This is a genomic window from Chroococcidiopsis sp. TS-821, from assembly GCF_002939305.1.
In the GTDB taxonomy this organism is placed as follows: Bacteria; Cyanobacteriota; Cyanobacteriia; order Cyanobacteriales; family Chroococcidiopsidaceae; genus Chroogloeocystis.
In genome coordinates this window covers 1-46,368 of sequence record NZ_MVDI01000017.1, presented here as the reverse complement: position 1 = coordinate 46,368, position 46,368 = coordinate 1, and the positions used below count along the sequence as shown (strand labels likewise).

General features: G+C 44.2%; 43 protein-coding genes, 1 tRNA gene, 2 pseudogenes and 1 riboswitch. Of the genes and pseudogenes, 26 read left to right on the top strand and 20 right to left on the bottom strand.

Annotation, left to right across the window (positions count from 1 at the left end):
- The first annotated feature begins 132 nt into the window (after nt 1-132).
- Nucleotides 133-744 (top strand): bifunctional 2-polyprenyl-6-hydroxyphenol methylase/3-demethylubiquinol 3-O-methyltransferase UbiG, encoded by a 612-nt coding sequence (locus B1A85_RS23145; RefSeq protein WP_104549072.1) that lies wholly within the window; start codon nt 133-135, stop codon nt 742-744.
- Here the strand turns inward: B1A85_RS23145 and B1A85_RS23140 are convergent.
- From B1A85_RS23140 to B1A85_RS23125, 4 genes are all read right to left on the bottom strand, one after another.
- Nucleotides 741-1,139 (bottom strand): rhodanese-like domain-containing protein, encoded by a 399-nt coding sequence (locus tag B1A85_RS23140; RefSeq protein WP_104549071.1) that lies wholly within the window; start codon nt 1,137-1,139, stop codon nt 741-743. The genes B1A85_RS23145 and B1A85_RS23140 overlap by 4 nt on opposite strands.
- 18 nt (nt 1,140-1,157) lie before the next feature.
- Nucleotides 1,158-1,697: a cytochrome b6-f complex iron-sulfur subunit gene (gene petC, locus B1A85_RS23135; protein WP_104549070.1), complete on the bottom strand. Its 540-nt coding sequence runs from the start codon at nt 1,695-1,697 to the stop codon at nt 1,158-1,160.
- A 139-nt stretch (nt 1,698-1,836) separates the two neighbouring features.
- Nucleotides 1,837-2,046, bottom strand: a complete 210-nt coding sequence (locus tag B1A85_RS23130) for a DUF2892 domain-containing protein (RefSeq protein ID WP_104549069.1) — start codon at nt 2,044-2,046, stop codon at nt 1,837-1,839.
- Nucleotides 2,047-2,134: 88 nt separating this feature from the next.
- Nucleotides 2,135-2,836 carry a class I SAM-dependent methyltransferase gene (locus B1A85_RS23125; protein WP_210404694.1) on the bottom strand — a complete coding sequence of 234 codons (702 nt, stop codon included), beginning with the start codon at nt 2,834-2,836 and terminating at the stop codon, nt 2,135-2,137.
- Between the two features lie 265 nt (nt 2,837-3,101).
- On the opposite strand from B1A85_RS23125, the gene B1A85_RS23120 reads away from it, so the two are divergent.
- The 6 genes and pseudogenes from B1A85_RS23120 (at nt 3,102) to B1A85_RS23095 (ending at nt 6,759) form a co-directional block, all read left to right on the top strand.
- Nucleotides 3,102-3,728: a peroxiredoxin gene (locus B1A85_RS23120; protein WP_371681709.1), complete on the top strand. Its 627-nt coding sequence runs from the start codon at nt 3,102-3,104 to the stop codon at nt 3,726-3,728.
- Between the two features lie 206 nt (nt 3,729-3,934).
- Nucleotides 3,935-4,174, top strand: a pseudogene (locus B1A85_RS23115) (sulfide:quinone reductase); the annotation flags it as partial.
- Nucleotides 4,175-4,184: 10 nt separating this feature from the next.
- Nucleotides 4,185-4,541, top strand: a complete 357-nt coding sequence (locus B1A85_RS23110; RefSeq protein WP_104549067.1) for a helix-turn-helix transcriptional regulator — start codon at nt 4,185-4,187, stop codon at nt 4,539-4,541.
- Nucleotides 4,542-4,605: 64 nt separating this feature from the next.
- Nucleotides 4,606-5,151 (top strand): DUF3365 domain-containing protein, encoded by a 546-nt coding sequence (locus B1A85_RS23105; protein WP_371681708.1) that lies wholly within the window; start codon nt 4,606-4,608, stop codon nt 5,149-5,151.
- Nucleotides 5,152-5,511: 360 nt separating this feature from the next.
- Nucleotides 5,512-6,234 (top strand): Uma2 family endonuclease, encoded by a 723-nt coding sequence (locus B1A85_RS23100; RefSeq protein WP_104549065.1) that lies wholly within the window; start codon nt 5,512-5,514, stop codon nt 6,232-6,234.
- A gap of 141 nt (nt 6,235-6,375) precedes the next feature.
- The gene (locus B1A85_RS23095; protein ID WP_104549064.1) at nt 6,376-6,759 is read left to right on the top strand and encodes a DUF4346 domain-containing protein; all 384 of its coding nucleotides are present in this window, start codon (nt 6,376-6,378) and stop codon (nt 6,757-6,759) included.
- Nucleotides 6,760-6,776: 17 nt separating this feature from the next.
- On the opposite strand, the gene psb32 is transcribed toward B1A85_RS23095, so the two are convergent.
- The gene (gene psb32 / locus B1A85_RS23090) at nt 6,777-7,490 is read right to left on the bottom strand and encodes a photosystem II repair protein Psb32 (protein ID WP_104549063.1); all 714 of its coding nucleotides are present in this window, start codon (nt 7,488-7,490) and stop codon (nt 6,777-6,779) included.
- Nucleotides 7,491-7,845: 355 nt separating this feature from the next.
- Between psb32 and surE the strand changes: the two genes are divergently transcribed.
- The 4 genes from surE (at nt 7,846) to cobT (ending at nt 11,193) form a co-directional block, all read left to right on the top strand.
- A complete protein-coding gene (gene surE, locus B1A85_RS23085; protein ID WP_104549062.1) occupies nt 7,846-8,523 on the top strand; it encodes a 5'/3'-nucleotidase SurE in 678 nt (225 codons plus the stop codon).
- Between the two features lie 58 nt (nt 8,524-8,581).
- On the top strand, nt 8,582-9,280 hold the full coding sequence (locus B1A85_RS23080) for a Crp/Fnr family transcriptional regulator (RefSeq protein WP_104549074.1): 699 nt from the start codon (nt 8,582-8,584) through the stop codon (nt 9,278-9,280).
- Between the two features lie 71 nt (nt 9,281-9,351).
- Complete coding sequence (locus B1A85_RS23075; RefSeq protein ID WP_104549061.1) at nt 9,352-10,065, top strand: DUF2232 domain-containing protein; 714 nt, start codon at nt 9,352-9,354, stop codon at nt 10,063-10,065.
- Nucleotides 10,066-10,086: 21 nt separating this feature from the next.
- Nucleotides 10,087-11,193 (top strand): nicotinate mononucleotide-dependent phosphoribosyltransferase CobT, encoded by a 1,107-nt coding sequence (gene cobT / locus B1A85_RS23070; protein ID WP_104549060.1) that lies wholly within the window; start codon nt 10,087-10,089, stop codon nt 11,191-11,193.
- A 119-nt stretch (nt 11,194-11,312) separates the two neighbouring features.
- Here the strand turns inward: cobT and B1A85_RS23065 are convergent, their stop codons facing one another.
- A complete protein-coding gene (locus tag B1A85_RS23065; protein ID WP_104549059.1) occupies nt 11,313-11,681 on the bottom strand; it encodes a hypothetical protein in 369 nt (122 codons plus the stop codon).
- 465 nt (nt 11,682-12,146) lie between these two features.
- On the opposite strand from B1A85_RS23065, the gene B1A85_RS23060 reads away from it, so the two are divergent.
- Both B1A85_RS23060 and B1A85_RS23055 read left to right on the top strand, forming a co-directional pair.
- Complete coding sequence (locus tag B1A85_RS23060) at nt 12,147-12,788, top strand: phycobiliprotein lyase (protein WP_104549058.1); 642 nt, start codon at nt 12,147-12,149, stop codon at nt 12,786-12,788.
- A gap of 20 nt (nt 12,789-12,808) precedes the next feature.
- On the top strand, nt 12,809-13,948 hold the full coding sequence (locus tag B1A85_RS23055; protein ID WP_104549057.1) for an extracellular solute-binding protein: 1,140 nt from the start codon (nt 12,809-12,811) through the stop codon (nt 13,946-13,948).
- Between the two features lie 155 nt (nt 13,949-14,103).
- Here the strand turns inward: B1A85_RS23055 and B1A85_RS23050 are convergent, their stop codons facing one another.
- The 3 genes from B1A85_RS23050 to B1A85_RS23040 all read right to left on the bottom strand — a co-directional run bounded on the left by B1A85_RS23050 (nt 14,104) and on the right by B1A85_RS23040 (nt 17,258).
- On the bottom strand, nt 14,104-14,655 hold the full coding sequence (locus tag B1A85_RS23050) for a hypothetical protein (RefSeq protein WP_104549056.1): 552 nt from the start codon (nt 14,653-14,655) through the stop codon (nt 14,104-14,106).
- A 439-nt stretch (nt 14,656-15,094) separates the two neighbouring features.
- Nucleotides 15,095-16,501, bottom strand: a complete 1,407-nt coding sequence (locus B1A85_RS23045; protein WP_246841516.1) for a hemolysin family protein — start codon at nt 16,499-16,501, stop codon at nt 15,095-15,097.
- A gap of 64 nt (nt 16,502-16,565) precedes the next feature.
- Nucleotides 16,566-17,258, bottom strand: a complete 693-nt coding sequence (locus B1A85_RS23040) for a hypothetical protein (RefSeq protein WP_104549054.1) — start codon at nt 17,256-17,258, stop codon at nt 16,566-16,568.
- Nucleotides 17,259-17,441: 183 nt separating this feature from the next.
- Here B1A85_RS23040 and B1A85_RS23035 point away from each other — a divergent pair.
- Nucleotides 17,442-17,514: transfer RNA gene (locus tag B1A85_RS23035), tRNA-Ile, on the top strand.
- Nucleotides 17,515-17,532: 18 nt separating this feature from the next.
- On the opposite strand, the gene B1A85_RS23030 is transcribed toward B1A85_RS23035, so the two are convergent.
- Nucleotides 17,533-18,072: a hypothetical protein gene (locus B1A85_RS23030; protein WP_104549053.1), complete on the bottom strand. Its 540-nt coding sequence runs from the start codon at nt 18,070-18,072 to the stop codon at nt 17,533-17,535.
- A gap of 94 nt (nt 18,073-18,166) precedes the next feature.
- Between B1A85_RS23030 and pyrE the strand changes: the two genes are divergently transcribed.
- Nucleotides 18,167-18,784: an orotate phosphoribosyltransferase gene (gene pyrE / locus B1A85_RS23025; protein ID WP_104549052.1), complete on the top strand. Its 618-nt coding sequence runs from the start codon at nt 18,167-18,169 to the stop codon at nt 18,782-18,784.
- A gap of 118 nt (nt 18,785-18,902) precedes the next feature.
- On the opposite strand, the gene thiC is transcribed toward pyrE, so the two are convergent.
- Nucleotides 18,903-20,276 (bottom strand): phosphomethylpyrimidine synthase, encoded by a 1,374-nt coding sequence (thiC, locus tag B1A85_RS23020; protein WP_104549051.1) that lies wholly within the window; start codon nt 20,274-20,276, stop codon nt 18,903-18,905.
- Between the two features lie 7 nt (nt 20,277-20,283).
- Nucleotides 20,284-20,381, bottom strand: a riboswitch (TPP riboswitch).
- Nucleotides 20,382-20,645: 264 nt separating this feature from the next.
- Between thiC and B1A85_RS26400 the strand changes: the two are divergent.
- Nucleotides 20,646-20,770: pseudogene (locus tag B1A85_RS26400) on the top strand (type II toxin-antitoxin system PemK/MazF family toxin); the annotation flags it as partial.
- 86 nt (nt 20,771-20,856) lie between these two features.
- On the opposite strand, the gene B1A85_RS23010 reads toward B1A85_RS26400, so the two are convergent.
- The 5 genes from B1A85_RS23010 to B1A85_RS22990 all read right to left on the bottom strand — a co-directional run bounded on the left by B1A85_RS23010 (nt 20,857) and on the right by B1A85_RS22990 (nt 29,035).
- A complete protein-coding gene (locus tag B1A85_RS23010) occupies nt 20,857-23,652 on the bottom strand; it encodes a hybrid sensor histidine kinase/response regulator (RefSeq protein WP_104549050.1) in 2,796 nt (931 codons plus the stop codon).
- Nucleotides 23,653-23,800: 148 nt separating this feature from the next.
- Nucleotides 23,801-26,680, bottom strand: a complete 2,880-nt coding sequence (locus B1A85_RS23005; protein ID WP_104549049.1) for a methyl-accepting chemotaxis protein — start codon at nt 26,678-26,680, stop codon at nt 23,801-23,803.
- A 37-nt stretch (nt 26,681-26,717) separates the two neighbouring features.
- Complete coding sequence (locus B1A85_RS23000; protein ID WP_104549048.1) at nt 26,718-27,209, bottom strand: chemotaxis protein CheW; 492 nt, start codon at nt 27,207-27,209, stop codon at nt 26,718-26,720.
- Nucleotides 27,210-27,215: 6 nt separating this feature from the next.
- A complete protein-coding gene (locus B1A85_RS22995) occupies nt 27,216-27,578 on the bottom strand; it encodes a response regulator transcription factor (RefSeq protein ID WP_104549047.1) in 363 nt (120 codons plus the stop codon).
- 56 nt (nt 27,579-27,634) lie between these two features.
- A complete protein-coding gene (locus B1A85_RS22990; RefSeq protein ID WP_104549046.1) occupies nt 27,635-29,035 on the bottom strand; it encodes a response regulator in 1,401 nt (466 codons plus the stop codon).
- An 844-nt stretch (nt 29,036-29,879) separates the two neighbouring features.
- Between B1A85_RS22990 and B1A85_RS22985 the strand changes: the two genes are divergently transcribed.
- Nucleotides 29,880-30,680 carry a PP2C family serine/threonine-protein phosphatase gene (locus B1A85_RS22985; RefSeq protein WP_104549045.1) on the top strand — a complete coding sequence of 267 codons (801 nt, stop codon included), beginning with the start codon at nt 29,880-29,882 and terminating at the stop codon, nt 30,678-30,680.
- A gap of 9 nt (nt 30,681-30,689) precedes the next feature.
- Nucleotides 30,690-32,846, top strand: a complete 2,157-nt coding sequence (locus B1A85_RS22980; protein ID WP_104549044.1) for a tetratricopeptide repeat protein — start codon at nt 30,690-30,692, stop codon at nt 32,844-32,846.
- A 360-nt stretch (nt 32,847-33,206) separates the two neighbouring features.
- Here B1A85_RS22980 and B1A85_RS22975 read toward each other — a convergent pair whose 3' ends face one another.
- Nucleotides 33,207-34,859, bottom strand: coding sequence for a TolC family protein (locus B1A85_RS22975; protein ID WP_104549073.1), 1,653 nt, complete (start codon nt 34,857-34,859; stop codon nt 33,207-33,209).
- 584 nt (nt 34,860-35,443) lie between these two features.
- On the opposite strand from B1A85_RS22975, the gene B1A85_RS22970 reads away from it, so the two are divergent.
- Nucleotides 35,444-36,745 carry a pentapeptide repeat-containing protein gene (locus B1A85_RS22970; RefSeq protein ID WP_104549043.1) on the top strand — a complete coding sequence of 434 codons (1,302 nt, stop codon included), beginning with the start codon at nt 35,444-35,446 and terminating at the stop codon, nt 36,743-36,745.
- A gap of 190 nt (nt 36,746-36,935) precedes the next feature.
- Nucleotides 36,936-37,958 carry a glycosyltransferase family 2 protein gene (locus B1A85_RS22965; protein WP_246841515.1) on the top strand — a complete coding sequence of 341 codons (1,023 nt, stop codon included), beginning with the start codon at nt 36,936-36,938 and terminating at the stop codon, nt 37,956-37,958.
- Between the two features lie 140 nt (nt 37,959-38,098).
- Here B1A85_RS22965 and B1A85_RS22960 read toward each other — a convergent pair whose 3' ends face one another.
- A complete protein-coding gene (locus B1A85_RS22960) occupies nt 38,099-38,941 on the bottom strand; it encodes a fatty acid desaturase (protein WP_104549042.1) in 843 nt (280 codons plus the stop codon).
- Nucleotides 38,942-39,135: 194 nt separating this feature from the next.
- Between B1A85_RS22960 and B1A85_RS22955 the strand changes: the two genes are divergently transcribed.
- The gene (locus B1A85_RS22955; RefSeq protein WP_104549041.1) at nt 39,136-40,320 is read left to right on the top strand and encodes a TetR family transcriptional regulator; all 1,185 of its coding nucleotides are present in this window, start codon (nt 39,136-39,138) and stop codon (nt 40,318-40,320) included.
- A gap of 10 nt (nt 40,321-40,330) precedes the next feature.
- Here B1A85_RS22955 and B1A85_RS22950 read toward each other — a convergent pair whose 3' ends face one another.
- A complete protein-coding gene (locus B1A85_RS22950) occupies nt 40,331-41,320 on the bottom strand; it encodes a Gfo/Idh/MocA family protein (RefSeq protein ID WP_104549040.1) in 990 nt (329 codons plus the stop codon).
- A 258-nt stretch (nt 41,321-41,578) separates the two neighbouring features.
- Here B1A85_RS22950 and B1A85_RS22945 point away from each other — a divergent pair, with 258 nt between their 5' ends.
- Nucleotides 41,579-41,878 (top strand): ferredoxin, encoded by a 300-nt coding sequence (locus B1A85_RS22945; RefSeq protein ID WP_104549039.1) that lies wholly within the window; start codon nt 41,579-41,581, stop codon nt 41,876-41,878.
- A gap of 79 nt (nt 41,879-41,957) precedes the next feature.
- Here the strand turns inward: B1A85_RS22945 and B1A85_RS22940 are convergent, their stop codons facing one another.
- Nucleotides 41,958-43,724 carry a SpoIID/LytB domain-containing protein gene (locus B1A85_RS22940; protein WP_104549038.1) on the bottom strand — a complete coding sequence of 589 codons (1,767 nt, stop codon included), beginning with the start codon at nt 43,722-43,724 and terminating at the stop codon, nt 41,958-41,960.
- Nucleotides 43,725-43,897: 173 nt separating this feature from the next.
- Here B1A85_RS22940 and B1A85_RS22935 point away from each other — a divergent pair, with 173 nt between their 5' ends.
- The 4 genes from B1A85_RS22935 (at nt 43,898) to B1A85_RS22920 (ending at nt 46,159) form a co-directional block, all read left to right on the top strand.
- On the top strand, nt 43,898-44,161 hold the full coding sequence (locus tag B1A85_RS22935; RefSeq protein WP_015186772.1) for a ParB N-terminal domain-containing protein: 264 nt from the start codon (nt 43,898-43,900) through the stop codon (nt 44,159-44,161).
- A gap of 22 nt (nt 44,162-44,183) precedes the next feature.
- Nucleotides 44,184-44,675, top strand: a complete 492-nt coding sequence (locus B1A85_RS22930) for a Dps family protein (protein ID WP_104549037.1) — start codon at nt 44,184-44,186, stop codon at nt 44,673-44,675.
- 186 nt (nt 44,676-44,861) lie between these two features.
- Nucleotides 44,862-45,530, top strand: a complete 669-nt coding sequence (locus B1A85_RS22925; protein WP_104549036.1) for a helix-turn-helix domain-containing protein — start codon at nt 44,862-44,864, stop codon at nt 45,528-45,530.
- Between the two features lie 86 nt (nt 45,531-45,616).
- Nucleotides 45,617-46,159, top strand: a complete 543-nt coding sequence (locus tag B1A85_RS22920) for a Dps family protein (RefSeq protein WP_104549035.1) — start codon at nt 45,617-45,619, stop codon at nt 46,157-46,159.
- Nucleotides 46,160-46,368 lie beyond the last annotated feature (209 nt).

Sequence of the window (46,368 nt, the reverse complement as noted above, 5' to 3'; positions counted from 1 at the left end):
TGGATGAGTTGCGTTTGTTGGTACGAGAGCGATTGCAACAAATGACCCAAGCAGTGATTCGTTCAATTGTCGGTAGAGCCTCCATCCTTGAGGCATTATCTGTAGCCGGTCTTTAAGGAATTGGTATTAGTCGTGAACCAGTGGGACACACGCTACAAGGCAGAGGATTATGTCTATGGCACGACTGCTAATGACTTCTTGATCAGCGTTGTCGATCGCATTCCGCCAGGGCGCATTCTTTGTTTAGCAGAGGGGGAAGGACGAAACGCAGTCTTCCTGGCAGAGAAAGGCTATGCGGTAACAGCAGTTGACTTCTCTAGTGTTGGCTTGCAGAAAGCGCGCCGATTAGCAGCTGCGCGAGGTGTTAGCATCAAGACCTGTTGTGCTGATTTGAGTGAGTTTAAGATTCAGCCCAACCAATGGCAAGGAATTGTCTCTATCTTTGCTCATGTGCCACCAGAAGTGCGGGTTCCGCTGCACCGCGCTGCTGTAGCAGGGTTAGCAACTGGCGGAGCCTTCGTTTTAGAAGCCTACACGCCTCAACAGTTGCAATATAAGACCGGTGGCCCACCAACTGCTGAGTTAATGATGAACTTGATTGAGCTACAAACTGAATTGAGCGGATTGGAGTGGGCGATCGCGCAGGAAAAAGTTCGCTTCATTCGGGAAGGGACTTTACACAATGGAATGAGTGCCGTCGTGCAACTTCTAGGATTCAAGAATTCTCCATGCGGAACGGGTTAATTCGCTTGAACTCTCACTTTTGTTGTCTTCAGACCCGATCGTTGCCATTCGATCATGCCCCCTGTAATGTTATAGACTGTCGTGAATCCTGCATCTGCAAGCTTTTTTGCTGCGATCGGGCTACGATGTGCTGTTAAGCAGATCGTGGCTATGGGTTGCTCTTTCGAGAGTTCTCGAAACCACTGGGGCAAAAACCACTGCGTTAGGCTCAAGCCCATTAAAATTCGTGGCAAGCTTAAATTACGGGCATTGGGTGCATGACCCGTGAAGTACTCCAAGAAACTGCGAACATCGATGAGTAATGGTGGATTCGGCAACTGAGTAAATTCTGTGGGAGACAGGTCAATTACAATTGGCTCAGAACGAGCAAGTTTGGAATGAGTCAGTTTGGACATTGAACACCTCGTTTATGATTAAACCCACCAAAGCTTTTTGCCAATGCGGGGATCGGTTTCCGTCCAGGGGGAGAGCAAAATATTGCTGTTGTCCAGCACTGTAACATGAACAATCTTGAGGGGTAGGGGTGCTGGACCGCGAATCACCCTTCCATCCGGCGCATAGAGGGAACCGTGACAAGGGCATTGAAACTGCTGATCGACTGGGTTCCAGGGAAAGGTGCAACCCAAGTGAGTACAATCATTCACAAGCCCTATAGGATCGAGTGTTTGGTCATCTTTAACAACAAGATATGTCGGTTCACCCGCTAACCCTGCTACCAGCGCACGAGTCCCAGGAGGTTCTGCCAGAATCTGGCTCGCAGGAATAGGATTCCCCAAAATATCTTTAGCAATGATGCCACCATCTACCCCAGTGTCTTCTTTGGGTGGAACAAAGAACTGACCAACCGGATAGAGTGCAGAACCTACGGTTACGGCTACCGTTGCTCCAGTGAGAAAGTTAAGCAGTTGTCGCCGTGATAAGGATGATTCTTCGAAAGGAAAAGTGTTGTCCATCGGAAACCTCCTTACTAAATTTCAACATTTATTTTGCTCTTGGACTGTGCAGTGGCAAGAACATTATGAACGGGGATCAGCAGCTAAGGCTTCTACCCTGTTATCTGCGTGTCCTGAAGATGTGAATCAATGGGTAAGACTAAAGTTGTTGGTTAGGCTGGTTTGTGCGAATTCCGAGAAAGCGATAAAGACCGCAGAAGCCAACCATTGCTGTAACAAGAGACACACTGCCTACGACCACTAGCCCAATTCCCAAAGCAGTGCCACTGTAGAGAAATCCTAGATAAAACAACACAGAAGCCACAACCAAACGGATCAGGCGATCGAGCAAACCAACATTTGTTTCCATAGCTGAAATCTCCCAATAAATCTCCAAATTGATTAAGGAGATTACAAAAGCTGCTACTTGGAGATATCTTCAGATGCGTTTAGAAGGTTTAGCAGCTTTCCAGCCTTATCTCAGTCTTATCTGATTTTTGCGTTGCAATTCCAGCAATGTGCGGACTGACAACAGGAATAGATAGGCGAAACGATTGATAATGAATTGATTCAAATCCAGCGTTCTCAAGATACAACCAGGTTTCTCGGTTTGGGTGACAGTGGTCAAATACGGTTTTCCAGACAGGAGTGACGCCATCTTGAACGGTGCGCTTGCAAGTATTTTCTGGAGCTGCAACGTGTTCAATGAAGACAAAGGTTCCACCAGGTTTCAGCACTCGTTGAATGTCCTTCAAGGCTGCGTCAATGTCAGTTACCGAGCAAAGAACATAGGTGCTGACTACCGTATCAATGCTGTTGTCTGCAACGGGTAATGTCTCAGCCCGTCCTCCGTATAACTCGATCGCTGTAAGCCCATGACGGTCTGCTTCTTGATGAATGTAAGGGTGCATATAGGGGTTAGGTTCTACCCCAATCCAGTGAATAGCTGGTGAGTAATAGGAGAGATTTGCCCCTGCACCGGGTCCAATTTCTAAAACGTTGCCTTGCAGATGGCTAAGGAGCGATCGCTTCAAGTCTGCCATTGTCTCATAGTCCTGACAGTCGTGTAGCTTGATTGCCCGATCGTCAGCATTGTTAGCTTTTGCCATGCCCCAGGCAAATAATTTTTTATGCCAATTTTGCAGAAATAAACCCTTCATAAGCATGCTTGTTCTATAGAAGACTAATAAATGCTTAGTGATTTAACAGCACTTGGTTAAAAACTACCTCTACTTTAAGCATTTTTAGGTTAATTGATCATTTAGTAGTATTACTATATAATGATGTTAAGTCAAACTCGTTATGCTTTTGACTTACAAAAATTTTCTGCCTGTCATACTTGGCTTTGACTTGAAGTAAAGATGACAAATTTAAATTGGGAGATATTGTATGCAGACGATGGAAACCGCTTCGACGTTGACTCCAATGGCGATGCCTCGGCTTAACGAACCTGCGCCTGCCTTTGAGGCAAACACTACGCATGGAGTAAAAAAGCTATCTGACTATGAGGGGAAATGGCTAATCCTGTTTTCCCATCCTGCTGACTTCACGCCCGTTTGCACCACAGAATTTATTGCATTTGCTAAGCACTATGAGGAGTTCAAGGCATTAAACTGTGAATTGATTGGTTTGTCGATCGATAGCAACTATGCCCATCTGGCATGGGTGCAAAATATTCAGGCAAAATTTGGAGTGTCGATTCCTTTTCCAATCATCGAAGACCTGTCGATGAAGGTAGCTCACGCCTACGGTATGATTCAGCCTGGAGCAAGTGATACCTCTGCGGTTCGGGCAACCTTCATCATTGATGACAAGGGAATTTTGCGAGCAATGGTGTACTATCCCATGACCAACGGTCGCTCCATTCCTGAGTTTCTCAGACTGGTGAAAGCACTGCAAACCAGCGATCGCAATGGAGTTGCAACGCCGGAAGGTTGGCAACCAGGTGAGGCAGTGATTGTACCCCCTCCCAAGACCGTTGAGGCAGCAACCGCCCGTTTGTCTGAGGGGTATGACTGCGTAGATTGGTATTTTTGCAAGAAGCAGCTTTAGGTTAACTGTCTTTGAGTTAAACGTTTGCAGGCAGGAATGTGCACAGTTCCTGCCTGAAACTGATGTTTAAGTAATGATGTAATTTGTTGTATTAATTTATTTATCAAGTTAGTGTTTGACGGTAATTTTATACTACCGTATAGCTATATAATAAATTAAAAAGCTGGGTTGTCCTCACCTCGGTATTCAATGAATCTCTCTACAATCTGAGTGAGCCAGTGCTGCCCGATCCGGCAACAGGCAAGCGGCGACGGGCGATCGCGCTGCAAGGAGCTTGGGTAGGGTGGGCAAAAACCGCGTTTGAGCAATATTTTCTTACCAAGATGCGCTTGGGTGCGGCTGTTCCCTGGTTTGAGCGGCTTGCCCTGAGAGGCGTTGGGTTGTCACTGGTAGAGCCGACTTCTGTCTCATCGTCAAGCGATCGCCTGCATGAAATCCCTTATTGAGGAAACTCCAATGGATTGGACAAAGAACCTAAAACGACTGGAACAAATGGCGGATCGGTTTCGGGTGATGTCTGATCCGACTCGTCTGCGCATTCTGGCAGTGCTGGGAGAACAAGAATTGAGCGTCCAAGACATTTGCGATCGCACAGGCTACAAACAGTCCAATGTTTCCAAACACTTGCGAGTACTGCGCGAAATTGGGGCGATCGCCTGCGAGCAAAGGAGCTACTACCACTACTATCGCGCGATCGATCCGCAAATTCTCAGCTGTTGGCGTTGTACAAAAACTGCTTGCAATGAATCAGGAGAACCTCATGTTAAAGCCGATTCAGGAAGTGATACAAAACTTTCATCAGCGTGCGATTAGCCATATTCTCAAGCTGGTTCTTACGCTCAGTTTCAGTGTGTTGCTGTTCAGTTGGAAACCTGCAATGGCGCTAGCCGCTCCCAATATTCCGAATCCGAGTGAATTATCCCGCGCGGTTCAGGAAATTGAAAATCTGGATGCAATGCGCTCTGGGTTAGCCGCTTCTCTGGAAGGGCGTATAGAAGAACCAACGATGCAAACCATGAAGGAAGTCTGTCGTCCGGTGGGAATGCGGGCGATGCAACTAAGTCATGAGAATGGTTGGCAGGTAAAGCAGATTGCAAAGAAATATCGCAACCCCGCCCATGCTCCTGATAACTTACACGCTCAGATTGCATTAGCAAAATTTGAACGCGAACCCGATCTCGTTGGATTTTGGGATCGAGAAACGATAGATGGGCAACTGGGAACTCGCTATTACCGCCGCATTGATGTGGAAGCAAGCTGTTTAGCCTGTCATGGATTGAAAGAGAGTCGTCCTCAGTTTGTCAAAGACAACTATCCTCAAGATTTAGCCTACAACTTTGATGTGGGCGATCTGCGCGGAATGTACTCTGTATTCATTCCCGATGACGTGAAGCAGGCACTCCAAGATGCAACCAATCCATAATTTCAATATTGGTTCTCCCTGATGAAGAGTATTTCACTAATTGCATGGTGTTTGAATGTTCAAAAGCAGTCATAGTAACTGTAGCTGCTACCCCAACGAATAACGCTACGTTTTGTAGTTGATGCATGAGTGGAAACTTGATTGAAACCTTAATGGCTGCAAAATTTGGTTTATACAATAGTATGTATTTAATTTTTTACTGCTATTAAAGTGTTTTTACGGTATCTAGAGCCTGGTGTGGAGGATCTCATAAAAAACTGGAGAATTGTGATTTATTGCAATACTTAACGATAGAAAACGCGGTAGCTCTCAAACTGAAATTTGCTACAGTAAACGGTATCCAGCAGTGCTGAGGATGTGATGATGGTAAAAAAATTATCCTACCTTCAATCAAGTTCTACACAGAACCTGCCACCGCTTGAAAGTGGCGATCGCCTCACTCGGTACGAATTTGAGCGGCGCTATCATGCCATGCCACACTTGAAAAAAGCTGAACTGATTGAAGGAGTTGTTTACTTGCCATCGCCGCTAAGATTTGAACCTCATGCTAGACCTCACGGGCACCTCATCACCTGGCTAGGAATTTATGAAGCTTTTACCCCTGGGGTAATGATGGGGGATAATCCCACAGTGCGGCTTGATTTAGATAATGAACCTCAACCTGATGCTGTGCTTTTGATTGACGCAGCCGCAGGGGGGCAATCGCGCTTAAGCAACGATGGCTATATCGAAGGCGCACCCGAACTCATTGCCGAAGTTGCTGCTAGTAGTGCAGCTTATGATTTATATGATAAGAAAACTGTTTATCGCCGCAATGGCGTTCAAGAATATATTGTTTGGCAAGTGCTAGACCAAAAAATAGATTGGTTCGTGCTACAGGATGGAGAGTATATCTTACAGCAACCAGATGCAACTGGCATCATTCAAAGTAAGGTATTTCCAGGACTATGGTTGGCGGTTGAATCGTTGCTGGCTAGCGATATGGCAAGAGTGCTGGCGGTGGTGCAGGAGGGATTGCACTCATCAGTACACGCGGCGTTTGTAGAGGAATTGAAGCAATCACTAAGCGATCGCCAACTCTAACTTGTCTCGCGTACAAACCCCTTACCAAGCTGTGATGAATATTTCTGATGAAAACGCTAAGACTGCGTCAGTCGTAACAGAAAAAGAGAGAAGAATTACACTGGTTATAGGGTAAAAAATTGGTAAAGCAGTTAACAAACGATGAATCAAACGATTGAATCTTTAGCAGCAATCGACAACAAACTTTCGCAGCGTCACATTGACCTTGACCCATCAGGATACTTTATTATTTATCTTGACCGCGAAGCTCAATTAATTTGTGCTAAACATTTTACGAACGTTATCGACGATCGCGGTTTAGCGGTTGACCCAGAAACAGGAAAAGTGATTCCCGCACGCGGTAAAGTCGAACGAACTCACACGACAGTTTACTCTGGTAGAACCGCAAAAGAGCTTTGTGTCAAAATTTTAGAGCAAACTCAGCCTTGTCCAGTGACTCGGTTAGACCATGCGGCTTATCTTGGTCGCGAGTTTGTGCGGGCTGAGAATGCTTTAGTATCTGGGCAAGAATATATTCAGGATTAGCCCGCGCTCATTGCTAACTACCGGACATATAAGTAGTAAGTTGCCATAGGAATAACTGTTGCAGCAATTAATAAACCAACAACCCAGATTGTTGCATTACCTGTATCGGTTTCGTCTTTAGCTTTGAATGTTCCTGCAACACTTACTGTTTGAGCAACTTGGGGGGGACCTGGATCTTCTTTGCCAGACAAAACAGCAACTAGGCGATCGCTTGCATCTAAGAGGGCTTGGTTATATTTTTCACCTTCGCGCAGCGGTGCTGGCACGGTTTCTGTCACCACACTTTGAGCCGTATCATTTGATAACAAAGTCTTAACTTTGTCACCAGTACGGATGGCTGTGTTGTTAGTGAGCGTATCAATCACCAGTAAGGTTTGATTTGCTTGCGTTTCTGGAGTTGGGAACCATTTGGTGAATAACTTTTGTGTAAAGCTATCGATGGTTTCCCCATAGTCTAAACGGCGAATAGTGACAAATCGAACTTCGTTGCCTGTGTTTTTTGCTAAGTTTTCCAAAGCGCTACCAATTTTGCCTTCATTAATACGGCTGATCACTTCGGCTTGGTCAATTACCCAAGTGCGATCGCCTGCGCTAACTTGTGGCATTTGATAGACACCAGTGGCTTTTACTGGCGCTATCCATAGCGTCGATGCGAGCAACATCAATACGAGTAGTACTACCAAACGCGGTAAATATTTTATTCGATTAAAAAATGAATTGAGGAGTTTCATCGGAACTAAACCGATAGACGACGAATCAAAAAAGCAATTAGCTGTTAGCCTTTAGCTTAAACGAAGGCTGACATAAACTAAATTTAAACGCAGGTAGTTCTCCCTGAGCGAGTTTATATGTTTTATTTAAGCTATTCACCAACTACTAAATGCTTTTATCCCAAAATACTACCGCAAGGAAAGGGGTCAGAGGTCAAAGGTTGGATCTTGGAGAATAGAAATTTGATTGCTCAGATCTTGCATTAATCATCAAAAATCGTTGAGATACTACCAATGCACCTGCTCAACAAAAAGTTAATATTCAATCGCAACCCTAAAAAACTAAACTTTTCCCTGACTCTGTCCTCTCTTAAATATGACTTTAGTTCTGACAAACGACGACGGTGTTGATGCTCCTGGAATTCGCGCTTTGCTCAAAGCGGTGAATGGTCAGGGTGTCATTGTTGCACCGAAAGCGCATCTCTCTGGTTGCGCTCATCAAGTGACAACAACGCAGCCAATTCATATTGAGAAACGCTCGCAAGCCGAATATGCGATCGCGGGCACTCCTGCTGATTGTGTTCGCGTAGCAATATCGCATCTTTTTGACGATGTCAAGCTTGTCTTATCAGGCATAAATGCAGGGGGTAACATGGGGGCAGATACTTATATTTCAGGAACAGTAGCAGCAGTGAGAGAAGCGGCATTTCACCGAGTTCCAGGCATTGCGATTTCGCATTATCGTAAAGGCAAAAGAAATGTTGATTGGGATGTTGCCGCGCGCTGGACAGCAAATGTGCTGGCGGATCTTCTGCAACGCCCATTGGCGTCAGGAACGTTTTGGAATGTCAACTTACCACACTTAGAGCCAGGAGACCCCGATCCAGAGGTCGTGTTTTGTGAACCGTGTACGCAACCATTACCATTAAAATATCGTGTGGAGGGAGATCATTTGTTTTATGCAGGCGAGTATGCCCTGCGCGATCGCACTCCAGGCACTGATGTTGATGTTTGCTTTTCAGGACGCATCGCCGTTACGCAACTCAAACTTTGATTTTCAGATCTTTCATCAAAACGCAAATCCACAGCAAGACGCCCGTAAGATGCAATCTATGGATGATCAACACAATGCTCCTACATCTGTCAATCCATCAATCTACTTGGCACCTTTTTTTCAAGGATTGCCAGCACCAGCTGTGGAAAAAGCGATCGCGCATCTTGTCACGCGGACGCATCCAGCCAATCAAGTGATTCTTTTGGAAAATGATTGGGGAAATTCAGTCTATTTTATTCTTGAAGGTTGGGTCAAAATTCGTACCTACAATCTCGACGGCAAAGAAGTCACGCTTAATATTTTGGGCAAAGCAGAAATTTTCGGTGAAATGGCAGCGTTAGATGAAGTGCCCCGCTCGACGGATGCAATTACACTCACTCCTACGACAATTGGCAGTATGCCCGCGCAAGATTTTATTACCTTAGTTCAAACCGAACCTTTAGCAGGAATTCGATTATCGCAACTTATGGCACGGCGCTTACGTCAAGTCAATCGCCGTCTGCGGCTACGCGAATCTGATAGTGTATCGCGCGTCGCAGACACGCTGCTATTTTTAGCAGAAGGACAAGGAATACAAGATGAAGCCGGAATCCAAATTCCCAACTTACCGCATCGAGAATTGAGCAGCTTGAGTGGCTTAGCCCGCGAAACAGTGACAAGAGTCTTGACAAAATTAGAGAAAAAAGGCTTGATCCTGCGCCAACAACAAGTACTTTCTATCCCCGATTTCAAAGCGCTAGAACGACTAATAATGTAGGCGTCAGATAAGCTAAAGCCTTGAGTTTCCATTCTTAATAAAGATAAAGTTATTGTTACATAAAAAATTACATGAGTGATTCCGTCAGCCGTAACGAGGAATACCCGTCAAAACATATAGAAACACCTGTGAGTCATCCTTTAGCCGTAAAAAGCAAGAGTGCTGCGCCGTTAAAGATGGTGGAAACTGCGTTTCTAGCGAGTACTGCAAGCTTAATTTGGTTTATCAATTACTATCTATCGCTAGGACCGTTGTTGCGAATTTTCTTTCCGGTACCGATCGCATTAGTTTACCTGCGTTGGGGTGCTAGGGCGGCTTGGATGGCAACTACTGTTTCTGGATTGCTGCTATCAGTACTTTTAGGACCAACACGCGGTATTTTGTATATTATGCCGTTTGCACTGATGGGTGTATTGCTCGGTGCGGTATGGCATCGTCGCGCACCTTGGATCGTTTCGATTAGTTTAGGTGCGCTTTTGGGTACCATCGGCTTTTTCTTTCGGTTTTGGGTATTATCCGTTTTGTCGGGTGAAGATCTGTGGGTTTATACAATCACTCAAGTAACAAGATTCACGGAATGGGCTTTTTTGCGACTCGGATTGCTAGCACAGCCAAGTGTTTTATTAATTGAAGCAGCCGCGATCGCGCTTGTTTTTGTGCAAAATATTGTGTATTTATTTGTCGTCCACTTAGCATCTTGGTTCCTCCTCGATCGCTTAGGTAATTCGATTCCGCGTCCGCCCCACTGGGTGCAAGTTTTAATGGATTATGAAGAAGATGCTTGAGCTGCTGGCTAACTGCTACTCATGATTCAGGTTTACACCCAAGAGAAACAAGGCAACGAATGGCTGCAACGCTATCGCGGTGCTTCGGCGGCGTTAGTTTGCGTTTTAGGGTTTACGGAAACAGGGTTAATTCCTGGAATTTCCGCAGCAGGAAGTACGCCACACGCGCGAAGATATACCGCGATCGCCGATGCCGAATTTCTCTATAATGGTCCGCAGCCGCGACCGCAATACCCTTTACCGCCACTCGCAGCAGGTGCTTCGCCAGTTTTTATTTCGCGGGCAATTGTCGAAGCACTAGGTTTACCAATTTATCTTTTTAATGCTGGATTACCTCAACTCCCTAGCGTCCCGACAATTGATTTAGGTGGTGCAGCTGCGCAATGTTTAAGTCGTGGCTGTGCCATGAAATTGGCAACCGTGAAACATCTGTGGGAGCAAGGTATCCTCTGGGGCGAACAACTAGCGCGTCAGCCGCAGGATTATGTGATTTTGGGCGAGTGCGTCGTCGGCGGTACAACAACTGCACTCGCAGTTTTGACAGGCTTAGGAATTGCCGCTGCAGGCAAAGTGAATAGTAGTCACCCCGTTTGCAATCACGCACAAAAATGGACACTGGTGAAATTAGGGTTACAGCGCGCGCATCTTTGGGACAAAATACCGCTGCAAGATCCTTTGGTATTGATCGCTGCAGTGGGCGATCCGATGCAAATTGCGGTCGCGGGAATGGCGATCGCTCTGAGTCGTTCTCAAGGCGTCCTTCTTGCTGGTGGTACGCAAATGCTTGCTGTCTATGCTTTGATGCACGCCTTAGGCAAAGCTTTTGAAATCGCATGGCAACCAGAAGCAGTTGTCGTCGGAACGACTCGTTGGGTTGCAGAAGATCCTACGGGTAATACTGTTGAATTAGCACAACTGATCGGGGGAGTGCTACTCGGTACAAAATTAAGCTTTAAGAATTCTCGATACCCTCAACTACAAGTTTACGAACAGGGTTATGTCAAAGAAGGTGTAGCTGCTGGCGGTTGCTGTATTGCTGCTTGTTTGATGCAAAATTGGCACCAAGCTCAACTCTTACAGACAATCGAAGGTTTACTAGAGCGTTATTCAAAAGCTGTTGGCTTCTAGTATCTAGCACTAATAGTGCTAAGAAGTGTCAAGATTTTGTTTACTGGTCAAGGGTCATCGGCGTTTAGGTTTAACTTCTATTACCTATTCGCAATTACCCATTACCATTGCGTAACTTGCTAGTGAATTCTTTGTGCTAGCAGTTGTTCTTCCAACGCGGCGATTCGATTATAGGCAGCCGTTAGCTGTGCTGTTAACCGCTGAATTTGGATTTCTGGTGCAAGTTCCTTCTCGCCACTTTGACGCTGGTTCTCGATACTGCTGCTATCTTCTATAACGTCTTTATGTCCCATAGTTTTAGTAGCTTTGTATCCTTGAGTCGAATAACGTCCTGCTGTATTTTGTATCGAGTACTGAGCCTCTTGTGCAGACGCTAAGCGGCACTCTGTTAATGCTTCAGAAACTCTGCCGTTGAGTTGCTCGATGGCTTGATATAACGTATCAACTTTGTGACTTAATGTGATGACTTGCTTTTGTAGCGGTTCCATAGACTTTCTTGCCTCATTGCCCGAAGGGTTATCTCTATCTATGCTAGGCAAGAAAATAGCAAAGTTAACTCTACTTATGAAACATTTAACTTTTGATAATCTTACTTTTAAAGCGATACATTATTTTTTGCTTCTCAACAGAAGTAAATGATAGTAGTGAGTAGCAATATCTTGATTTGTGTAGATTGATTAAATATTTAGCTGATATGACCAGGAAAATCGTTATAAATGCCAGTTTTTGTGTCTTTAACAAAAATGTTAACTAGCAACTAGATAAATCAAATTTCGAGATGCGATCGCCGTAAAGGCGATAATTATCTAGTAATAATACTCATTAGATTAGGTTAGCAACGAAAAAAGAAATATATCATTGATAAAAATCAATACAGCAATTTTTAGATCGAAAACTCTCTATCTACAGGCTCTTAAGCGAAAATAGATAGGCAACGTTTCACATAGGAAATAATGCTTAGTTTTTTAGATTTTTTTACAGCTTGTAGCGGTAAATGGACAACAGAACGTATCTATCATTCGATGCCGCAGGGTAGTATCGAACGCTCTTATACTGAGTATCAAGTCGAACCAATTACACTAGCAGATAAACAACGAATATTAACTTTATCAGCTCAAGCAGGGGTAAAAGTAGAAGTACAGCTAGCGACTGTACAACAAGAAGCTCTGCCAGGCTTTGCAATTTCGTTTAATACTCGCTCGGAAACAGGTGAAACAGTATCAATGAGCTTGCAAGCTTTATTTGTGCCAGATATGTATATTTCTGAAGAAAGTACAGTTGTCAAATTACCACCTCCTGTAGCCGCACAAGTGGCAACCGAACCAGAAGGAGAGGTGATTCAAGGTTTTTATTTGCGCGATGAGGGCTATTCCGAGACGGGAACCGCAGTAGGGCGGTTTACATATCAACCCACACGCCAAACGTTAGAAATGACAACTTACTACCGACGCTCAGTCGCAGTCGATCAAATGCGTATGATAGCACCAAACTTACGGCTGCGGACAATTGTGACATACCAAAGACCCGTCAATACTGATGAAATACCGACGATAATTGATTTGATAGGGTTTGGTGTGGAGCAGCGAAGCGCGTAACAATTTAATGTTGAATTATCATGGAGCGACGGATTTTTTTACTCGGGGCAGGAACTCTAGCACTGTCACAACTCTTATCAGGGTGTCATCCACAGACAGGAAACTTGTTTGAAATCGAGTTTCTACGTGGTTCGATACCAGCAATTGTTGTCGATCGCTTTCGCCAGCAAGTACAAAGCTCGCAAGCAAGGTTTACGCCTGTTGCCCAACTACAAGAATTATTTGAACAACTACAAACTTGGCATCAGCAAGCCAATACGACACAGCAACCGCAATCGTCTCCTCTACCTTTTCGCCGCCGCGCGAGACCCCAGAACCCGTCTGCGTTGATTACTTTAGGAGATTATTGGCTATCGACAGCGATTCAACAGCAATTAATTCAACCGCTCAACATCACTCAACTCCAAAATTGGAATGCGTTACCTAGTCGCTGGCAAGAGCTTGTTAGACGCAACAATCAAGGAGAACCCGATCCCCAAGGACAAATCTGGGCAGCGCCTTATCGCTGGGGTAGTACAGTTATACTTTATAACCGAGACAGATTTCATTCTTTAAACTGGACACCAAACGATTGGAGTGATTTATGGCGTCCTGAACTGCGATCGCGTATTTCCATTGTCGATCAATCGCGGGAAGTCATTGGCTTAACTTTAAAGCGTTTGGGTCAATCTTATAATGCCCAAAATCTCGAGCAAATCCCAAACTTAGAGGAAGAACTACGGGCTTTACATCAACAAGTGCGACTCTATAGTTCTAATCGCTATATCGAGCCTTTAATTATTGGCGATACTTGGGTGGCTGTAGGATGGTCAACTGACGTGCTACCAATCATGCGGCGCTATCGAGAAATTGCCGTTGTTGTTCCGCAATCAGGAACAGCTCTTTGGGCAGATGTGTGGGTGAATCCAACCAATGCAGCATTACCTCATTTAGCCTCGCAATGGATCGATTTTTGTTGGCAGCCACAAATCGCACAGCAAATCTCGTTACGCAGTCATGGAACTTCCCCTATTCCAGTAGAACTCCCACCAGGAAGTAGACAAAATCTGACACGAATTGAATTTACAAATGCCCAATTGCAACGTAGTGAGTTTTTGCTACCACTTTCGGCAACTGCACAACAGCAGTATGAGGCATTGTGGCAAACAATTAGAGCGTAGGAAAAATGCTACTTGACTGAACAAGACGTTAGTTGCCTGCAAATTTGGAAGCTTCTAATAATGAAGTTTCCATTCAGGTATTTAGCAAACTATTGCTTATATTTTGTAATACTTTCTTAGATAATTTTTCCCTACATGCTCTATGTAGCTCAAATTTATTGCATATCAATTAGCTGCATAGACTCACTGTTGTGACCTTCACCAAGTCGCCGCAATCCAGGTCTTCCTGTAGTATTGAGATGAGCGATTTGACATTGCAGATTTGCTGTGAAGTCGCACGTGTAGGTTGCTAAAAGTTCTTGTTGATAGTTAAATACACGCAGATTATATCCGAAATCTCTTGCTACCGTACCAAAGCGATTGACAAATTCGTAGCGTTGCAGGTAGTCGAGCGTATTCCAAAGACGTCGGTTAACAATGAGGTCAATACGTCCAGCATTGATACCATCTGGCGGATATGCGATCCAATTATCTAAAAGTTCGCGTGCAAACTGTTCTCTTGCCCACCATAAACTAGGAACAGTCAAGTCGCTTTGAGAAATTGTGTTTGCTGTAATTACATATCTGTTGTTTAGTGCTGCGTCTGGCTCTAATAAGCTTAGTTCCAATGGCTCGGTTGAGGGCTGTGGTACTGCTTGTACGATGGACGACAACAATGAAACCAGCAAAGTACTCGCGCTTAAGATAAGAAAGAGAAGCGATCGCATTTTAAGATATTTCTACTAATAGCTTCCTGGCAATTTATTGTAGTCTAAGATTTTTGATTTTTCATCTCTTTATGACTCAAGATTCCTGCTGACCAACTAAATTTATTCAGCAAATCAAACATAGATAGCCTCAGCTATAAACGCAATTGCAGTTTGGACAGCGCGACTGTATTGAGCATACAAATGGGTAGGGTCAGAACTCGACTCTGTTACCCTTTGGTATCATGGATTACCTTGTTGATGTATAGCCACGATATTTTTAATCTGCCTTTGTAATGTCTTCAGCGATCGCAACTTCATAGCACGTAACAGTTGAAAGACAATTTTAAAAGTTTCATGCGAATAATTGTGGGAAGATTTATACAGCGAATAGTTAAAGGTTACATACCGCTGCTTACTTGTACTGTTATGCTGTCTTATCGGTAAGATTCTATAAAGATCAATGTTGCTGTTCATTACTATGTATTGCCTGAGAACGATGAATGCGAATATGTTGTAGGCGCGGTCCCTGGGCTGAAACGACGGTGAACTCTAAGTTCTGATAGTGTAAGGTTTCCCCGATCGCGGGAACTTTTTGGAGTTGGTAAAGAACAAATCCTCCTAATGTTTGATAGTCATCGCTTAGAGGTAAGTTTAACTGTAGCAATTCGTTGAGATCTTCAAGGTTCATTTGTGCTTGAACCAAAAAAGTTTGCTCGTCCAAATGTTGTACGAGTAACTCATTTGTGCTGGCAAGTTCGCTAGTCTTGCCAACAATTTGAGCAATTAAATCTTGAATAGTTAATAAGCCAACCGTACCGCCAAATTCGTTAACTACAATAACCATTTGTAAATGCGATTGCTGCATTAATGGCAATAACTCGCTTAACGGAGTATATTCAGGTACAAAACGTGCGGGTTGGACCCAAGGTTGAATTTTTGTATCGAGCGATAATTTCCCTAAAACCAGTGGTTTTGCTAGTTCCTTAAAGTGAACAATACCGCGAATATCGTCTAGCGATTTACCGACAATTGGGTAGCGTGAATGCCCTGTCGTTGCCATTTCTTTGAGTAAAGTTTGCAGCGTCGCTTCTTCGGATAGAGCCACAATTCTGGTGCGCGGTACCATAATTTCCTCAGCAGTTACGTCGCCAAATTCAAAGATGTTATTTAATAATTCGCGTTCTTCGGCTTCTAAGCCTGTTGATTCGCGCTCAGTGGCGATAATTAACTGTAACTCTTCGGAAGTCACTGGCGGTAGCCAAGCTTGTCCAGTGTATTGAATTCCTACAACCCTTAGCAGTAAGCGCGTTGATTGATTTAAAACCCAAATAAAAGGAGTAAAAAAACGCGCGATCGCTTTTACTGGCAGTGCTAACAACCTTGCCAATCGTTCAGAGTAAAGCAGCGCGACGGACTTGGGGCAAAGTTCTCCTAAGACAATTTGGAGATAGGCAACAAGGAGAAAAGCTAAGGGAATCGCCAGCGAGTGCGCTAATCTCATTCGCAGTGCCTCTGACACGGGTAACTGCGCTAGACCTGTAGCGACGAGAACAGCCATCGTACTCTCGCCAATCCAACCGAGTGCCAAACTTGATAACGTAATTCCTAATTGAGTTGTAGACAGCAAGCGATCGATACTGTGCTGGAGTGCTTGCAGCGCGATCGCTGGCGTGTCTCCAGCTTCTACCAATTGGTGGATGCGCGATCGCCGCACGGACACCATGGAAAACTCTGCTGCCACAAAAAAGGCATTAATTGCAATCAGTAACAATACTGATAGCAGGCGCAGCCAAATGTCTGAGATAAACAACGGTGATCCAGCTAAAAGTGGAACAAAACAGGCAACCATCAATAAGTGAGACATCAGTTTGATTTCAAATTCTGCCTCGTGGCATTGTTGTCTGCCTTGCTCCTATAAAATACAACACTTAAATTTTGACAGGAATTTCAGAGACTTGCAGTTTAAGTTGCTGCTGAGGATAGTCAGTTAAACGCAGCGAGAGTTTTTCCACATCATCAAGCGCGGTCGCAGGAATACTTAAAACGCCAGATACCGGTTTACCATCGGGGGCTACTTTTTCGGGTAACTCTTCAGCATTGACTGTTAATACGCGCCCGTGGTTATCTGTAACATCCATAAAACTCGACAAGAAGCGCACAGTGCGATCGCCTTCGTTTTTGAGGTTCATTTTTATTTGTAAAGTTCCACCTACGTATTGCGCTGACAGAACTTCTAATATTACATCGCGATCGCGCTTGACAATCGGAAACCCTGGCTGGCTTGTATCTGCCACTAACTGCGCTGTTGGTGTTGTCCGAGACGATTGAGTATTCGTTTTCTGTGACTGTGGCTTTTCAGGTTTAGCGTTTTTGCCTTTGCCTTCAATTCTAGCGCGCACGTTGGTGAGGATATCTTCCTCTTTTAACATCACTACTGCCCGTTGCGGTTGTGAGGCTCTCTGAACCATCTTACCTTTATTTACTGGACGAGTATCTGGCTGAGTCACGCTTTCGAGGGCTTCGCTACCAATACTGAAACCCCATACTGCACTCACATAACCTGCGATCGCCATAAGGACTAATAAGAGCAAACTGAGCGCTACAGTAGAGTTAATTTTCATTGGTTATTTGGAGAGACAAGTTGCTGCTCAACGTATTGTTTGCTGTGCCTATTAGGATTGTTTGATTGTCAATAGGCAATAATATAGTATAGAAATGATATGTTAATATGTCAGCTGTAACAACATGTTGTGAACAAACAGACAAGTTGTTGCGAGCAGCTAGTTGTGTCATCTAACAAATTCCGGCAGTTGGCCGAGCGGTTGAGGCAGCGAACTCATAATTCGCCTTAGGCAGGTTCAACTCCTGCACTGCCGATTTTAGGAGTTATCGAATCTACTCGAAAGGAACAATCTCAGGAGATTCTGTTTCACCTTCGAAATCTCCACTTTCTAAACCATTTTCGCTGGGAGCATCTTCTGCAGGTATTTCGGGAAGTGGACTATCGATCTCGTTTTGGTTGGCATCTTCTGCATCAGGTGTCGTATCGGTAGTTGGTGTTGCTTGCGCGGGAGGTTCTGAGAACACCGATGTATTATACGGATTTTGGAGATCGGGCGTACGCAGCGTTGTATTGCCGACTTGTTGTTGGAGTATATCTTGGTACAAAATATTAACTAGCCGCGCATCGCGTATGTATTCGTTTTCAGGATAAGAGTTGCGCGTGAAAGAACTAATACCAAATAAGGAGTTGAGTTGTCGCAGTAAAGAGCGATCGCGGTAAAAATCAGGGGCGTTTGTAAAAAAAGCACGGTAAAATGCCTCTGGTATTGTTTCGCTTCTGATTGGCTCGATAGGTGATGGTTGGGCGATCGCCGCAGTCGGGATAGCTGTAAGAATAATTAAACTAGTCAAACATTTGTACGCAAAACGCATCAATTCAACCTCACTTTCTAACGCAGTTCATTTATGCTGGAATTTAAACTCTTTTTAGCTTAACTTTGGCTTAGCCACCACCGTTGACACACTGATGATTAATCAAACTGCGTCGCAGCCAGCTTCTGATAATTGGGCAATAACTGCTGATCTGACAAGTCTTCGCCAGCACCTTTTAGATCTATTCTGTCGATTGGCTTATCGCGAAGGAGATTTTGTGCTTTCTTCTGGGCAGCACAGTTCGTATTACATTAATGGTAAGGAAGTCACGCTACACCCTCAAGGAGCGTTAGCGATCGGGCGAATTGTCGTTTCTTTGTTACCACCTGATACTCAAGCTGTCGCGGGTTTAACGTTAGGTGCCGATCCGATTGTGACAGCTGTCAGCGTTGTTTCCGCATATGAAAATCGTCCCATTCCCGCGTTGATTGTCCGCAAAGAAGCAAAAGGACACGGTACAAGAGCCTATATCGAAGGACCAAATTTGCCAGAAAATGCGAATGTTGTCGTACTAGAAGATGTGGTGACAACAGGAGGCTCGGCATTAAAAGCCGCGGAAAGGCTTAAAGCTGCGGGTTATAGCGTTGAGCGAGTAATTTCTCTTGTCGATCGCCTGCAAGGGGGTGCAGAACTCTATGCCTCAGTCGGATTGCAATTTCAATCAGTGTTGACAATCAAGGATATTCAAAGGCGCTTTCAGGAACTAGATTAGAGGGAGCGAGGGGCTAGTGGTTAGTGAATAGTGAAAGAGAAGTTTATATGCAGTATTTCTCCTCTGCACCTTTACTCCTCTGCACCCTCTGCGCTAAAAACCCTGACCCCTGCTACAGTTAGCCTTGATTGACAGTTTCTTTCGCCAAGAACTTTTCTAATTCAGTCAACGCCTCAGCATCAACTTTAGTTTGCATTGGGCAGAACTTAGGACCACACATCGAGCAGAATTCGGCAGTTTTGTAAATATCTGCGGGTAAAGTTTCGTCGTGGTATTCCCTAGCGCGTTCTGGATCGAGCGCTAACTCAAACTGACGGTTCCAATCAAAGTTGTAACGCGCGCGCGATAGTTCGTCGTCGCGATCTCTTGCACCAGGGCGGTGACGGGCGATATCGGCAGCATGAGCGGCAATTTTGTAGGCAATTAACCCATTTCGCACGTCTTCAGCATTTGGTAATCCAAGATGCTCTTTGGGCGTGACATAGCACAACATTGCGGTGCCGTACCATCCTGCCATGGCTGCGCCGATCGCTGAGGTGATATGGTCGTAACCAGGCGCAATATCGGTTACTAATGGTCCTAAAACGTAGAAGGGTGCTTCAGAACACTCTTCCATTTGCTTTTTGACGTTAAACTCGATTTGATCCATTGGTACGTGACCAGGACCTTCAACCATCACTTGCACGTCATGTTCCCATGCTTTACGCGTCAGTTGTCCTAAGGTTTTGAGTTCGGCAAGTTGCGCTGCGTCAGAAGCATCGTGCGTACACCCAGGACGTAACGAATCACCCAAGCTAAAGGAAACGTCGTATTTTTTGAAGATTTCAATAATGTCGCTAAAGTGCGTATACAACGGGTTTTGCTTGTGGTGATAAAGCATCCACCGCGCCAGAATGCCACCGCCGCGCGAGACAATTCCGGTAATGCGATCGCGTACCAACGGTAAATGTTCAATTAAAATTCCGGCGTGAATTGTTTGGTAGTCTACTCCTTGCTGCGCGTGTTTTTCAATCACGTGTAAAAAATCATCAGGAGTCAGTTTCTCGATTGCGCCATGAACCGATTCGAGGGCTTGGTAGACGGGGACTGTTCCAATTGGTACAGGTGAAGCTTGGATAATGGCGCTACGAATTTCATCTAAGTTTCCCCCACCTGTAGATAAGTCCATCACAGTATCAGCACCGTATTTAACTGCGAGATTGAGTTTGGCAACTTCTTCTTCAAGGTTAGAAGAGTTGGGACTCGCACCAATATTTGCATTTACTTTGCACTTCGAGGCAATGCCGATGCACATTGGCTCTAAGTTGGTGTGGTTAATATTGGCAGGGATAATCATGCGTCCCCGCGCAACTTCTTCTTTGATCAGCGATGCGGGAAGATTTTCTCGTTGGGCAACATAGTGCATTTCTTCAGTAATGATACCCTGGCGAGCATAGTGCATTTGTGTCACGTTTGCTTGCCCGCGACGCTTTGCGATCCATTCTGTACGCATTATTAAGTTCCTCTAGTAACAGCTTCCCTCCGCCGGTATGAGCCGGTCTCAGGTTCTCAGGGTTTGATCTCAGCCTGGACTATCCAGACACCCCTAGCTTTGGTAGATGATTGTATCACTTAACTTCGCAGCACAGGCAATAAGGGAAATAATTCTTGATGCGATCGCGCTCAAGTGATATCAGAATAGACATCAAAACAAAGATACGCTCGCAGTCGTAATGAAGTATGTTGCTATTGCTTTACGACATGAACGAGTAGCGCAGAGAAGGGCAGACATTGATAATGCTTTTTCTGCTACGGCTGATGAAAATGAATATCATGCAAAATTCCTAAAGATAGCGCATGAATCAGGGAAGCTATTATAGATGTGAGACGAAAAGAAGTCTACGATGCTCGTCTTGAGCCTACTGAAGGTTCTGAGCAAGCAAGAATTAGACCTATTGCGAGCCGCGATCAATCAATGCAAACAGTCGCGGTGTGTTAGCAGTACCGTACTTTTGCGAATCGTCACAACGAGTAGGTTGGAGCAAGATGCAATTGATGTTTGAGTAAATAGCTCAACTAAATAATTTATATCTTTAATTTAAAACCAACTGTAAACTTTGAAGCAATTCTTGCTCGTTAAAAGGTTTAGAAAAATAAGCTGCTGCTCCTAAATTGAGCGCTAGTTGACGCTCTCTTTGTCCTTGCCGCGAAGTTAACATCACAAAAGGTATTTGCTGGAGATTAGTCATCGATTTTACTTGGGCAAGTAGGCTGTAACCATCAAGGCGAGGCATATCAACATCAGAAATCACAGCCTTTACCTGCAAGCCACTAACAAGTTTTTCTAGCGCATCTTGCCCGTCGAGCGCTTCTTCAACGCGGTAGCCAGCTTTTTCTAAAGATAAAGTTAAGAAGCGACGCACATTGATCGAGTCGTCAACGACTAGAATTGTATCTTTATGACTTTGAATTTGGGCAGTGGTTAGCGTTTCGGGTTGTTCTAGTTTAGCTGATTTTTGACAAGTCGAAATCCAATGCAGTAAAGCTGAAGGATTAACCAAGGGGACAACGCGACCATCACCTAAAATTGTACAGCTAGAAAATCCAGGAGGCATAGCGATCGTGCCCTCAACTTGGCGAATCGCGACTTCCTGTTCGCCCCAGCAACGATCTACTTGCACAGCAACTAATTCATGACCTTGAATAATTTTTAATACTGTGGGAACGCTCATATTTGGTACAGTGACTGCAGGAGATTTTTGGTGCGTTAACCCACGAAATACAAGCCATTGTCCCAAGCGAATTAAAGGCATTGTGTTGTTTTCCCAACACAACATTTCATTACCAGCAATTGTGGTAACGCGTTCAGAATTAAGTATGAGCATTCCTTCGATGACATCAGTGGGAAATGCTAAAAGCATCCCATTACTTTCAACAAGAACAACTTTGGCAATTGAGAGTGTTATCGGTACATTAAGATGAAAAGTTGTGCCTACACCAAGCTGCGTATCAACTTTAATATTTCCGCGAATTTTGCTTAAGTTTGTGCGGACGACATCCAGCCCAACTCCCCTACCAGACAAGTTCGTCACTTGACGTGCAGTGCTAAAACCTGGTTCAAAAATCAGTGTTAAAAGTTCTTGTTCGCTAGCTGTTGTCAGCGCCTTCGCGTCTAAACCTAACTGTTGCGCTTTAACGCGTATGGCGTTTAAGTCAATTCCTCTACCATCATCGCTCACGCTAATAATCGTTTGATTGCCACGCGTAGTGGCTTTAATTTCAATAGTGGCTTGTTCTGGTTTGCCGCGCGATCGCCTCGTTTGCAGGTCTTCAATTCCATGATCGAACGCATTGTGTAATAAATGCATTAAAGGATCGTTTAAGGCTTCTAAAATATTACGTTCGATTAAAGTTTCGCCGCCGTGGATTTTTAATTCAACTTTTTTGTTGTACTGTAGGGAAAGCTCGCGCAAAAATCTAGGAAATCGATTTAATAAGTCAGATAAAGGACGCATTCGCACTTGCGTTAAACTTGTTTGCATTTGTTTGGCTGTGCGATTGAGTTCGCCAACAGTTTGTGTCGTGTCTTCGATACTCAGGCTAATATCGTCTGCGACCTCTTGAATCCGAAAAACGTTTTCCATAACCTCGTCGATTAAAGTTCGGAGGTTAGAATTTTCGTTAGAACTATGAGTAAAATTATTTTCGCGTTCTAGCGCGTAGTTATTAAATGTATCAGCAGTGTCTCTAGGCGAATAGTTATTCCTTTCATACGCTGCAAATAAGCGTGTATCTAGGTTTTTCAGCGTTCGAACTCGACCATCTAAAATTTTAACTAAGTTTCTCAAGCGCTCCAAATACAAGTTAATGCCGTTGCGCTCAATTGTGAATTCTCCGAATAAATCGTTAAGGTGTTCGAGGATATCAATCGAAACGCGAACTGTTGTATCTTGCTCTTTGACAACTAAAGCTGAATCAGATTCAGAAGCTAGATGAACAGATTTCTTTTGAGATTCTTGAGTCGAAGAGAGAGTAAGTTCTTGAGGATTTTCTACCGTTGTTTCGGAATCAGTAAGTAAGTCAAAGGCTGTCGCTGCGGGTTGTGTGGTCTCTAGCTCGTTATCATTAACTGCATCTAGAGGAAGTGTGGCGGGAACTGTGCCTTGATGAAGTAAAATAGCAGCTTGCGATCGCCGCCATTCCTGCAAAGCCCAACGCGCAATTTCTGTAACGCGATCGGGGGAGGCTTCGAGATGGTGAATAATCGACTCGCAAAAGCTTTGAAATGCCGGAAGTTGAAACATTTGCCCTAAACTCGCGAAATCTTGCGCAATTGTGAGAGTTTCTGCGAAAAGTCCAGGTTGCTGAGGCTCTGCTAGGATACCTTCTAACCGTTGCAGGCATTCTTCTACTTCTGTTTCAAAGATTAAAGTTTGCATGTCTTGCGTATCTTCAGACAATAGCAACTCGTTACTCTCAGTCGATGTTGCCTCTCCTAGACGTTGTTGGAGTTGAGAGAAAATTGGTTCGACATGGTTTTGTTGCCATTGTTCGTCCAGCGTTGTTCCTTGATGATAGATTGCGATCGCTTGTCGCAAGCAACTGATGCTTGCCAACAACAAACTTTCCAATTCAGCATCAATGGCTAGTTGCTGTGCTTTTAACACTTTAAAAAAATCTTCTAAACGATGCGCAAGCTCGCTGAGGATAGGAAACCCCATCATCGCCGCGCCGCCTTTAATCGAGTGTGCAGCGCGTAATACCGCGTCCATTTGTTGACGCTCTTCGCGTGCAGCAGCAACCATAATTCCGGTTTCCATCGTATTTACATAGTCTTGAGCTTCTTCAAGAAACGATAGCCGGATTTCTAGTTCTTTATCCTTTACCATGTGATTAAGCTAGGGGTCAGAAGTCGGAGGTTAGAGGTCAGGGTATGATTAGGGCAAGGGCAAACTATGGTGAGGTCATCTCAAAACTCTTGACGAGAAAAGCGGACAATGTCCTAACTTTATCGACCATTGCTATACGATGAAAGACTTAACTTTCATCATCAACTTTAAAGGCACCAACAGAAGTTTGTAATTGCTGGGCGATCGCAGTTGTCTGTTGTAGAGACCCTGAAACCTGCTGTGCAGAATTTGCAGTTTGCTCAGAAACAGTTGCGATTTCTTTCATTAACTGGGTAACTTCTTGCGAGGTTTGGGCTTGCGCGATTGTGGCGTGAGAAATAGATTGAACTAATTGATCGATTTGGCACGAAACATCAAAGATCTTCTTGAGATTTTTCTTCGTGTCTTCTACTAAGTTCGTTCCCTCAATAACTTGATTTGTGCCAAGTTCCATCGCGCGGGTAACTTCAACAGTTTCGCGTTGAATATTTTCCACAATCTGCTCAATCTCTTTTGTTGCGGCGCTCGATTGCGAGGCAAGTTCGCCAATTTCTTCTGCTACCAAAGCAAAGCCTCTACCTTCTTCACCTGCACGATTTGCTTCTATACTAGCGTTAATTGCTAAAATGTTAGTTTGCAGTGCAATTTGGTTAATTAAAGAAACAACTTTGGAAATTTGTTGTGAAGATTCGCTTAGCTGGCGAACTTTGCCTGCAGTTTCGGCAACAGTCTGGCGTAAGTTTAAAATGCTGTCTACGGCGTGATTCATGGCGACTCCTCCCACTTGGGCAGTGAGCGAAGCTGTGCGCGTAATTTCTGCGGCTTGGTGGGCGCTAGCGGCAACTTGTTGAATCGAGTCGGTCATCTGTGCTAAAGCATCGAGACTATGGGCAATCGCTGTGGCTTGTTGTAAGGCTTGCTCGGCTAATTGATGCATGGCATCTTGATTTTCGGCAACTGCAACATTAACTTGACTTGCTGCTGTTTTGACATTGGTTGCCAGTTGACGTAAGCTTTCAATAATTGAGTTAAAAAAGTCAGCCACAGTACCAATCTCGCCAGCAGTTACTTCTGCGCGTACGGTTAAGTTTCCTTTGGTTGCTTCTTCAACATCGCTGAGTAAACCCATCAATTGTTGTTGAAGTACTTCTTTTTGCCATCGCTGTTCGTTAGAAATTTCTTCAGCGACTGTTCGCGCTTTTTCGACTTGTTCTAGAAGGTAGGCTTGATCGAGTGCAAATCCAATTTGAGTAGCTAGCTGCGTAAATAAATCGATTTCAGCTTGTTGCCAAGCGCGGGTGGTTGCACACTGATGCGCAATGAGCAACCCTAGTAATTGACTGTCTTTGAGGATGGGCGCGACTAAATTGGCTTTGACTTCAAATCGTTCTAAAGTTTTGATATGACAATCGGTCAACCCAGCTTGATGGATATTGTCGATGGCGCGAACGCGACCGTTTTGGTATTGTTGAATGTGTCGGTCTCTAAAACAAGGATCGTCAATGGTTTCTGCCAATGATTGTGTCCAACCAGGGGCAACAGATTCGGCAACAACTGTACCGCTATAGTTAGGATTAAACTGATAAATTACAACGCGATCGCATCGAAGCACTTTTCTGACTTCTTTTACTGCTGTTTTGAGAATATCGTCTACATTCAACGAACGACGAATCCGAAACGTAACATCTGCAAAGAGTTGTGCTTGTTCGGTCACTTCTTCTTGCTGTTGCATTAAAATTTGCAGCTGCTCTGCCATGTTGTTGATGTTAGTACCGAGCATGGCTAACTCATCGTTACCGCGTACGCTTAATCTTGTATTGAGATGCCCGTTGCCGATTTTTTGGACTGCCAACGAAGCATTGACGACTGGACGTAAGGCGCGGTTAACGAAGTAAGCGACGATTGCGCCCACAAGTAAGGCGATCGCACTTGTTCCTAAGAAAAAGGGTAAAAATAATCCTTGACGTGCAGCAAAAGCTTGTTCTGTGGGTAGTGCAACCATCGCACTCCAATTCAAGTCGGTTTGACTTTCGATTTGGCGAATGGGGGTGTAGGATACTAAATATTCTTGGCGCTCGTTGCGATCGCGGTCGATGATACTGCCGACCGAAGTATTGTTAACTAATCGCGATGCCACGCGGGAAAATACTGCTTGCGCGTCTTCACCAATGTAGTCTAGGTGTTCAGTCGGAGCAACAACAATTTTGCCTAAGTCGTTGACAGCAAAGTATTCTTCAACGCCGAAACTGTTGCCGGTACGAGCTAGGGTTTTTGCTTCAGCATGTAAAATTTCATTAAAGTATTGTACCGGAGTCCGCGATCGCACCACTGCAAACACTTCTCCAGTTGTTGCATCAATGACAGGAGCTGCGGCATAGATCGAGTATTCACCTGTTAATAATGACTTTCTCGGTGGCGTAACGACAGGACGTTTCGTTTTAATACTTTGTTGAAAATAATCTACATTGCTATAGTTAGCGATACCTTCTCCCGCAGTTTGCAGAATCACTTGACCAGCGGGATTAATCACGACAATATTATCGTAACCAGGGTTATTTTTAATATACTGCTCTAAATTAAATTGCTTGGCTTGCGTCGATACGATTGCTCGCACAGCAGGATCGCTTAACATACTCGACTGTGCTAAGTTTTGAATATCGAGATAGCGTTGCGAAATAAAATTATCAAATTGACTGGCTAAAGCGATCGCGCGTGCTTGTTGCTGTTGCGTAACGTTGTTTGTAATGCCTTTATTTGTGATATGGTATGCGGCGGCGCCAATAATGATAATCGGTAGCGTACTAAGGACAATTGCCAGGGTAGTTGCTTTTGTTTTCAAGCTAAGTTGCTGCCAAAAGGGCAAACTTAATTTACGCGTCGGCTGGATAAGCGGCTGATTAATATCTAACCCGGAATAAGGTTGAACGCGGTTGGGGACATCATCACTGCTGTAGCGATCGCTGTCCAGGTGATTTGCACTTTTGTGTTGATGCCTACTCGTTGATTCCTGTTTAAATCGGGTTGCCATATCCGCTCCAATCAGTATTTGCTCGATTACTATACAACTAGTAGCTATGTAAACTCGGAGAATTTACAATTGCTTTTGCATCTAACACCAGCAATTTCTCTTGTTGTTGCCAAACATATCCTTCTAGGTAAGGCAGTAGTGCGGTGCTTTCTCCGGCTGCAGGTTGTACATTTGACGTCACTCTGGTAACTCCTTGAATTTCTCGTACGATTAAGCTTAGCGGAGTTTCCCCTACTCGGACGATCGCACTGTGGTATTGCTGGCTACTAGCATCAATCGGTTGCGCTAGCAACATTAGTGCTAGATCGACTGCCCAGAGGATGCGGTTGCGGCGATTGAATAATCCTAATATGCACTCTGGCATATTTGGCATCGGTGTTATCCGTGTAGTCGGTACAATTAAGACTTCTTGAACGTACTTCATCGCCAGCAGTGCTGGAGTATCTGCATTAATTTGAAATCTCAAATAAGAATCACCTACACTGGTTTCCGGTCGATGTAACTGTGATGTCAGGATAGGAATATCCATAAGTTTTTAAGCCACGACTGATTTGACAGCACGCACTAATTCTTCGCGGGTAAAAGGCTTAGTGACATAAATCGCTGCACCTTGTTTCATCCCCCAAAAGCGGTCAATCTCTTGATCTTTGGAACTACAAATAATAATCGGTAATTGCTCCGTTGCCGGATTGTTTTTTAGTTTACGGCATAATTCAAAGCCACTCATACCTGGCATGACGATATCCGTAACAATTGCATCCGGTTTTTCTTCCACGGCTTTATGCAATGCTTCTTTGGCACTCGTAACACCAATAACACTGTAGCCACTTTCGCGCAGGTAATTACTTATTAATTCCAACTCAGACAAAGTATCTTCAACTACTAAAATTGTAGCCACCTTTATTTTCCTCTAATTATCATAATTATTATTAATTAAATCATACTAAAGACAATTCAAGATAAATGACGAAAGATTATTTTAAATAATTCAGACTGAGTAAAAGGCTTTGTTAAATAGCCAGACGCACCTACGATTCGAGCTTTTACTCTATCAATAATTCCTGTACTACCTGTTACCATAATAATGGGCGTACTTTTAAATAAAATATGATTGCGCAGTAAACGACATAATTCATATCCATCAATTTTAGCCATTTTAATATCTAATAAAATTAAATCTGGCTTAATTCTCACAATTTGCATAAGCGCTTTGACAGGATCGCTAATTGTATATACATCAAAACTTTCATCGTCTAAAAAATGGGCGAGTTCGCGTAACATTGCTTGACTATCATCAATACATACAACTTTATATACTGCTTTATTAGTATGAGAATTAAAAATTTTCTCTAATGGCTTAGCAGACTTTTCAGGTGTTGTTCCTGGAGGTACTACAAATTTTTCAACAGATTTATTATTCTGCTGAGTGACTTTGGGCAGTTGAGTACTATGTGTAGCTTTGGTTAGCGAAACGGTATTTTTATTGTCGTTGCTATCGCTATTTTTACGAAGGTTAGATGTGACCGAAGGTTGATTTTCAACTGTCGCGGGAGTGGCAAGTTGAACGGCAACAGGTTGACTTTCTGTTGGGGGTTCATACGTTCTTGGGAGCTGCTCGAAAGGTGGCTGAGGATCGTGTAAGATAACGCTCCCCATTTTGATGTAAGGATATAAACTTTGTACTAAGTGTAGTTCGTCCTGGTTGAGTAAAACTGCTAAATGACGAATGCTAAAGCCTTTAAGAATCGAGTGGAGTTTATGTTGTGTTTCAGGAGTGAGTTGTTCTTTCGTACCGGGTTGATTGTCTAAGTATGGTCGTTGATAGGGAGACCAAACTTGTGGTGCTAAAGATTGCCAAGCTTGAATTTTTTGCTGGCAATATTTGACTATTGGTTGCAAATCGAGCCAGCAGAACTCAGCCGGTAGTATATTATACTTTTCGTCAAGTTCGTAGCGACCTTCTTTAATTAAGAGAAATGATTCAATAACCTCTTTAACTAAATATTCAATTAAAGCTGCAGCTTGATTTTGGTTGAGGTATTGATTGTCAAATAACCAACAAATTGCTTGATATTCAGGATGCAGCTCAGAGGCATTGTCAAATCTTAAGCGCAGCTGCGAGCGAATTTCATTGTTAAGTGTTGGGCTATGATAACTAAAACGTCGTAAATAGCAATCAAGGCGATCGCAGGGATCTACCGTATGCGAAGCATAAAGAATTTTCCCCTGTTTGACATAAATAAACCACGTAACTGTATTACTTGTTACCTTGAGACAGACGCTGTCATAACTACTACATAAATTCGCAAGCAAGCTTAACGGACGCAGTTTTTGAAACGTGCCATGAATAGTCATTTACAACTGAAACCTTGGTGAAGTACGCAATTTGCTCAAGCAATAACTTTAAATTTAAAATCTTATTTTTAGCAGTCTATAATACGAAGTCTAATTTTGTTTAATTCTCAGATACGAGCATTTAAGTTTTACATAAGAAAAATGATTAATGAAAGAACAAAAGTATTTCTATGCCCCAGAAAACTGTTGACTCACCTCTATACTATAGAGTTCATTGAGTTACATGAATTTTACATGAAGTCTCCAGACCTTGGCGAACTGAAAAATGTTGTTAAGCATCTATATTAGCAACCTTTAGTCTACGAATCATTTGACTCTAGAGGAGTTTGTCTTTCCTCATCAAAAAAGAAACGGTAGTGCCTCCTCTACAAAGTTACATATCTAAACTGTAAGCTTTTTAACGTCAACAGCAAAATGCACAACGACACGTGATGAGAAGACTGGTAGCACGAAACCGACTTACCTCTTGTAGAAGCTGAGCATCTGTCTTGAATGCGCGCGCTTTGCAAAATGGCTCGCTGTAAATTTTTGAGAATATGTGACGCGCAAGGCTGGCTGTAGGTAATAACCCTTTGTCCAACTAGATTGCAGTTATGATGGGCACAAAAGCATGCTGCTACAAGTCCATGTAGTATCAGAATCAGATAGTCATGAACTTGTATGAATTTAATTAAATTATTTGTGAAGTCAAGATGAAGAAAGTCAAAACCACGGCAAGGTCTAGATTAGAGTTACACCAGCCAAGTACTATAAAAAGAACGAGAACTTCATGAGATAGTACACAGGTAATCGTTGATTGCCCAGGTTAACTAGATTATTAATTGAGTAAATTGAGTGAGATGCAATGAGTGCGAATGACTTCTTCAAACAAAAGAATACACTTGAAGAAGTTCATTGGCGTGTGGCAGCAGCGTCAGTGCGTGGTAGAGGACACGAAAAAGTAGGGCAATTGTGCCAAGATGCGCATTATTGGCAAAAGTTACCTACAGGAATTTTAGTTGCTGCCGTTGCGGATGGTGCTGGCTCAGCTAACTTGGGCAAAGTCGGGGCAATAGTTGCGGCACAAACTGCCGTAGAAACAATTTGCGATCGCTTAACAACTGCTCCATTACCTGCAAACGACAATGAATGGCGTGTCGTATTGAACAATGCTCTCGCCGCAGCGAGAACAAGTGTAGAAGCCGAAGCCGCGGCGTGTCAGTTATCCGTTCGTGAATTGGCGACAACTTTAATTATTGTTGTTGCCACACCCTACTTAGTAGTTGCAGCACAAATCGGTGATGGTGTTGCTGTTGCGTGCGATCGCCAAGGAAATCTGATTGCCTTGACCGCTCCGCAATTTGGAGAATACATCAACGAAACAACTTTTCTTGTCTCGCCGCAAGCACTCGACGCAGCACAAATCACGCTTTGGCAAGGAAAAACCGCTAAGATCGCTTTGTTATCTGATGGACTGCAAATGCTCGCTTTAGAATTAAATCAAGGAAAACCTTATGTGCCGTTTTTCTCGCCATTGTTTCATTTTGTTGCCCAGATCAAAGATGAAACCGAAGCTAAAGAACAACTAGTCGCTTTTTTGCGTTCTCCAAAAATTACCGAACGTACAGACGACGATTTAACGCTTGTGTTAGCAACATTGAGTTAGTATTGGGCTATGCGGTTGCAACGTCAATCGAACAAACAATCGATTATCATAGACCCCAAGTTAGTTGTAGGACATGGGGGCGAAGCGCGAGTTTTTGTGTTGCCACAAGATGACCAGCTTGTCGCAAAACTATATCACAAGCCAACGAAAGCACACGTGCAAAAACTGCTGGCAATGCTTGCCAACCCCCCAGAAAATCCAACGGCAGCAAAAGGGCATATTTCGATTGCTTGGCCCACTGATTTATTAATTAAAGACGGCAGTGTTGTAGGCTTTTTAATGCCTCGCGTCAATAACATGCACTCGATTGTCGAGTTTTATAATCCGAAAACCCGACGCCAAACGTGCCCGTTTTTTAACTATCTTTACCTACATCGTACCGCACGGAATCTTGTGACTGCGATGGGTGCGTTGCATTCGCGTGGCTATTGTATAGGAGATATTAACGAATCAAATATTTTAGTTAGCGATACTGCCTTGATCGCACTCGTAGACACAGATTCGTTTCAAGTTCCAGATCCGAAAAACGGTTATGTGTATCGTTGTGGAGTCGGTAAGGCAGAATTTACCCCGCCTGAGTTGCAAGGAAAAAACTTCGCCCACTTCGATCGCAAGCCAGAACACGACCTTTTTGGATTGGCGGTATTATTGTTTCAACTACTCATGGAAGGAACGCACCCATTCTCAGGAATTTATCAAGGAATTGGCGATCCTCCTTCGTATTCAGCACGAATTAGTGCAGGACATTTTGTTTACAGTAAAAGTAAGCGCGTTCCTTATATACCAACACCCATCGCGCCACCTTTTGAATTGCTTCATCCGACCTTACAGCAACTTTTCTTGCGTTGTTTTGAGGAGGGATATCATAATCCTAAACTACGACCGAATGCTCAAGCATGGCAAGCCGCGTTAATTGAAGCCGAACAAGCGCTAACGACTTGTGCTAAGAATAACCAGCACCGTTACAGCAACCATCTCAGTTCGTGTCCTTGGTGCGATCGCGCTGTCAAACTGGGCGGACGCGATCCTTTTCCCTCGGTACAAGCGGTGCGTGCAGGTCAACATCTCCAACCACTCAAGCGCAAACCTACCGTCTTGCCAAAAAGGGATTATCAGCAGCAAGTGCTGTCAGCTTTTAATGCAGCTGCTGCTACCCCAACAGCGAAGCTCGTTGCAACGAGTAAGGCAAATAGTAAGAAGAGAGTTAAGCCTTTGATGTGGGGTTTGATTGGCACAGGGGCGTTAGTCTTTTTGGAAATTATGGTAATTGCTTATGACTTAAGAATTTCCCCGCAAACCTTTGCTAATCTGTTTCCCGATCGCAGCGAAGCACAGCCTGCGACCCCACAACCGACACTGAATGGTAATCAAATTTCCATCGCTTACTACGATCAAGGCAAGTTTCACTACAAACTAGGTAACTATAAAGGAGCAATTGAAAATTTTAATCGCGCTCTACTTTATAATCCCAATGATGTCAATGCCTACGTCAACCGCGGTAATGCACGTTACGAAATAGCTCAACACAGCAGTAATCCCATGCAGGAATACCAAGCGGCGATCGCTGATTTCGATCAGGCGCTGCAAATTAATCCAGCCTCTGAGCAAGCGTATCTCAGTCGTGGTATTGTCCGTCATGACACGGCGAAATATAGTAAAGACGTGGATAGCAGTTATTTAGCCGCGATCGCTGACTTTGACCAAACTGTACAGCTAAATCCAGTGAATGCTGTAGCCTATATAAAAAGAGGTATTTCTTATCACAAACTGGCACAAAACAGCAAAGATATTCTCCATCCAGGTTATCAAGAAGCACTCAAAAACTTTAATCAAGCTTTACAAATCGACCCGCAAGCTGCTGAAGCTTATATGAGAAGGGGGATTGTCCGCTATGAAATCGCCCAAAGTAGCAATAACACCTACATTCAAGACCATTCCAATGCCCTGACAGATCTCAAGCAAGCTGCAAAACTCTTCTTAGAACAAAGTGATATTGAGCGCTACCAAGAAACTTTAAGCAATATTTGCGTGGTATTAGAAAATAAATGTCAATCGTTTTTACAAAATCCAGAAAAATTTATCACTTCTAATAAAGTTGATTCGGTGACTCCTAAGCCATCAGGAAATGAGAGAGGTCAGGGGTCAGGGGTTGGAGGTCAGAGATAACACTTGCTTTTTCATTATGGCTAGAACACTATATCGTCTTTGCTTAAATAGCCTTTCTTTGTAGTTAGTGACTAGTAGCTATTCATACCATTCACTAAATGAGAACTACAGTTAATTTCTCCTGAAGTACCTCTCTTGACCCACGCCAGTTGCTCTCACGCGCGGAAACCTCCACGCCGCACTAGCTCCTCTGCGCCTGCAGCTGCCTATTTGTAGTCACTTGAAAGTGAAACAATGCCACTAGTCACCATGTTTAAGATCGCTAATCAACTGGATTTAATAATATTAATTTAGGGTGTAAGTTTCTCTTAGAAGAATTTGCTGAACTTAACACATTCGTAACTCCCCTGCTGGTCTCTACTAACGCGGTTGACCTGAACTAATTGCCCTTTGCAGCCTTGCCAAAGCGCGGTTATAGTCTAAAATTGCAGTGACTCGGTTACCTTCGGCAGTAGTTAAAGCATTTTCTGCATTAATGACTTCGGTTTGCGTTCCTACTCCAGCTTGGAAACGTAACCGTGCTAATCTTAGTGCTTCCCTAGCTTGCTCCAAGGCAACCGAAGCCGTTTGGATGTTGGCTAAGTTGGCTTGTAAAGTATTGTAGGCTTCTTCGACCTCAAAGCGAACTTGGTTGCGAGTATCCGCGAAATTTGTCTCGGCGATCGCAATATTAGCTTCCTCTTGACGAGCACGGGCACGGGCGGCTCCTCCATCGTATAAATTAAGTGATACATTAGCGCCTATGGAATAACCATCAGCAAGACCCGAACCGTCATCAAAAACGTCAAGAACGTTGTAGTTTGTTGAGAGACTGACTCGCGGTCCAAGTTGTGATAGCGCGATTCGTCGCTGTGCTTCACTAATATTGCGTTGTGCTAATTGCTGTTGCAGTTCGGCACGGTTGCGAAACGCAAGTACGATACTATCTTCTAGCGGTAAGTTCCACAAACCTGCAATTTGTACTGGCTCGGCTGCCGTAAGACTTACCGACTGTGCTAAACTCAACCGCGCGGCTAATTGGCGGCGACTGTTTTGCTGTTGACTCAAGGCGTTCGTTAGTTCTTGTGTCGCGTTGGCAAGCTGGACTTCAGATTGTAGGACGTCAAATCGCGTTCCGACTCCAGCCTGTTCTAAAGCTTGGGCGTCACGTAGACTTGCCTGTGCGTTTGTGACCGCTGATTGGTTGATGCGAACTAATTCATCAGCTGCTTGCAAATTGTAGTAGTCGTTGGCAACATCCAATCGTAGTTGTTCTGCGGTTTGCTCTAGCTGCAATTCATTCAAGCGGATTTGCTCTTCTGCTGCACGAATTCGAGAGCTTCTTTCTCCAGATGTGTAAATATCGTAGCTGAGTTGCGCTGTACCGCTGAAGGTTGTATTAGCACTGACTTCTTGCTGAGGAAAAGCTTGGGGTTGCGCAGCTCGCGAGCGACTTAGCCCTGCATTAAGACTGACGTTAGGCAGTAAAGCCGCCTGGGCTTCGCGTAAAGTAGCGCGACTCCGCTCTAAGTTGAGCCTTGCAACTTGAAGTTGACGATTATTTCGCTGGGCAAGTTCTAATGCTTGTTGCAGCGTGATCGGTTGAGTTCCTTGAATTCGAACTTCTTCTGGGCGAGTAGGAAACTGGAGTGGATTCGGACTCGGATTGAGGTAATTGGGCGTCTGTGCTGGAGGACGTACTTCAGGCGCAGTTGGTGGCGCAGTTCCTGGCGTCGCCGGAGCAGGAGCTGTAGGGACAACAATATTACGATCGCCTGTCGAGGGAACATTGTTCTGTGCAATAATTCCCGCTGTTGTCAATCCTTTTTGAACGCTCAACGTAGCGGCTTTGCCTAGAGGCTTGCTCGTTGGAGTTGAACTCAGCAACGAGCTATCGTAACTGCTATTGTGCTGTTGCAAAAATGTGTTCTTATCTACCAATGTGCTTTGGATAGTATCAGCTTCCGCTGGCTGAGCTATTGTCATCACCACGGTAAGGCTCAACCATAAGCTGTTACATAATTGTTGTTTCACCACGATTCCTCACACGAAAATCAACTTAATTGCAGCAGGAATGACTTGTTCTCTACACTCTTTCTTAGACCATTAATACTTTAAGCTACACTGCTTGCTATATATTGCGGGATGCTACTTAGGCTTTAGCTTTTACTCGCGACTGACTGTAGGTTATGCGCAATCTGCGATCGCAATGAATTCATTGCTAAATAACACCAATTATAGTTAGAAAAAGTAATAAATAAAACACGCGCTTATAAATTTTATCAGTATATGTATCGTTATTCCATCTCAGAAAACTACGAACAATCATACCTGACACAAGTCGCTTGACACCCAATAATAAACTACTAATATCTACTCCACATCTTTACCCAGTTTGTTCTAGAAAGACGATCGCTCTGTAAGCTAAGAAAAGTAAGATGGAACACATTCAAAGCCCCTTACTAAATCAACATTGCTCATTATGAAGGATCTATCGGCAGAAGAACATACTACGACTAACATGGCTTTTCCCCAAAAGTAGCAATCGCCGAGAGTGCCCGCAGCAGTTACGATAAAACAGCTATTATGCTTCAGCTTAGTCTTAGTGACGTAAAATCATGTCGCCTGAACCAGAATCTTCCCAGCCAAATTTATCGCCTCCTCCAGCCGTTGTGCCACCGTCCGACGAATTGTCCGATCGCGCTCAAGATATCGAACTTGCGCCCCAAGGTTCGCTCTCACAACAGGCTTTAGCAGCACTTGCCTCAATGCAAGGATCGCAGCCAGAAAATCGCATTCCTGATATCAAAGCAGTTGGCATGACACTCGTTGCGATCGCCATTATGACGATCGGGCTAGTATTGAGTAACGCGTTAGTTGCTTGGTTTGGAGTCGTGCTAGCGCTCGTTTTATCAATCGCCGTACTCTTACCTTGGTTACAAGCTGTAATCCGCGAATTGTTATCTAGGCAAGAGCGATCGCTCTTTGTTGCTCTAGCAGGAATTGTTGCAGCTTTATTCGGCATCGCTGAACTGACTGGTATCAATCGCCGTTTGCTATTGTGGGGTAGCCAAATCAACTGGGAAGCGTTTGGCACGCTTGCGGAATGGATTGGGGCGTTAGGACAAATTTTAATTGCGGTACTGGCAGTTTTTGTGGCGTGGCGACAATACGTTATTTCTAAAGATTTAACGATTCAACAAAACTTGCTCACCGTGCAGCAAAACCTGATTACACAGCAGCAAACAATCGATAGCTACTTTCAGGGAATTTCGGAACTGGTGTTGGATGACGAAGGCTTGTTAGAAGATTGGCCGCAAGAACGAGCCTTAGCTGAAGGTCGAACCGCAGCGATTTTGAGTAGTGTCGATCGCGATGGTAAAGCAAAGATTTTGCGATTTCTCTCTAGTTCTAAATTACTAACACCGCTCAAGCGCGACTCGCGTTTGGGCAGAGCCATTCTCAATGGTGACGGTGGTTATGCCGAAGACCGTGTTTTTGGCGTGCGCGTTATCGACTTGGGAGTGATGCTTGCTGGTGCCGATTTATCGAGTACTGATTTACGGTGGACAGACTTAAGCGATGCCAATCTCATTCGCGTTAATTTGAGTGGTTGTGACTTAGTCCGCGCCAACTTCGCCCGCACAATTTTGGCAGACGCCAAGTTCAATGGCGCAGATTTCAAGGGAACTCGCCTGTTCTACGGTACGGCTGAAACTGCTAGCCCGCGCAGCCGTACAGAACCGCCCAATTACAAAACAGGAGAATATACTGGCGCTGTGATTGAAGGTGCCGATTTTACAAACGTGCAGCGAATGTCCGAATCAACACGCTACTATTGCTGTGCTTGGGGTGGTGAAAAAACACGAGCAACAATTCCTGGTGGTTGTAGTGGTATTCCGAATAAGCTGGGACGATAAAAGAAGGAACCTGGGTATTATTTTCTAGTCCACGCAGGTGAACTTTGTGTTTAAAGCCGCGACTTCAGTTGCTAGGCTATAAAAAATGCGCAAGAAAACCTCCATCATAAAGAAAACTATACTAGAAAACTGCGGTGGTTTTTTGTGCGAGACTTTACAATATTCATTCAACGTTCATAAATTTGGAAAGTTGCCTAAGTATTCAATCGTCGTTCCCATTTTCAACGAAGAAAAAACGATTCCGGCGCTGTATCAACGCCTTTACAAAGTGATGCAGCGGCTTGATGGGGATGCTGAACTGATCTTAGTCAATGATGGCAGCCGCGATCGCTCGCTGCAACTTTTGCGCGAACTCCACGATCGAGACTCGCGCGTTTGCTACCTTAGTCTCGCGCGGAACTTTGGTCATCAAATTGCGGTGACAGCCGGTTTAAATTTTGTCCGGGGACAAGCCGCGATCGTACTCGATGGCGATTTACAAGATCCGCCTGAATTGATTCCTGACATGATCGAGAAGTGGCGACAAGGATATCAAGTTGTTTACGCCCAACGCACGCAGCGCCATCAAGAAGGTTGGTTTAAGCGGTTTACAGCTTATTTTTTTTATCGTCTATTGCAACGCTTAGCTGATGTAGATATTCCTACAGATACAGGGGATTTTTGTTTGATGGATCGCTGTGTTGTAGATGTCCTCAATGCTATGCCGGAACGCAATCGCTATATTCGCGGACTGCGATCGTGGGTAGGTTTTCATCAAACCGCAATTCGCTTTGAACGCGATCCGCGTTTTGCGGGAGAAGTGAAATATACATTTACAAAATCTTTAGCGTTAGCTGTCAATGGCTTAGTCTCTTTTTCTAAAGTACCGCTACGATTATCGACGTATGTCGGTTTATTGGCGGCGATCGTCGCAATTTTGATGGCGCTTTTGGTACTCTACTGGCGACTTTTTGTGCCAAGCTCGCGTCTAGAAGGCTTTGCCATTATTCTTGTGGCGATCTTTTTTATCGGTGCTGTTCAACTTGTCAGTATTGGTATTTTAGGCGAGTACGTCGGACGCATTTATGAAGAAGTCAAAGGAAGACCTCTTTACACTGTGGCAGAAGTCGGCGGCTTGAACAACGAAAGTGTAACTTCTTGCGATCGCATGCACTCTCAATTGCGCACTCCTAAAATTTCAAACTTGGCATCAGACGAAATGAAGAATACCTAAAGAGCGATGGTAACTTGTAACAATTGAGCGCCCGTAACACGAACAGTTGAAGATATAGCTACTTTCCTTTGATGTTCTCTACGATAGAAGGAGTAACCCCAACTCAAATTTTCTGCCATCGAGCTAGGGTATTTGAGGTGTCAAACTTTAGTTGTAGGCATGACAATTTTTTTAGCTAAACCCGCAGTTTGCAAGAGTTTGATCGCCCACCAAGTCATATCAATTTCCCACCAGCGCCGTCCTGCTTTTGCCACATTAGGGTAAGCGTGATGGTTATTATGCCAACCTTCGCCGTACGTTAAAATTGCTGCCCACCAAAGGTTACGCGAGTTGTCATCGACTTGATAGTTTTGATAACCGCGCCAATGCGTTGCTGAGTTAATTAACCAAGTCGTGTGCCACAAGATGACTGAACGAACGAAAATTCCATAGATGACAAACGACCATCCACCGCAAAGATATAATAGGACGCCAAGCGGAATTTGTAAGAGGAGAAAATTGCGGTCTAACCAATTGTAGTAGGGATCGCGGGCAAGATCGGGAGCGAATCGTTTGTATTTGCTATATTCAAAAAACTCTGGGCGGGGATAGAAAATCCACAGCATATGACTCCACCAAAAGCCACGCCCTGAAGAGTAAGGATCTTTGTCGTTATCTTCTGTATGCGCGTGGTGCAGTCGATGCGTCGCTACCCAAAAAATTGGTCCTCCTTGGATGGCTAACGCACCGCAAGTTGCGATCGCGTATTCTACCCACTTAGGTGACACCTGCAAGCTGCGGTGACTTAAAAGCCTGTGGTAGCCTAAACAGATACCAATACTGCCAAACAACCAGTGGAGGAATAGCGTCACTCCTAATGCAGACCACGAAAAATGCCAAAATCCGGCGATCGCTACCGCATGAAATGTACTAAAAAATGCCACGTTGAGCCAACTTAGAGTAAGCCGCTGCTTACCCTCAGCGTTGACAGCTGATGTCGTCATGAATGTTTTCCTTAAATTTCTATTAGTAATCCAGTGCAGACAACACTAGCGATCTTTTGTAACGAGCGATCGCTCATTACTCTAGTAAATGCAAGTGCTACTTACATTACCTTAACAACTTTGCGCTAGAAATGCAAGTGTTACTTGCACAGTTATAACTAACGCAGTACTCCCGCTGATTGAAACTAGCCTGTATGCCTACTCAAATTTCAACTCGACAAAAATTGATTAATGCAGCAATTGAGTTATTTGCGACTCAGGGAGTTACCGAAACGACAACAAAAGCCGTTGCTGAGTTAGCTCAAGTTAATGAAGTGACGCTATTTCGCCATTTTGGTAATAAGCACGGTTTACTGCTTGCAGTCATTTCCGAGTCAGCAGTGTTTCAAGAGTTAGGGGAAATCTTGCGCCAGCAAGCCCAGCAAACGCACACTACGGCGCAAGCAATTAAATGGTATGCAAGCAATCGCTTAACGGCGATCGCGCAATTTCCCGAATTAGTGCTATCTATTTTAGGAGAAGCACAGCAATATCCCGTAGAAAATCGCCGCATCATTGGCAAATACATCAATCAAATCAGTCGCGACGTTGCCGAATATCTTGCAACTGTGATGCAGCGCGAACAGTTACGCAGTCAGTTACCCGTCGAAAAACTTGCAAGCTTACTGAACTATATTTTATTAGGTTACGCAATTATTGAATTGGCGACTGAAACAAATGAATTAAATGATCGAGAAGAGTTTTTGAATGACTTAGTCAAACTATTTTTAGGAGAAAATATAGTTTCTACAACTTCAACAGAAAATGTAATAGATCTACCTGCAAATTTAGTGCATGCAATTCTGCAACAAGCTAAAAAATCAGGGTTACGCGATTATGCACTTGTTTATGTTTTATTTGCCACAGGTTTATCACCCCTAGACATTACTCGTTTAGAGCGCAGCCACCAAATCAGCGATCCTCATCAACACTTGTTACAAATTACGCAAGGTGCAGTCAGACAAGTTCCTGTTAATCAATGGATTATGGGCAAGCGCTACGGTTCTTATACTCGCAATCCCTTAACACAATGGCTCAAAAGCCGTAAAGACAATTCTTCTGCCTTGTTTGTAAATGACAGCGGAATGCCAATAACTGAGCAAGAAATAAAAGCGCGTTGGCAAGAGTTAACTAAAGAACTAATTACGCCAGAAGGAAAAGTTCCGGTAATTGAGCAAGCACAACAAACGTGGTGCGTTGAAATGTTGGTTAAAGGAATCAGTATTGAAGATTTGAGTATTTTGACAGGGTGGAGTTCAACGAAGCTACAACCTTATGCACGTAGAGCGAAAGAAAAACTAGCTTTAGAGCAAGCCTTGCGTCTCGATCAAAAAGCTTAACTATTGCTATTTATTCATAAATGATAGTCTCGCCTGTTTCTGCCGACCGCCTTGCTGCATCCGCAATTTTTAACGCGTATAAACTCGCAGTAGGAGTCACGTACATCTTTGCACCTGTTAACAAGTGATTTAACACCATCTCTGTATCTTTAGCAAATAAACCACGACGCGAACCAACTTCAATTGGTGTTGCTTGCTCGCTTCGGACTAATTTGCCCGCATCGCCATCAAAAATTAATCCGCCCTGCGCACCATGAATTTCAAACTTGCGTTCGTCTTGCCATAAGGTTTCACCTTTACCGTAGGTAACATCGGCAATGATACCACTCACAAATTTGAGTTGAGCCGTACACAAACAAGCTTGATAAAACTCACCTTCACCCCAATAACGATTTTGACAACTGACTGAAGCCACTTCACCAAATAAGTCAGTCAGGCGATGCAAGCGCGAAAGTGCTGCGATCAAGGGAAAACCAAATAATTCTTTGTGATACGTCCACTTTTGCGGCGCAGGACGTTGAGGAGTTACTGTAGCGTAGCGAGCGTAAAAAACTTCGCCAATTGTCGGTAAGTTCTGTTTTAGGGCTTGGTGTAAGCCACCGAGTAATTCGATATGCTCGACGTGCAACATTTTATCGCGATCGCGCGCCAGTGCAACAATCTTTTCAGCTTCAGCGACATCGAGTGCTAGTGGATACTCGACAACGACGTGTTTGTTATTTTGTAGTGCGGCTGTTGCGATCGCGCCGTGTTCTTTATTAACGTTTGAGATCGCAACCAAATCTATATCAGCTTGTACTAAGTCCACCCAAGAAGTTAGCGCCTCAGCTTGATAGGTTTGGGCAAACTCCTGAGTTTTTTCTGGTGTGTGACCAACAATGGCAACAACTTGCGATCGCTCATCTTTTTGAAAGGTTTCTGCCCTCAACTTCGCCGCATACCCAGTACCAACAATCCCTACTCGTACCACACGCTCTTCAGAATAACCAAATCCAGGCATCTTAGTTCTTCCTCTTCACTTTTCTCTAACCACTAGCCACTCACCCCTTTCATAAGAATAACTAATTAGGATTAAATAACTAAATTTCATTCCTAATCGCCTGCAAAATCGGGGGTAATAGGGGGTTACAAGCTATGGTTTTTCTCGTAGTATCAGAGATGAAGTGAACATAAATATCCTGGACTTTGCCAATAAGCAAAGCCCAAAGTTTGCTTTAGTTTATCTTATACTGCCGTTGCAAATAGAGAGGACTGTTGAATGGCAACTTACAAGGTCACTTTAATCAATGAGTCTGAAGGACTGAATCAAACGATTGAAGTTGACGATGATACATATATTCTAGATGCTGCTGAGGAAGCAGGGTTAGATCTACCTTATTCCTGCCGTGCAGGTGCTTGCTCAACCTGTGCAGGTAAACTCATATCAGGTTCCGTCGATCAATCTGACCAGTCTTTCTTAGATGACGATCAAATCGAAGCAGGCTATGTATTAACCTGTGTAGCTTACCCCACTTCTGATTGCACCATCGAAACGCATAAAGAGGAAGATCTCTACTAATCGATGTGATGCCAATCAGTCGGTCGATGTAGCAGCTTTATAGAGCAGGAACGGGATTAAATCACCAAAAGTTCCTGCTTTATTTTGCTGTGGTAGCTGTTGAAAAGGATTCCTCCGAGTAGAAGGTAATGCGATCGCTTAGAGGTTCGATTTGCGTCCCAGGATAGTAGAAATTTAAAATTTGGGCACTTGACCAACCTAATTTGGCTAAACGCTGCGAACCGGTTTGACTTAAACCAACGCCGTGTCCAAAGCCACCACCTACAAAAGCGTAACCCCACAGCGAGTTTGTACCTTTATTAAGTGGTTGTAGATAAAATAGCGTACTGCGCGGTGCAGAAAAGGCACTGCGTACTTCATCTTTTTCTAAAATAACCGTACCCAGATCGGTTTGTACCGCTAGTTTCAGAATACGTCCGCTAGGCGATCGCTCAGTGACTTGCATCTGATAAATCTGTTTCAGGTTTGCCCAGGGACTATTATTTGCCTTGAAAAAGCGCTGCAAATCTTGTGTAATCTGAGCTAAACTGCTTTCTTTGCGCCAACGAAACATACTCCAGCCAGCTTCATTAAATCCTTGCTGCAAACCAATAAAGCGCTGAAAATTCTTTTCTTCGGCTAAGCTTTGTCCTGATAAGTTCCAAACGCTATCCGCCGCATCGATTACAGGTTGCAAGTAGGGACGATCTGTTCCTTGCCAAACATCACTAAACGCCGCCGTAACGCCACCTGTTGTGGAAGAATACAGGGCATCCACAAGTTGATTGTCATACGTTAGTACTTTGCCTTTTGTCGCGGCGATCGCGCGATCGGCTAGCGGAACTGTACCACTTAAACCTCTGTAAACTTGGCACTGGGTATCTGCACACAGCTCATAGTCATCAATTGCAAACCGACGTAAGTTGCGCAATGCATACGTCCGTGCAATAATTGCCTGCGCTTCGACCGCCGAGTAAGGCACATTTGCTCCGATTTCGTGCGGGACAACACCCCGCAAGTAAGTCTCTAGCGGAACTTCATTGACTAATGTATACGTACCATATGCATTCGGTTGTAGCCGCATTCTACCTGCATATAGCCGCAAATCGCGCTGATTGTTACCCTCGCTGATTTGAATTAAGTTTTTGTTCGTTGTGATGTCAATTTCTTGATAGGCGTAGCGCTGACCATCTACGACTAAATTGACTTGCGGTACTTGTTGTAACACTTGAGTATCGAGATAAGCATTTTTGTTGCCCTTTACTTGTAAACTCAAGAGTAAGAAACGTCGTAGCAGCGGTGAATTGTAAATATCGCGCTTTGCCCAAACTTGCCACCTGTCAGGTTGCGCAATTTCGACTTCGATACCCATTTGCCGCCATTGTTTCGCAGTATGTTCTGCCGTTTCAAAACTCCGGTGCGTACTTAGCACAACTCGCTCAGATAGTGTTGCTTTAGGCAACGGTTGCATGACGGTTTCTAGCTTGATATTGGTTGCTTGTAGCTTTTTTTCCTTGTCTTGTGTTTTAGCTTGAATTGTCAGGCGATCGCCCGCAGTTGCTTGTAAACTCAAAACATCAGTCGGTTTAGCACCAAATCTTTGTACAATTCCAATTTTGAGTTCTGGCTCAGATGCTGGCGCGGCGATCGCCGCTGTTGCTGTACCGCACAAAACAACCGTCGTCACACACACCGAAGTCAAGTGCGATCGTACTTTACCTTGATTTCGCTTCCACAACGCGAGAAAAGCTAATAGGTGCGAATTGTAGGAAACACAACCGAATGCAAGTTGACGATTTGATAAACTGACACAGCAGGCATCCTCAACTTTCGCGTGCTTTGCATTGTTCTGTGTGTGCGTCTCCATCACTGCTTCCTCGCCTGGTCATTTTAGTAGCGTAATTTTTCTCAGAATAGCTTTATTTCCGAGGACTGTGGAGGTTTATTTTAGTTCCTTTTTGAGTAATTTTAAAAAAACTTGCAACTTAAACTCATAACGACTATGATTTATATATAGGCAATGAGGAGGTAGCAAGACTCATGGTTAAAGTACAAGAAATTCCGCTCAATCAAATCAAACGTCCATTACCACGCGAAAACGATCCGAACAAAGTAGCTGCTTTAATGGAATCGATTCGAGAAATTGGACAGCAAGAACCAATTGATGTTCTCGAAGTTGACGGGCAGTACTACGGTTTTTCAGGATGTCACCGCTACGAAGCGTGTCAGCGGTTGGGGAAAGAGACGGTTCTAGCCAGAGTCCGCAAAGCCCCTCGTGCTGTACTGAAAATGCACTTAGCCTAAGAAATTTATTCAGGAGAATTGTATGCAAACTCAAAGTAAAGTTATGCCAGTAAACATTGGCATCAACGAAGAAGACCGCAAAGAAATTGCGCAAGGACTTTCACGTTTACTTGCAGATAGCTACTCACTCTACCTCAAAACACACAACTTTCATTGGAATGTCACAGGTCCAATGTTCCAAACATTACACGTGCTATTTGAGGAAGAATATACTGAGTTAGCAACTGCGGTAGATGAAATTGCCGAAAGAATTAGAGCCTTAGGCTATCCAGCACCTGGAACCTACAGTGAATTTGCTGAACTAAGCTCGATTGAAGAGACAAAAGGCGTTCCTAAAGCTGAAGACATGATTCGGCTATTAGTAGAAGGTCAAGAAGCAGTTGTCCGCACTGCACGTTCGATTTTCCCTGTTGTTGAGCGCGTCAACGACGAACCAACAGCGGATCTTTTAACGCAGCGGATGCAAGTCCATGAAAAAAATGCTTGGATGCTCCGCAGTTTGCTGGAGCAGTAAGATGGCTCAGAGGTTGGGGGTCAGGGAGCTTAACAAGGTCTGAGCATAAATGTAGTCAAGGTGATTTTGCCCCCTACATCCCCCATCTGTGGGAGACTGCAAGTACGAAGAAGTCGTAACTAACGATTGAGATTGTTTTCTGATTCCTGATTCCTGATATAGCTTTATTGTTGCGACAATTAAGCTATGAATGCACAGGAAAAATCCTCAAATAGGAATCTAGAAGATCGGCTTACCTCTGCACTACAAGCACAAATGCAGCAGGTAGGATTATCGAGTTTCAAAGCGTTGGCTGATGCAGCAGGAGTGTCGCTGCAACAAATTCGCAAGTTACGTCGCGGCGAAGTCGGGCAGATGCGGGTAGATACTTTGCTCAAGCTCTCGCAAGTGCTACAAGTACCATTAGATGAGTTAGTAGCTACTTTTGGAAAAAATTCTCAGACAACGCTACAGCCAGTAGATACATTAGCGAAAGAGTACCAAAGGTTGCAGCAGTCATTCGCACAGCAGCGCGAAAGCTTGTGGCAGGAGTTTCAACAATCGAGTTTACAACAGCTTGAGTCATGGCTGGTACAATGGCCAACAGCAGCGCAAAAAGCACAGGAAAATCCGCAATTACCTGCTGTGCGGTTGTTACCTTTGATGCGACCCTTGGAACAGTTATTGCAGCGATGGGGAGTTGAAGCGATCGCACCTGTTGGAGCCGAATTAGCTTACGATCCGCAATTGCATCAACTCTTAGAAGGGACTGCACAACCAGGCGATCGCGTCAAAGTGCGCTATACCGGCTACCGTCATAGGGACAAGTTACTGAACCGCGCTCAGGTGAGTCCTGTTGCTCCGTCGAGTTCTTGAAATAATCTCCCCTATGGCTGATGTTCTTCACAGCTAAGATTTGTTCCACTATGTATGGATGAACGAGAAGAGTAAAACAAGGAATTATGCGTAAGATCAATATTGGTTTATCGGACGAGCAACGCGCAGGCGTAGTTAAATTACTAAACCGCGACCTAGCTGATGCGTATTTAGTCCTCATCAAAACTAAAAAGTTTCATTGGGATGTTGTAGGACCACAATTTCGTTCGCTTCATGAAATTTGGGAAGAGCAATACACCGCTTTAACTGAAAACATTGATTCGATTGCTGAGCGAGTACGTGCATTAGGTGGTTTCCCTGTTGGTACTGCTAAAGGTTTTCTAGAAAACTCCACGATTCAAGAGCAAGAAGACAATATTCCACTTGCAACAGAAATGGTTGCGCAGCTAGTAGACGATCACGAGCAAATTATCCGCAATCTGCGCGAGCACGTCGATCAGTGTTCTGAAGAATTCCATGACGAAGGTACAGCTGACTTCCTGACTGGCTTGATGGAACAGCATGAAGAAATGGCGTGGATGTTACGCTCCTTCATCGAAGGTGAAGCATTGAAAGCAGATGGTTCTAAGCCTGAACCAGAAATGAAAGTTCCTGCGCAAGTTAAGTAACTGCTACAGCCGAGAAGCTCAGGTTAGCTTAATTCATCAATAAAGAAGCGCTCCCTCAAACTGATAAGAGGGGGCGCTTATTATACCAATTCCTTAAAGACCGGCTACAGATAATGCCTCAAGGATGGAGGCTCTACCGACAATTGAACGAATCACTGCTTGGGTCATTTGTTGCAATCGCTCTCGTACCAACAAACGCAACTCATCCA

What these genes read in the sequence shown, in the direction of transcription:
- B1A85_RS23000 (WP_104549048.1), bottom strand. Translation starts at nt 27,209, where the DNA reads ATGGATATTCCTATCCTGACATCACAGTTACATCGACCGGAAACCAGT.
- B1A85_RS23050 (WP_104549056.1), bottom strand. Translation starts at nt 14,655, where the DNA reads ATGCGATCGCTTCTCTTTCTTATCTTAAGCGCGAGTACTTTGCTGGTT.
- B1A85_RS23140 (WP_104549071.1), bottom strand. Translation starts at nt 1,139, where the DNA reads ATGTCCAAACTGACTCATTCCAAACTTGCTCGTTCTGAGCCAATTGTA.
- B1A85_RS23030 (WP_104549053.1), bottom strand. Translation starts at nt 18,072, where the DNA reads ATGCGTTTTGCGTACAAATGTTTGACTAGTTTAATTATTCTTACAGCT.
- B1A85_RS23120 (WP_371681709.1), top strand. Translation starts at nt 3,102, where the DNA reads ATGGCGATGCCTCGGCTTAACGAACCTGCGCCTGCCTTTGAGGCAAAC.
- B1A85_RS23110 (WP_104549067.1), top strand. Translation starts at nt 4,185, where the DNA reads ATGGATTGGACAAAGAACCTAAAACGACTGGAACAAATGGCGGATCGG.
- B1A85_RS23065 (WP_104549059.1), bottom strand. Translation starts at nt 11,681, where the DNA reads ATGGAACCGCTACAAAAGCAAGTCATCACATTAAGTCACAAAGTTGAT.
- B1A85_RS23075 (WP_104549061.1), top strand. Translation starts at nt 9,352, where the DNA reads ATGAGTGATTCCGTCAGCCGTAACGAGGAATACCCGTCAAAACATATA.
- B1A85_RS22920 (WP_104549035.1), top strand. Translation starts at nt 45,617, where the DNA reads ATGCGTAAGATCAATATTGGTTTATCGGACGAGCAACGCGCAGGCGTA.
- B1A85_RS23060 (WP_104549058.1), top strand. Translation starts at nt 12,147, where the DNA reads ATGCTTAGTTTTTTAGATTTTTTTACAGCTTGTAGCGGTAAATGGACA.
- surE (WP_104549062.1), top strand. Translation starts at nt 7,846, where the DNA reads ATGACTTTAGTTCTGACAAACGACGACGGTGTTGATGCTCCTGGAATT.
- B1A85_RS23055 (WP_104549057.1), top strand. Translation starts at nt 12,809, where the DNA reads ATGGAGCGACGGATTTTTTTACTCGGGGCAGGAACTCTAGCACTGTCA.
- thiC (WP_104549051.1), bottom strand. Translation starts at nt 20,276, where the DNA reads ATGCGTACAGAATGGATCGCAAAGCGTCGCGGGCAAGCAAACGTGACA.
- B1A85_RS23100 (WP_104549065.1), top strand. Translation starts at nt 5,512, where the DNA reads ATGATGGTAAAAAAATTATCCTACCTTCAATCAAGTTCTACACAGAAC.
- B1A85_RS23105 (WP_371681708.1), top strand. Translation starts at nt 4,606, where the DNA reads ATGGCGCTAGCCGCTCCCAATATTCCGAATCCGAGTGAATTATCCCGC.
- B1A85_RS23080 (WP_104549074.1), top strand. Translation starts at nt 8,582, where the DNA reads ATGGATGATCAACACAATGCTCCTACATCTGTCAATCCATCAATCTAC.
- B1A85_RS22985 (WP_104549045.1), top strand. Translation starts at nt 29,880, where the DNA reads ATGAGTGCGAATGACTTCTTCAAACAAAAGAATACACTTGAAGAAGTT.
- B1A85_RS22930 (WP_104549037.1), top strand. Translation starts at nt 44,184, where the DNA reads ATGCAAACTCAAAGTAAAGTTATGCCAGTAAACATTGGCATCAACGAA.
- B1A85_RS22950 (WP_104549040.1), bottom strand. Translation starts at nt 41,320, where the DNA reads ATGCCTGGATTTGGTTATTCTGAAGAGCGTGTGGTACGAGTAGGGATT.
- B1A85_RS22955 (WP_104549041.1), top strand. Translation starts at nt 39,136, where the DNA reads ATGCCTACTCAAATTTCAACTCGACAAAAATTGATTAATGCAGCAATT.
- B1A85_RS22940 (WP_104549038.1), bottom strand. Translation starts at nt 43,724, where the DNA reads ATGGAGACGCACACACAGAACAATGCAAAGCACGCGAAAGTTGAGGAT.
- B1A85_RS22990 (WP_104549046.1), bottom strand. Translation starts at nt 29,035, where the DNA reads ATGACTATTCATGGCACGTTTCAAAAACTGCGTCCGTTAAGCTTGCTT.
- B1A85_RS23125 (WP_210404694.1), bottom strand. Translation starts at nt 2,836, where the DNA reads ATGAAGGGTTTATTTCTGCAAAATTGGCATAAAAAATTATTTGCCTGG.
- B1A85_RS22935 (WP_015186772.1), top strand. Translation starts at nt 43,898, where the DNA reads ATGGTTAAAGTACAAGAAATTCCGCTCAATCAAATCAAACGTCCATTA.
- psb32 (WP_104549063.1), bottom strand. Translation starts at nt 7,490, where the DNA reads ATGAAACTCCTCAATTCATTTTTTAATCGAATAAAATATTTACCGCGT.
- B1A85_RS22960 (WP_104549042.1), bottom strand. Translation starts at nt 38,941, where the DNA reads ATGACGACATCAGCTGTCAACGCTGAGGGTAAGCAGCGGCTTACTCTA.
- cobT (WP_104549060.1), top strand. Translation starts at nt 10,087, where the DNA reads ATGATTCAGGTTTACACCCAAGAGAAACAAGGCAACGAATGGCTGCAA.
- B1A85_RS23040 (WP_104549054.1), bottom strand. Translation starts at nt 17,258, where the DNA reads ATGAAAATTAACTCTACTGTAGCGCTCAGTTTGCTCTTATTAGTCCTT.
- petC (WP_104549070.1), bottom strand. Translation starts at nt 1,697, where the DNA reads ATGGACAACACTTTTCCTTTCGAAGAATCATCCTTATCACGGCGACAA.
- B1A85_RS23045 (WP_246841516.1), bottom strand. Translation starts at nt 16,501, where the DNA reads ATGTCTCACTTATTGATGGTTGCCTGTTTTGTTCCACTTTTAGCTGGA.
- B1A85_RS22970 (WP_104549043.1), top strand. Translation starts at nt 35,444, where the DNA reads ATGTCGCCTGAACCAGAATCTTCCCAGCCAAATTTATCGCCTCCTCCA.
- B1A85_RS23005 (WP_104549049.1), bottom strand. Translation starts at nt 26,680, where the DNA reads ATGGCAACCCGATTTAAACAGGAATCAACGAGTAGGCATCAACACAAA.
- B1A85_RS22945 (WP_104549039.1), top strand. Translation starts at nt 41,579, where the DNA reads ATGGCAACTTACAAGGTCACTTTAATCAATGAGTCTGAAGGACTGAAT.
- B1A85_RS22980 (WP_104549044.1), top strand. Translation starts at nt 30,690, where the DNA reads ATGCGGTTGCAACGTCAATCGAACAAACAATCGATTATCATAGACCCC.
- pyrE (WP_104549052.1), top strand. Translation starts at nt 18,167, where the DNA reads ATGATTAATCAAACTGCGTCGCAGCCAGCTTCTGATAATTGGGCAATA.
- B1A85_RS22925 (WP_104549036.1), top strand. Translation starts at nt 44,862, where the DNA reads ATGAATGCACAGGAAAAATCCTCAAATAGGAATCTAGAAGATCGGCTT.
- B1A85_RS23095 (WP_104549064.1), top strand. Translation starts at nt 6,376, where the DNA reads ATGAATCAAACGATTGAATCTTTAGCAGCAATCGACAACAAACTTTCG.
- B1A85_RS23010 (WP_104549050.1), bottom strand. Translation starts at nt 23,652, where the DNA reads ATGGTAAAGGATAAAGAACTAGAAATCCGGCTATCGTTTCTTGAAGAA.
- B1A85_RS23130 (WP_104549069.1), bottom strand. Translation starts at nt 2,046, where the DNA reads ATGGAAACAAATGTTGGTTTGCTCGATCGCCTGATCCGTTTGGTTGTG.